General features: G+C 39.7%; 43 protein-coding genes, 2 tRNA genes and 3 pseudogenes. 20 read left to right on the top strand and 28 right to left on the bottom strand.

The features are described 5' to 3' along the window. Together LG003_RS16300 and LG003_RS16295 are read left to right on the top strand one after the other, a co-directional pair. A pseudogene (locus LG003_RS16300) lies at positions 1-405 on the top strand (hypothetical protein); the annotation flags it as partial. 9 nt (positions 406-414) lie between these two features. Continuing rightward, positions 415-927 (top strand): tail fiber assembly protein, encoded by a 513-nt coding sequence (locus tag LG003_RS16295; RefSeq protein ID WP_262981172.1) that lies wholly within the window; start codon positions 415-417, stop codon positions 925-927. A 40-nt stretch (positions 928-967) separates the two neighbouring features. On the opposite strand, the gene LG003_RS16290 is transcribed toward LG003_RS16295, so the two are convergent. Further along, the gene (locus LG003_RS16290; RefSeq protein ID WP_262981171.1) at positions 968-2,065 is read right to left on the bottom strand and encodes a glycosyltransferase family 4 protein; all 1,098 of its coding nucleotides are present in this window, start codon (positions 2,063-2,065) and stop codon (positions 968-970) included. A 92-nt stretch (positions 2,066-2,157) separates the two neighbouring features. Further along, on the bottom strand, positions 2,158-3,708 hold the full coding sequence (locus LG003_RS16285) for a phosphoethanolamine transferase (RefSeq protein ID WP_262981170.1): 1,551 nt from the start codon (positions 3,706-3,708) through the stop codon (positions 2,158-2,160). A 416-nt stretch (positions 3,709-4,124) separates the two neighbouring features. Here LG003_RS16285 and LG003_RS16280 point away from each other — a divergent pair. The 3 genes and pseudogenes from LG003_RS16280 to LG003_RS16270 all read left to right on the top strand — a co-directional run. Continuing rightward, positions 4,125-4,299, top strand: a pseudogene (locus LG003_RS16280) (IS30 family transposase); the annotation flags it as partial. 605 nt (positions 4,300-4,904) lie between these two features. Next, positions 4,905-5,936: a phage tail protein gene (locus tag LG003_RS16275; RefSeq protein ID WP_262981169.1), complete on the top strand. Its 1,032-nt coding sequence runs from the start codon at positions 4,905-4,907 to the stop codon at positions 5,934-5,936. Positions 5,937-6,539: 603 nt separating this feature from the next. Then, a pseudogene (locus LG003_RS16270) lies at positions 6,540-6,668 on the top strand (recombinase family protein); the annotation flags it as partial. A gap of 31 nt (positions 6,669-6,699) precedes the next feature. Here the strand turns inward: LG003_RS16270 and LG003_RS16265 are convergent. The 17 genes from LG003_RS16265 to LG003_RS16185 form a co-directional block, all read right to left on the bottom strand. Then, positions 6,700-7,326, bottom strand: coding sequence for a tail fiber assembly protein (locus LG003_RS16265; protein ID WP_262981168.1), 627 nt, complete (start codon positions 7,324-7,326; stop codon positions 6,700-6,702). Further along, positions 7,326-8,750: a phage tail protein gene (locus tag LG003_RS16260; RefSeq protein ID WP_262981167.1), complete on the bottom strand. Its 1,425-nt coding sequence runs from the start codon at positions 8,748-8,750 to the stop codon at positions 7,326-7,328. The genes LG003_RS16265 and LG003_RS16260 overlap by 1 nt, the downstream gene beginning before the upstream one ends. Positions 8,751-8,752: 2 nt before the next feature. Beyond that, positions 8,753-9,325: a DUF2612 domain-containing protein gene (locus tag LG003_RS16255; protein ID WP_112877500.1), complete on the bottom strand. Its 573-nt coding sequence runs from the start codon at positions 9,323-9,325 to the stop codon at positions 8,753-8,755. Further along, entirely contained in the window at positions 9,322-10,515 is a 1,194-nt protein-coding gene (locus LG003_RS16250; RefSeq protein WP_262981166.1) for a baseplate J/gp47 family protein, read from the bottom strand. The genes LG003_RS16255 and LG003_RS16250 overlap by 4 nt, the downstream gene beginning before the upstream one ends. Then, positions 10,508-10,855 carry a hypothetical protein gene (locus LG003_RS16245; protein WP_112877504.1) on the bottom strand — a complete coding sequence of 116 codons (348 nt, stop codon included), beginning with the start codon at positions 10,853-10,855 and terminating at the stop codon, positions 10,508-10,510. Before LG003_RS16245 ends, LG003_RS16250 begins: the two co-directional genes overlap by 8 nt. Further along, positions 10,852-11,607 carry a phage baseplate assembly protein V gene (locus LG003_RS16240; RefSeq protein WP_262981165.1) on the bottom strand — a complete coding sequence of 252 codons (756 nt, stop codon included), beginning with the start codon at positions 11,605-11,607 and terminating at the stop codon, positions 10,852-10,854. The genes LG003_RS16245 and LG003_RS16240 overlap by 4 nt, the downstream gene beginning before the upstream one ends. Continuing rightward, positions 11,604-12,560, bottom strand: a complete 957-nt coding sequence (locus LG003_RS16235) for a phage protein (protein WP_112877508.1) — start codon at positions 12,558-12,560, stop codon at positions 11,604-11,606. The genes LG003_RS16240 and LG003_RS16235 overlap by 4 nt, the downstream gene beginning before the upstream one ends. A 91-nt stretch (positions 12,561-12,651) precedes the next feature. Beyond that, on the bottom strand, positions 12,652-12,957 hold the full coding sequence (locus LG003_RS16230) for a phage baseplate plug family protein (protein WP_112877510.1): 306 nt from the start codon (positions 12,955-12,957) through the stop codon (positions 12,652-12,654). Beyond that, positions 12,942-13,547 (bottom strand): phage baseplate protein, encoded by a 606-nt coding sequence (locus tag LG003_RS16225; protein WP_112877514.1) that lies wholly within the window; start codon positions 13,545-13,547, stop codon positions 12,942-12,944. The genes LG003_RS16230 and LG003_RS16225 overlap by 16 nt, the downstream gene beginning before the upstream one ends. A 2-nt stretch (positions 13,548-13,549) precedes the next feature. Next, on the bottom strand, positions 13,550-15,316 hold the full coding sequence (locus LG003_RS16220) for a hypothetical protein (protein WP_262981164.1): 1,767 nt from the start codon (positions 15,314-15,316) through the stop codon (positions 13,550-13,552). After that, positions 15,306-15,431 (bottom strand): DUF6889 family protein, encoded by a 126-nt coding sequence (locus tag LG003_RS16215; protein WP_250151028.1) that lies wholly within the window; start codon positions 15,429-15,431, stop codon positions 15,306-15,308. Before LG003_RS16215 ends, LG003_RS16220 begins: the two co-directional genes overlap by 11 nt. A gap of 77 nt (positions 15,432-15,508) precedes the next feature. Beyond that, on the bottom strand, positions 15,509-15,919 hold the full coding sequence (locus LG003_RS16210; protein WP_262981163.1) for a phage tail assembly chaperone: 411 nt from the start codon (positions 15,917-15,919) through the stop codon (positions 15,509-15,511). A 114-nt stretch (positions 15,920-16,033) separates the two neighbouring features. Next, complete coding sequence (locus LG003_RS16205) at positions 16,034-16,474, bottom strand: DUF3277 family protein (RefSeq protein ID WP_112877519.1); 441 nt, start codon at positions 16,472-16,474, stop codon at positions 16,034-16,036. Between the two features lie 9 nt (positions 16,475-16,483). Then, the gene (locus LG003_RS16200) at positions 16,484-17,953 is read right to left on the bottom strand and encodes a DUF3383 domain-containing protein (RefSeq protein ID WP_262981162.1); all 1,470 of its coding nucleotides are present in this window, start codon (positions 17,951-17,953) and stop codon (positions 16,484-16,486) included. 3 nt (positions 17,954-17,956) lie between these two features. Further along, positions 17,957-18,505, bottom strand: coding sequence for a phage neck terminator protein (locus LG003_RS16195; RefSeq protein ID WP_449301335.1), 549 nt, complete (start codon positions 18,503-18,505; stop codon positions 17,957-17,959). Positions 18,506-18,930: 425 nt separating this feature from the next. Beyond that, positions 18,931-19,350, bottom strand: coding sequence for an antiterminator Q family protein (locus tag LG003_RS16190; protein WP_112877524.1), 420 nt, complete (start codon positions 19,348-19,350; stop codon positions 18,931-18,933). A 1,245-nt stretch (positions 19,351-20,595) separates the two neighbouring features. Further along, positions 20,596-20,671: transfer RNA gene (locus tag LG003_RS16185), tRNA-Thr, on the bottom strand. Between the two features lie 729 nt (positions 20,672-21,400). Between LG003_RS16185 and LG003_RS16180 the strand changes: the two genes are divergently transcribed. The 8 genes from LG003_RS16180 to LG003_RS16145 all read left to right on the top strand — a co-directional run bounded on the left by LG003_RS16180 (position 21,401) and on the right by LG003_RS16145 (position 27,866). Further along, positions 21,401-21,766, top strand: a complete 366-nt coding sequence (locus tag LG003_RS16180; RefSeq protein WP_112877528.1) for a Dabb family protein — start codon at positions 21,401-21,403, stop codon at positions 21,764-21,766. Then, positions 21,756-22,178, top strand: coding sequence for a DUF2000 domain-containing protein (locus tag LG003_RS16175; protein WP_112877530.1), 423 nt, complete (start codon positions 21,756-21,758; stop codon positions 22,176-22,178). The genes LG003_RS16180 and LG003_RS16175 overlap by 11 nt, the downstream gene beginning before the upstream one ends. Positions 22,179-22,191: 13 nt before the next feature. After that, entirely contained in the window at positions 22,192-23,595 is a 1,404-nt protein-coding gene (locus tag LG003_RS16170; RefSeq protein WP_112877532.1) for a phenylacetate--CoA ligase family protein, read from the top strand. Beyond that, positions 23,592-24,539, top strand: a complete 948-nt coding sequence (locus tag LG003_RS16165; protein ID WP_112877534.1) for a branched-chain amino acid transaminase — start codon at positions 23,592-23,594, stop codon at positions 24,537-24,539. Before LG003_RS16170 ends, LG003_RS16165 begins: the two co-directional genes overlap by 4 nt. A gap of 21 nt (positions 24,540-24,560) precedes the next feature. Further along, positions 24,561-25,139, top strand: coding sequence for a prephenate decarboxylase (locus tag LG003_RS16160; protein WP_112877536.1), 579 nt, complete (start codon positions 24,561-24,563; stop codon positions 25,137-25,139). A gap of 97 nt (positions 25,140-25,236) precedes the next feature. Further along, complete coding sequence (locus tag LG003_RS16155; RefSeq protein WP_262981160.1) at positions 25,237-25,929, top strand: carboxymuconolactone decarboxylase family protein; 693 nt, start codon at positions 25,237-25,239, stop codon at positions 25,927-25,929. A gap of 86 nt (positions 25,930-26,015) precedes the next feature. Then, complete coding sequence (locus LG003_RS16150) at positions 26,016-26,963, top strand: ornithine cyclodeaminase family protein (RefSeq protein WP_262981159.1); 948 nt, start codon at positions 26,016-26,018, stop codon at positions 26,961-26,963. Positions 26,964-27,239: 276 nt separating this feature from the next. Continuing rightward, positions 27,240-27,866 carry a LysE family translocator gene (locus tag LG003_RS16145; RefSeq protein ID WP_112877540.1) on the top strand — a complete coding sequence of 209 codons (627 nt, stop codon included), beginning with the start codon at positions 27,240-27,242 and terminating at the stop codon, positions 27,864-27,866. A 310-nt stretch (positions 27,867-28,176) separates the two neighbouring features. On the opposite strand, the gene LG003_RS16140 is transcribed toward LG003_RS16145, so the two are convergent. Continuing rightward, positions 28,177-28,264, bottom strand: a tRNA-Ser gene (locus tag LG003_RS16140). A 213-nt stretch (positions 28,265-28,477) separates the two neighbouring features. On the opposite strand from LG003_RS16140, the gene rcsD reads away from it, so the two are divergent. Together rcsD and rcsB are read left to right on the top strand one after the other, a co-directional pair. After that, positions 28,478-31,168, top strand: coding sequence for a phosphotransferase RcsD (gene rcsD, locus LG003_RS16135; RefSeq protein WP_112877542.1), 2,691 nt, complete (start codon positions 28,478-28,480; stop codon positions 31,166-31,168). A gap of 4 nt (positions 31,169-31,172) precedes the next feature. Beyond that, complete coding sequence (rcsB, locus tag LG003_RS16130) at positions 31,173-31,826, top strand: response regulator transcription factor RcsB (RefSeq protein ID WP_112877544.1); 654 nt, start codon at positions 31,173-31,175, stop codon at positions 31,824-31,826. An 86-nt stretch (positions 31,827-31,912) separates the two neighbouring features. On the opposite strand, the gene rcsC is transcribed toward rcsB, so the two are convergent. Beyond that, positions 31,913-34,729, bottom strand: coding sequence for a two-component system sensor histidine kinase RcsC (gene rcsC, locus LG003_RS16125; RefSeq protein ID WP_112877546.1), 2,817 nt, complete (start codon positions 34,727-34,729; stop codon positions 31,913-31,915). A gap of 155 nt (positions 34,730-34,884) precedes the next feature. Further along, a complete protein-coding gene (gene gyrA / locus LG003_RS16120) occupies positions 34,885-37,521 on the bottom strand; it encodes a DNA topoisomerase (ATP-hydrolyzing) subunit A (RefSeq protein ID WP_262981158.1) in 2,637 nt (878 codons plus the stop codon). A gap of 169 nt (positions 37,522-37,690) precedes the next feature. On the opposite strand from gyrA, the gene ubiG reads away from it, so the two are divergent. The 4 genes from ubiG (at position 37,691) to yfaE (ending at position 42,482) form a co-directional block, all read left to right on the top strand. Continuing rightward, positions 37,691-38,413, top strand: coding sequence for a bifunctional 2-polyprenyl-6-hydroxyphenol methylase/3-demethylubiquinol 3-O-methyltransferase UbiG (gene ubiG / locus LG003_RS16115; protein ID WP_112877549.1), 723 nt, complete (start codon positions 37,691-37,693; stop codon positions 38,411-38,413). Positions 38,414-38,781: 368 nt separating this feature from the next. After that, positions 38,782-41,073: a class 1a ribonucleoside-diphosphate reductase subunit alpha gene (nrdA, locus tag LG003_RS16110; protein WP_112877551.1), complete on the top strand. Its 2,292-nt coding sequence runs from the start codon at positions 38,782-38,784 to the stop codon at positions 41,071-41,073. A 12-nt stretch (positions 41,074-41,085) separates the two neighbouring features. After that, positions 41,086-42,216 carry a class Ia ribonucleoside-diphosphate reductase subunit beta gene (gene nrdB / locus LG003_RS16105; RefSeq protein ID WP_036781046.1) on the top strand — a complete coding sequence of 377 codons (1,131 nt, stop codon included), beginning with the start codon at positions 41,086-41,088 and terminating at the stop codon, positions 42,214-42,216. Next, positions 42,216-42,482, top strand: coding sequence for a class I ribonucleotide reductase maintenance protein YfaE (gene yfaE / locus LG003_RS16100; protein ID WP_036811868.1), 267 nt, complete (start codon positions 42,216-42,218; stop codon positions 42,480-42,482). The genes nrdB and yfaE overlap by 1 nt, the downstream gene beginning before the upstream one ends. A gap of 100 nt (positions 42,483-42,582) precedes the next feature. On the opposite strand, the gene LG003_RS16095 is transcribed toward yfaE, so the two are convergent. Together LG003_RS16095 and LG003_RS16090 are read right to left on the bottom strand one after the other, a co-directional pair. After that, positions 42,583-42,987 (bottom strand): type II toxin-antitoxin system VapC family toxin, encoded by a 405-nt coding sequence (locus tag LG003_RS16095; RefSeq protein WP_315903392.1) that lies wholly within the window; start codon positions 42,985-42,987, stop codon positions 42,583-42,585. A gap of 11 nt (positions 42,988-42,998) precedes the next feature. After that, positions 42,999-43,238: a FitA-like ribbon-helix-helix domain-containing protein gene (locus tag LG003_RS16090; RefSeq protein WP_036848206.1), complete on the bottom strand. Its 240-nt coding sequence runs from the start codon at positions 43,236-43,238 to the stop codon at positions 42,999-43,001. 621 nt (positions 43,239-43,859) lie between these two features. Between LG003_RS16090 and LG003_RS16085 the strand changes: the two genes are divergently transcribed. Beyond that, positions 43,860-44,855 (top strand): Gfo/Idh/MocA family protein, encoded by a 996-nt coding sequence (locus LG003_RS16085; RefSeq protein ID WP_112877555.1) that lies wholly within the window; start codon positions 43,860-43,862, stop codon positions 44,853-44,855. A gap of 301 nt (positions 44,856-45,156) precedes the next feature. Here the strand turns inward: LG003_RS16085 and LG003_RS16080 are convergent, their stop codons facing one another. The 4 genes from LG003_RS16080 to LG003_RS16065 form a co-directional block, all read right to left on the bottom strand. Further along, entirely contained in the window at positions 45,157-45,690 is a 534-nt protein-coding gene (locus LG003_RS16080) for a hypothetical protein (RefSeq protein WP_262981156.1), read from the bottom strand. Between the two features lie 496 nt (positions 45,691-46,186). Next, complete coding sequence (locus LG003_RS16075; RefSeq protein WP_262981155.1) at positions 46,187-46,537, bottom strand: nuclear transport factor 2 family protein; 351 nt, start codon at positions 46,535-46,537, stop codon at positions 46,187-46,189. A gap of 179 nt (positions 46,538-46,716) precedes the next feature. After that, entirely contained in the window at positions 46,717-46,908 is a 192-nt protein-coding gene (locus LG003_RS16070) for a contact-dependent growth inhibition system immunity protein (protein ID WP_112877561.1), read from the bottom strand. Positions 46,909-47,062: 154 nt separating this feature from the next. Then, positions 47,063-47,569 (bottom strand): contact-dependent growth inhibition system immunity protein, encoded by a 507-nt coding sequence (locus LG003_RS16065; protein WP_262981154.1) that lies wholly within the window; start codon positions 47,567-47,569, stop codon positions 47,063-47,065. Positions 47,570-47,659 lie beyond the last annotated feature (90 nt).

The following is a 47,659-nucleotide window of genomic DNA, read 5'->3' as shown; positions in this document are numbered from 1 at the left end:
TTGGCGAAAAGTGCATACCCAAAATCCGGTGGTGTTTTGGATGGGAATGTGGATGCCACCGGGTCTATTTCCGGTAGAGGTGTGTATGAATACCCAAGTATTCGTGTCTATAGTGCTGCAAACAAACCGTCACCGGGTGAGCTAGGTGCATATACCACAGGTGAATGCGATAATCGCTACGCCTTGAAGAACAATGTTGGGGTGATTAATTTACGACTTGGAAGTTGGGTGACAGAAGGAGGATGGACAAACGAGACAAAAGACTGGTCTGCTCCTTCTGGGCATGTCCTTGTTGGCTTGGGTACAGTAATGTGGAGTTCAGGAAGACAGCACCTTGCCAGTGTACATTATCGCCCTGTACAAGCATACATAAATGGTATTTGGGTAACAATCTCCTCAATCTAGGGTGACATTATGAAAACTGGTATTTTTACTCCTTATATTCCAGAAGATGGCATATCTTGTGTTCAATACTTAAGAGATGATAAAGGCAATGACTGGTATCAGATTCAAGAAAAATTTTTAGAAGAAACTGTCAAATTCACATTCAATAAAGATGGTGTTATCACTTCAATATCAAAGGATATATCTAGTTTATTCCCTATCTATTTATCCGTTGCTGAACTTGCATCAGAATATGTACCAACGGGGATAATTATCACAGATGGGTGGTTTTTTGACGGTAATAAAATCATTAAGCGCATTTATACACTGGAGGAACAACGACAGCAGGCAAAGAACCAAAAGTCAGAAAAAATGATTGCTGCAAATGAGGTAATTCAGCCTTTGCAGGATGCTATTGATTTAGGAATAGCAACTAACGAGGAAAAAGCCCTATTACTAGAATGGAAAAGGTATCGAGTATCACTTAATCGCATTGATACTTCATTAGCATCAAAAATTATCTGGCCTGAACAACCAAAGTAAAATAACAACGGCCTGCTCCCCAGGCCGTAAATTTTTAAATTTAAGCGTTACAAACAGAACTATAAGTACTTATCGTTTCTGAAACCATTTTTCTCACATCAAACTCATTAACTGCTTTTTCCCTAGCTTTTTTAGATAATTCTTTTAACTCTTGAGATGATAAATTAGCAATCAAATTTAAAACATTATATATTGATGTTTCATCCCCTGCTTTTGTGATCCAACCATTAACACCATGATCAATATTTTCTGGTAATCCTCCGAAATCAGTGACAATAACAGGCAAACTGCAAGCCATCATTTCTCTGCAAGCAAAACTGATAGTTTCACAATCAGTAGATAAAACAAACCCTATAGAAGCATTCTTCATATAATTAATAATTTCTTTATCATCATTAATATAACCCGTAAATTCAACATCGATGTGAGAGAAAGGAGCATCCACTAATTTATCTATATCTTCTTGGTGAGGAGTACGTCCAATAATTCTTATACGAAATTTATCAGATAGCTCTTTATTTTTTACCAAACATCTTATCAAAAAATACCACCCTTTGTGTTCAGCGGTTCCAGCAGAGGAAATAAGTGTTATTTTCCCTTTTTCTATAACTGAATGTTCAGTTTTCCATTTATCGGTATCAATACCATTTTTTATAGTAACAGCCTGTTTATCAGAGATAAAAGAAGAGCATTGATTTCTAGTGGAGTCACTCACGAAAATAATTCTTTCATTAAATTTTTTCAGCCTGATTTTGGATAACCAAGATACAGGGTAATGATTATGTTTTGTATAGATTATTTTACATCTCATTCCGAAAAATATCCTTGCGAGGATAGCGGTTTTATTGTCAGAAGTTCCATTAGTATGGATTATGTCTATTTTTTGTCTTCTGATAATTTGTGACAAAACCTTACAGGTTGTTACGAGTTGTTTGAGTTTATTAAGCTTGCAGAAAAAATAAAGAGGAACAACATTATTAAACCCGGAACTGGTAAGTTCTTTGTACAATCTGCTTTCAGGTGGACAAGCAATCAACAATTTCCCTTTATTATAATCAAAATATTTAACTATATTCATGATATATGTTGTATGACCACCGCCATTACCTGTATGGAAATTTGTTATCATAATATTCATCGCTCACCTACTCTTATCTTTGTCATGAGTTAATTTCATCTAGAAATCAAGGCCAACACAGACCTTATTTACATTCTTCATAATATAAAAACTCATCTTGGAATTTTATCTTCTGGTAATGAACTATACTTCATGATTTTATTACTAAAGTTCAGAACATCATCTTGGTTTTCACATAGTTCATTAGACAACATTTTACAATTTTCAGGTATTGTAGACTCTTTAATACCTGTCCACTCTGAAAATAGCGTTAAGAAATTCATTGAATTACGTTGAGCGTTAATAATCTTACGTGACGTATCATCATAAGATGTAATAAACATAGGAACCTGATAATTTTGCTTATATTTATCATTATGAGCAAGCCTCATCTTCTTAGTATCTTTCTCAAAGAAAGAAACCCCATGATCAGCAAAATACATCAAAGACCAGCTCTTCTCATTTTTCTGTACTTCATCAGTAATTATTGATAGCAAGTCATCAGTGTTTTCAATACTCTGTATATAGCAAGAAACCTGCTCTGATTTAAAAAATACTTTGTATTCATAATTTGTTCTGATACAAGCGGGAGAATGAGACCCCATTAAATGGATAACAATTAGCTTCTTTTCTTTTTTATCCTCTAAGGCTTTTTTCACAATCGGTATTATATTTGCATCTGGCATATTTCTGTTAAGGCCAGAACTGGATTCACCTTTTTTAATAAATAATGGAGAATCAGCCCTTGCACCCATACTGGCAACTGGAGTATCAAATACTCCCATAGAACCTTGATTTGATATCCAGTAAGTATAAAAGCCAGCTTTTTTTGCTAATGTAACAATATTATTGCTTAGAAAATCTTTACCATCTTTGACCATTGCTAATGAATTTTCCAGTGATATTTGGGTTGATGGACCTGCTGAGATATAATTTGTAAAAAGAGTCCCATTAGTAGTGTTCATAAAAAGTGTATTATGTATCGGGAATCCATACGCATTCATAAAATCTCTACGTACACTTTCTCCAATCACAACAATGTAGGTGTTATATTTTGATTTTGCCGATACTGTTCCCCACGTATCTTTTTCACTTAGTATTTGTTGCATTTTTTTATATTCACTTTTTACCCTTATAAAGTTGATAGTGACATCTTTGACTGCTCTAATTTCAGGAAGTCCAGAGTCAAGAATATTTAACTCCTTACCCTGTATAAAAGCTTTTAAAGGGTGATGTATTGTAGTAATTAATGCAAAAGAAAATAGAAGAACATTAACATTTCTATGTAAATTAATGCTTACTTTCAGAGATAACAAACAAAAGATCAAAATAAACGCACTAAAAAGATAGTGTTCAGTTGGAATAGAAGAGATGAATTCACTAGCCTCTTGTTCGTTTGTATAGAATAGCGAAAGAATTGAGTTGAAGTTTGGTGAGCCGTATGTAAGCCCGATAGGAGCATAAACGAGAGCTGCTATACCAAGAACGATAAGCAGAAGTTTGTAAACCACAGTGGCCTTGTTTAGTAATAGAAAAACAGAGAATATAGCGAACACATACGCTATTTTTAAGCGATAGCCTAAAGCTATATGAGTTAAAAGGCAAAAAATGAAGAGTGCAACAACTGGTAATAGCTTGATTAAGTGGTTTTTTGTAAGTTTCATATTTATCTATCAATAGTACATCGTGTAGTAGTGAAACGCAGTGTAACTTTCAAAAAGTAGAAAAAACGGAGATTCAATTTCTTCATCCAGCCGAATTTTCTATTGATACTATACTATGTATTTTTCGCTATGTGAATAAGGTTAATTTCAGCTAAAAACTAAACCGGAATACTTTAACTATAATATGGAATGACTTGCACAGCACAAGAATATCACTGAAACCTACCAATTGTAGGAAAATGCACATAATATACCATAGCTGGATTCGACTAAAGTAAGTGCACTTTTCAGGAAGGACTGTCAGTTGTTATACTTCAGCATCTTAACTCGCCAAAAGAAAATGCATTATGGCCTATAAACTCTTAAACGCTCAAATTCATTTCGTGCATCCTTACGTTCCCATAGAGTGATTCGTCAATGAAAACACAAATGGATTGATTCGCCAATACTTTCCAAAGAGAACAGACTTTTCAATCGGTGACAAGATAGGAAATGACATTCGTCATGGACAAGTTGAATAATAGCCTACACAAAAAATTGGAGTATAAAACACCTCATGAATTATTTTCAAATAAAGAAAATTCTTTTTAGTATGGTAAAATCATTTGTACTTATTACGTAAATACACAATATCTTACTCTTATCACAGGGCTGCTTATGTAGCCCAATAGCAATTAAAGTCAGAAATCTCACATGTCATTTGAATTGATAAAATTTCGGTGACGCATTTTTTATCAAAATGTGTGGTTTATTTTAGATATTTATTCTTGCTTAGCTACATCATCAAAACCAACTCACAATTTCATTTGATTACCGTTTTTAGAACTGGAGACTCAAGTGCATTGATGAGATTGTGATATTCTTGAACATGATAGATTAGATGTCAGGGTTCAGATACCTAAAGATTCAGAGTGGAATGTTAAGCGGAGAGAGTTGCAGGAAAAGATAGAAGAGATAAGGGAAAAATAACTTCAATATGTTAAATATATATTTATGAATGTATTTTCAATTCCAAAATGTTGAACTGATTATTACTGTTAATTATACAAAAATAGTTAAACTCATAAGGAATAATAACAACGCATTATTATTTTTCTGAGTTAGACTTTGGTTGGTGTGAGTTGCAGAGGGATCATTTTTATAATTATTGAAATATATTGATTATGAAATGGTATTATATAATTTAAGGAAGACATATGAATCACAAGAATGATTTTAAAGCTTTTTCTATTAATAATAATGCAAATGTAGTGAGTCAAGAAAAATATGAAGAAAATCAGAGTTTAAAAACTGGATTTCCACCAGATGATATTACTGTTCATTTGCTCAATAAGGTATTACGTCAATCGTCAACAATAGCATCTGTTGTGTCTAATTTTATTGCAACATATTCCGGCAATGATGTTTTGGACGATGGGGATATAGTTAAACTCGCGGCCCAATTAAATAGAGCGTTAGAACAAAAAATTGCAACCGAAGTACCAAATGCCTCATTAACACAGAAAGGTGTTGTTCAGCTTACGGAGGTGGTTGGTAATGGTAATACACTTGCTGCAACTCAGAAGCTAGTTTCAGATGTAAATAATAATGCTAACAGCAGATTATCCAAAAACCAAAATGGTGCAGATGTTCCTAATAAAAATGAGTTTGTGAAAAACTTGGGTTTAGTGGAAACGGTCAATTTGGCGAAAAGTGCATATCCAAAATCAGGCGGTGTTGTAAATGGGAATGTGGATGCAACGGGATATGTTTCCGGTAAGGGAGTATATGAAGCATCGGGTATTCGGGTATATAGTTCGATAAACAAGCCGTCACCCGGAGAACTAGGTGCATATACGACGGGTGACTGTGATAGGCGGTTTCAACTCAAAGGAAATTACGCCCTAGCAGGACAATCATACACAAAGTCCGAATCTGACTCTCGATATTTACAAAAAAATACTGGGGTACTCAGAACACAGGAGACAGTTATTTGGTCTGGTTGGGCTGGGGTCGATGCCACAATAAATACCAGTAGCGATATTTTAGGACGTTTAGTATACATGAGATTCGGAGAGTGGTCGCAGAAAGGCTGGTATTTTCCAGTACCAATTCCAGTGGCTATTGGTAGGATAGCGGTATTTACTCTGATGGGTGATAACTGGCTGACTATCCGTACTACTGGAACCCGAAGTTTTGTGATAGTAGCGACGCCTATTTACTGGGATCAAGTGATTATTAGTGAATAAAATGAGTAATATGAAAAAATCAAATACAGTAATCGGATTTCAGATTGAATATCCCATATCAGTTACAGGATAGAATGTATTGCGCAGATACTAGGTGCAACCTGAAAAACCAAAACAATATCAGGGCCAAATGGCGCTGATATTGCAATGAATTTTGTTGCTTCGGCCATTCAATATCGGGAGCCTGTAAAACATCTACCCTATTTAAGCAACACTCTGGGACAAGTTTTCAATTTATCTTTTACAAAAGGTAAAGGGTGAACAGCCCTTTTTTCTATAATAACAAATACGCTTCAGTAAACTTTGCATCCGGTGACCAGATGATATGCATTACAGTTCCATTGTTTGTGAGTTTGTAATGCAAAATTCCTCCCATAAGAACACTTTGCATAACCTCAATATTATCCTGAGGAGGTGTAATAATAGGAACGAACTTTCCCTGTTGTTTATTATTAACAAATAATGTTGAACCGCGAACGTCCCGGCTAAATGTAACAGTGCGTCCCTCTAGCCCAGCACCTCCTACTCTAACCCAACGGGTATTCACTCCACTTTTCCAATACCTTTCGTCACTCTCTCTTTTAATATAACTTTCTCCTCTAACTGCATAATCTCCCGCATTTACAAAGAAATGCGTTGATAAGTATAAATTGCGAACAGATTTTTGAGGATAAATTAAGTGGAAAAACAACTAACAGACCCGGTTTAAAGCGGGCTTTAAGACAGCTTAAAAAATGATAAAGCCGGTCGCCCGGCCCTGTTCTTATTTAGGCTGTGGCGGCCATTCCACATCTGGCGCTTGATCAACATCCACACGAGTAAGCAATACCCGATACTTTTTCCACTCAAGCAAAGCCGCTTTCTCTGAATCTGTAGCGACTTCTAGGTCAACAGAATCTTGTAGCAATGAGAGTGTTTCATTTGCTTGTTGTAACAGTGCTGCTTGTTTCTGCTTTGCATCGTTGATTTGATGAGATTTCAAGAGGTCCTTGTCAACCACCCACTCTTTACCATCCCACTTGTCGTAATCGGTATCAGGCTTCTTGAATGTTAGTGTGTCGGGTAATTCACCAAGTTCAGTAATTCCTTGTGGCAGGCGAGTTTGTATGTTGTAAGCTGTTTTTCCACGGTAATCGGGTACAACTTCCCAGTGATCTCCGTTTACTGTGCGCCTAACAGCCATGGAATCGGATTCAGGAAGTGTCGGAGCATCTATATAGGAACTGGCCGGTATTCCTATCCCCTTCATCAGATATTCCGGTGTCGTGCCTATAAATTCCCCTGAATGAGGCGCTGCATGGTAGATTGTTAGCCAGCCGGCTTTTTCTGCCAATCCATCTTTACCCAATATTGCTGTTTCCGGTTCTAAAGAATATTTTTGTTCTGTCATTATGCTGCTCTCACTATGTAGTTAAAGGCGATGTTGCGGGGACGGGTTTCACTTCCGCCTGTTTCGTTAGTTGGGCCTAAACTACGCGGGTTTCTATTACCTCTGCCAACTCGGTTACCCGATGAACCTGCATCATCTCCATTCAAAGTATGGCTATGGGATTTAAACTCGTCAGCTTGCCACGACAAAACTCCACGACCACGATCTACCCCCCGCCCATCATCCCAACCCCGGATAAATTCACCGCGTAAATCAGGAAGTACACCTGATGGATAAGCAGCGGCTAACTTCGGATATAGAGACTTATTAAATGATTGGCCGTTGCACGTAAGGTAACCTGATGGGGGATTTGGTAGCGGCCATGGGATTGGTGCACCAACAGGAATGTTATTTGCAGCGCTAACTTGTTCAATTGTTGCCAGTTCTGACCAATCTTTCTCAAACCCATAACTATCACGAGCTGAACGATAAGCAAGCCCTCCATTTTTGTAATGCACTTTTAGCTGAAATGCCGGACAACTTCCAATTCCGTTACAAAAGTGAGCAACAAGCTGGCTGTCCCCAGGACGCTGCAAATCATATAACCCCGTATCCACGTTCCAAGGGACTTGATTATTAACAGAATATGTTCCTCTTAATCCGAGTTTAAACGCCCCCACATCCCCGGCATTCAAACTGACATCCCCGGTCAGTGCTTTGCCATTAATTTTCCGGCTGCCCGGCACGGCACTTTTCGCCAAATTGACGGTTTCTGATAAACCAAGGTTTTTTATAAACTTACTTTTATTAGGGATATCTGCGCCATTTTGGTTTTTTGCCAATCTGCTGTTGGCATTATCTGTAGCCCTGTTCGCTTCATCATGAGCATTTTTAGCTGCTACATTTGCCGTATTTGCAAAATCGTATGCATTCTTAACTGCTTTTGGCGTCGCCGCTAAGGTCTCACTTGTGCTATTTGTCGCACTACTCAGTTGTACAACGCCCTTCTGAGTCAATGAGGCATCAGAAACACCACTCAATTTGCTCTCAGCGATTTTTCTAACATCGTGAACCGCTTTCGGCGTCGCCGCTTGATCTTCTCTGTCAGAATTTGTCGCGCTGTTGAGTTGCGATATGCCTTTCTGCGTCAATGAAGCATCAGGGATTTCTGTAGTAATTTTATGTTTTAATGCTAAATCCAATTGCGCTACGAGTTTCTCCAGGTCTCCATCATCCATAACGTCTTCACCGGTTTTTTCTGCAATGTATTTCCCTATCACTGCTGCAATAACCGAAGATTGGCGCCAAACTTTATTTAATCGTTCACTCCTCGCTATTCCTGATTTAAATCCCTCCCCAATAAAATCTGAACTTTCATATTCTTCTTGTGACAAAGTATTCGCGTTTTCACCAATGGCAAATGCTTTAAAATCATTTTTAGCCATTTCTAACCCTCCACTATATGGTAATTAACCGTTATCCCCATAGGTTTAAGTGAGAGATAACCCTGATGGATGATTTCTTTAGTAATAGTACTAATTGATTTACCTTTAACAGTCACGGTAAATGACATATCTAAGTTGTCTTCGAAAGATACAGACAGGCCATTATTTGAGTGAATAAAACTCAGGATGTTATTAAATGACTCAGCCGTTCCATCCCAGTTATTTGCGCCTATTTTAGCTTTGATGACGACGCGATAATTATCATCATCCAAGTTGATATAACTTTTATCACTGTCAAACCGCCCTTTCCATCTGCCACTATCAAATCCTAAGTCAGTAATATCAAAGGAGAAGTAATAGGAATCAATCGGAGTCTGAATCATTCGATTTCTTCCTACCCATTCACCAATAATATCAAGCTGTTTGCCAACCGCTTTATCAAGATCAAAACTGCTAATCAGTAAGTCTGTTGTCAACGCATTCTGGTTGAAAATATCAGTCACAGCTTCAAGCATCCTGACATATTTTTTACCTTCCATGTGATATGCAGGAATCAATTTCATATATTTGTTCATTCGATCACCGTTATTATTTTAATATTTTCAGGTGAACATGTCGGCGCTTCATTAAAAGCAATGTTAATGTTCTCCGCTCCTAATGTCGATGCTGATTTTCCCACTATCACAGATAATACTTCATATGTCTGTCCACCGTTTTTATTGCATAAGTTTGCCGGTACAAATAAACGAGTCACATATACTCCATCACCAATATAAAGGGATTTTATATAGTTAGATATTTCATTACGAATATTATTGCCAATATCTGATGTATATCCGATAAAGGGTTTAATGTGTATTTCAACGTAAATTGGCACCAGTGTAGGGCGATAGAAGTTTATCGTTTTTTTATTACCATAATCATCGGTAATCGTTTCAGAGGTGGTGCCAAATGTCGGTATGCCCGGCGTTTTTTTCACTAAGATAGTCCGGGCAATCTCTTTCGAGTCTCCACCATCAATGACAAGTGCAATGCTATGAGCGGGTATGCCATTTTCATCCGCTTTGTCCGAGTCGTTGTCATATCCCCGGTAACGTGAAACCCCATGCAGGTTGGCAATTGCTCCCATCAGTCCATCTATAATAGTTCTCGAAGGCAGCGCAACGGAAACCGCTTGCCGTATTCGCAGTTCTACATCGGTTTCAATTCCCCGACCAAGTGTAGCCGCAACCGGGTTCGTCACGGTTTGCCAGCCCAATGTTGGCGTAGCAATTTGATTAACCGTGTGAGGTAATGCGCCGATCGCACCCGATTTTTGACAAATCGCGGTCACAATAGCCTGCCCGTGTGTATCTATAATGACTTCATCCGGTAGTGACCAAGCGTTTCCCGCATCATCCCGGACAGAAGCGTTACGGATAACGGTGCCAGCTCGACCAGTAACCAAAATATCCACTGTTGAGTTACTGGCGCTTTTTCTGGTGATGCCGTTGATTTTGACATTGCGGGAAAGCCCTTCGCCCACCGCGGTTGCCGGGCTAAATGAGTTATAGGAGGCAATGGTTGCGTTGTTACAACCGTGAATAACGTATGCTATTAGCGATAAAAAAACACCGTCTTTACTGTCAGATTCAATGTAAATATCGTCCCCATAAATATCCCTGAATATCGTCTTCCAGCTATTCAAGATGGTTTGATAATCAGGAGCATTGATCCCATTTTTATCAATAGCAGGTAACATTGTGTTGATAATACTTTCATACATCAGCAGTTACTCCTGTCTGTCCATAAATCGTGTCAATCGTGGCTGTAATGGTGATTTTTCTTGTTTCCGGGTTTCTTTCACTACGGTATTGGGTAATGCTCTCTACACCCGGCGTTTGCAGTATTCGCTGTCTAATAATCAGGTCATAAAAACCCGATGTGCCTTTACCCAACACGTCGTCGTAATCTGTCCCCTCTCGGTTATCAAGAAACCATTCGCCACTGCGCAACATCAGGCGAGTTTTCACTGCTTGTGCGACCGCTTCCGGTGAGTTGATAAGAAAACCCGCCTCTCCACGACCAAATACATAGTCGTTGTCAATTTCTCTTCTGTATCTCATTGAGGTTTCCCCGTCTTACCGCCACCTGATTGCACACCACTATGTACATGGTTTTTAAGGCTAATCCCTGCCGCTGTCACATCATTACTCACCGTGACCGGGCCTTGCATGGTTGCGGTGCCACCACCAGCGCCCATGCCCTGTGATAAATTGCCGTTAATGGTGACGTTGCCATTTAGGATGATGTCAGGTGAAGTGATTTCAGTACCGCCATTGGCTGTCACAATAAGTTTTGCCGATGTGATAATCGTGACGTTATGGCTGTTGGGATCGAGTTCGATATAAGCCGCTCCATCATCACTTCTCAACTGAGCAGCGTTTGTGCTGATACCCGATATTTTTTGTTGCTGGGATTGTGGGCCAATAATGGCAAATCCATCAGACAGGTTGTGCTGCCGGGGATCGACCGGCTCCTGCACACCGCCAGATTGCCACCAATAATCAATGCAGCGATCAGCAAATACGACCAGGCATTCATCACCGGCTTTTATCGGGAAGGTTAATGTCACACCACCGCCCCTTGGGAATATAACCGGCACATCCACTAACAGCGGTAAGGATACCGATTCCAGTTCCCCATCTTTTTGCCTGATTTTCCATCTGATGGCAGGTTGCGCGGTGATGGTTACCGCATCAGCATTAAATGATTGAATAATGCAAGGCAAGGAGACATACAATCCGGCGCTAATGACTTCTTGCATAGCAAAAAAGACCGCTTCAGGTCTATTGAGTCGTTCGTCAGTATTTATCATTCGCTCTCTGCCTTATCCTTATTGTGAGTTGATTGATTCAGCAAAGTATGATCGCTCTTGGCGATACACATTATTGTCATGTACCACTCTGTTTCGCGGGTATCGCCGGAATACTCCACATTGAAGACAATGTAATCACCATCAGCATCCAACATTGCCGGTTGTGCTTTTGCATCCTTATGATCACCAGATTGAGCAGCTTGTTTAGTCGCCGGATCAACCGGTTTGATTGAACGGTTATCCAGTCGGATTAATGTCCCGGGGCGGATATTCGGATTAATTAAGCATGTAACGTTAATACCTGAGCCAATAGTTTGTTCAGGCATACCGATAAGGCCTGTTTTTGATGTAAGGACAATGGCTTCAGTTAAGTATTTATTTTTGGGTACAATGTGTAGTTTGTTATCTTCATAGCGCCAATTAGCATCACATTGTTTTGCCAGATTAGAAACTTCATTGCGGTGCATGCCAAAAAGTACTTTTCCCCTGGGTGATGCTGATTTACTGAATTCAGGGCGTAGACCGGCGGTAATGCCATATTTGGCAATATCACGCATTAGCAAATGATCTAAATCTGCTTGCGAATATCCAGCCGCAATGGTGGTATTCACGGTCGCATAATTGTGTGCTTCATCCCCGTCCGCTGCATGAATTACAACACAAGTATCCGTTGCGTTGTCTCTTTTTACATACGTGTACTGAATTTGGCCTGAGAATATTTGTCCTGAGTTCTCCTTGTAACCCGCCACAAATTTAATCTTTTTAAATTCATTTTTACGTAATTTATTACTAGTTTCGTTATTGAGGTTATATATAGTAAAAATACCAGTAGCAGGATTGGAAGATTCCGTTCTGCTAATGTTAAATGTGATTTTCAGATCTGATAAATTTACTTTTTCGCCATCTTTGTCTACAACGATAAGGTGGCATTCTCTTATCCATTGTTTTGACATAATTCACCTAATTAATAGAAATAAAAGAACCGCAATTAAGCGGCGTATGTAATAAATTATTACAGAATATCTTACCCTTCCTCTCATCAAGTTAACTTATTACAAAGTATAACCTGTCCTCTTTACCAAGATTATTCCTGAAAGGTTTCTCCTGATTTATATCACCATAAAAAATTAATGAGCCGTTAAAACCAAGATGACGATATTGTTCCAGTAAGTCAACCCCAAAAACCAACGGTAAACCTGTGACAATAAATTCACTATCCGGCGTCATAATATCCAAAATCCAACCCGCGATATCACGCCACATTAATCTCATTTTATAGTTAATGCCATTTAGCTGAATATCGAATTGCTGATTTTGCGGTGATAAAGGAATTTCTACAACCCTAGCCATTTTTTACCTCGCTCTATAATAAAATCAAGAATAATTTTTGGCATTGATGGCTTCACCGTGACTTTGGCGCCCATATTAACTACAGGTGCTGTATCTTCAGGATTTTTCATATTTTCCGCCGGCGCCGCCTTATTCGGTGACGTTTCAACAATAACAATTTCACGTAGGTTTAAAACTACCGATAAAACATTTTCACTGGTTTTATCTGTTGTGACACTGATATCTTTAATCAACATATTTTTATATAAGCGCTTTCCCGTTACGACATCAAACGGTTTATGTGATGCCCTTAGGTCAAGTAACTGTTGATATATATCGCGCGGGCTGGTTCCAAGGTTTAGCCCGGTAGAAATATCAAATACCTTTGTTGTATCAATAATATCAAGCAGCGAACCACCACCGGCGAAACCTAAATCCATTCTCACTTCCGATGGGCTGTCATAAGCATGATCACTGAATGTCACCCCCTGCTGGACCGGATGATCGGTGATATTCGATACATCCGTATGTGTTTCTGAAATAATGACACTCGGTACAATGACACCTATTTTTCTCTTTTGCTGAGAAAACATGACTGATAATATATCCATTGTTATCTCACCTGTGTTTGCATATTTCGAAGGAGCATACTGTGAGTGCGTTCTATCGTTTCTCCGGTCAGTCTCGCCGTTTCTTTGGGAGATTCAACGCCATTAATCTCAATATGATAATTTACTTCTCCTATTCCCGGCATATTATTGCTGGCAGATATTGGCACACGATATAATAAAGCGGGAGTAAATTCCTGATGATTCACCATATTATTGATATTTGTCACCGCACCATTGATCATTCGGTGATCAATGGACATATTTCGCAAAGAATGAACCACATGATTTAAATGTCCAGCCCGCTTTGGCGGTTTATTCGCTGGCTGTAGCTCTGCCATAATCGCTGACCTGATAAATTCTGGTGAATAGGGATTACCACCACTTTCCACTATCATCATGCTATCAATCAGCCGTTGCATCACATCAGGATCAGTGAGATCAAGGACCGTATCCTTAGAAACTCCCATCATTTTAGATACATTGGCAATGTACTGTTTGGTTTTATTATGATCTTTCTTTGGTGCCCATACCGGAACAATACTTGCAATAGTCTGTAGCTTTGTTCCTGTAGTTTTACCATGAAAATAACGACTCAACTGGTGAGCAGTAGCCCTTAATCCACTGAATGCATCTGGATACTTAGCAAATCTGGGTTTTGGGTTATCTTCAGGTACCGCTCCTGTCTGATGTACAAAGTTCATATTTAATGGATTGTTATTCCGTACTCCTCGCGAAGACTTTAATCTTTTTAGCTTTGCGGCTGTAAGCTCACTATTAAAGATATTCGTTGGCGGATTAACTGGAGTATTTAACTCCTTAGGAGCATCGTGATGCTCAACAATGCCAGCCTTAAGATGATCTTTATTTAATTGCTTATTCTTTCGTTTCTTCTTCGTTTTACTTGATCGTTCTGATACTTTACTGGAAATATCAGCAACTTTCTGGCTATGTTCTTTGTCGATTATCGTTTTCTTATCATCAATTTGTTCTTGGTATTTTTCATATTTATCTTTGCTGAAAAATGGAGTCAGGTCAGAAGCAATATAAATCCCATGTGTTGACATCCAATTATTAAGTTGATCATATGTTATCAGTGGTTTTTTATTTGCATCATATTCTCTTTTCCGCCGTGACAATGTTTCAGCTATTGTTTCGTGATTTTTCTTTGCTTCTTCCTGTAATGCATTTAATCGACTATTAAAATCAAATAATACTCCCAGAACAATTTTTCTTCCTGTAAATTTCCACAATTCATTCAATGTCGCCAATAAACCTTTCGCAGAAATTTCTCCTTTGTCTAACCATTTGACTAATTCCTCAATGGAATTAAATATGTCATCACTATCAAGTGTGCCGATATTTTGATTAGCACAATCCGTTGTTACTTTTAATAACTGCTCACCCATCGATGCAGCCAAGGAAGCAGTATTAAAATGGCGACCATTTGTAGTATAGGATTGAGCATCAATACACGGCAGAAATGTCTCTACGCTTCCCACAACTAGGCTGACACCACTATTAATAGATTTAATTTTTTCAATTGTTGCATCTGTTTTTTGCAACTGTCCGCAAAGTTTGTCCAGCCCATTAGCGGCTTGAGTGATAAAATTAACCACCACTAATGTGGCTTCTTCAATTTCCGCCCTCATTTTGAGAATACTAGACGTGATTTCGGCAGTAACAGCCATAAATTTACGCTGCCCTACTTCATCAACATCAAACTTAAGTGATACCAGGAAATCTTTAATTATTTCAGCATTACTGCTCATTTCGCCACCTCTCTATCATGGCCTCATTTTCCGATTTAACATCAAGGGCATCGTTCATCAATGCAATATCAGCCAGATCAAGGATGCTGTTTTTCAACGATTCATAACGGCACATGCCCGCAATGACCGGGCGTAATAGATAATCACGCCCTTTCGGGAGGGTTTCAAAATTTAAACTGGCTTGTCCTGGGATTACATTGCGCTCTCTAATGGGGCGGGAAAAAAATTTCCCAATGAGTCTCGGATAATAAAACCGACAATTTTCAACAGTTCGAAGCCGTTGATGTCATCGAACATCAATACCTGCCCATCAGGTTCATAAATCCGGTTCCAGATACCATTCTGTTCACGGGAAACAACGGATAAGCAAATATCATTAATTTCATGCCGGTTGGATTTTCCTAATGCGCTGATGGATTCCACCAAATAAGGGAGCACTTCTTCAAAGCCCGCTATCCCATCATCACTTTTAGCTGTCACGATCTTTTTCATCAGCGGCCCAAGTGCCGGAATAGCCGGCGCCAAAGCCACCGCTAAATCCTGTTGCTGAAAAGCGTTTAATTTACCACCGCGGTATTTTTTGCCATCAATTTCAAATTCCATGATCACTTATCCTCAAGCTCATTCAAACTACCGCAGCATAAGTCCGATGTTGAAAATGCGGACAAATGCTCCGGTAGATTTGACGGTGATTTAAATGGTTGTGAAGTAAGCTGGTTAGAATGTGCCTAACATGATGTCGATTTTTCCACAATCAAATACCCAGGCAACGGTATTACCAGCTTTGCTATTCTGCAAATCAGGCTGTTTCTGAAAAGCGACGGAACGTGCAACAGCAATGTCGTTACTTTGCTTATTTCGAATAACAATCACGTTATTGCCCCATGCTGCTGATGAAAGTGATTGCGTACTGAGCATCGCATTCAGTTTAGCATTTACCGGACTGGTCTTAAGTAAATTAACCGTAATGGTTCCAGACTTGGTTGCATGCAATGAATGCATGACTTCTCCGTCTGCGCCAGTGGTCATGGTGTTTTTACTCTCCGACATGGTGACTGTAATCCCCTCATCCGAGAGCGCGGCACCATTACCAAGATCAAAAGAGCCGCCAACTCCGGTAATAGAAGCGGAAACATCAAGAAAAGAATATGTAGCCATTTTCAACCCTTATCTGTTTACATTAATAATGACATCAGCGTAGTGAACAGCGCCTGCTAATTTGATTGCGCACTGAATAACCGGCGCTTTTCGAGCTTCCCGATCAGCCTGGGCCTGCGTTGCAATTGGCGGTGCGTAGACGTAGTAACCTTTGGTTAATGTTGCACCCGTATCCAGCGCACCAATCGGATCGCCGCCCCATACACCATGAGCGATTAATCCATTTGTCGCCGCTTGAGCCAGTGACTGCTCAACATTGGTAATTAGCCGTGTCACACCTTCATCAGTCTGAGGGATCTTGCTAGTACTGGTGTAAAGCAGGTTATAAAGATTATTCTGAACGTAGTTCTGCAACCAATCCAGACCGTGGCGCTCATCAATGAAATCCCCATTCGCCATGACACCTTCCTGAATAATGGCCGTATCGTTGTTGTATTTAACAAAAACGTTGCCATTTTTCTTTTTCAACGCATTGGCTTGCGTTGCCGTGAGGTTTTCTGCGGTTACAGCGGGTTCCTGTTTAAATTTCAAGGTTATGGTGGTGTTATTGCCGTTGAAATTGACGGTAAACATACGGCCCAACAGCGAAGCAACCGTGTAGGATTTACCGGTTGAATATTGCCAAAGTGTGCGTTGATAGTTCCTCCCTTTCAATTTTGTACCAATGTCGGTCTTAACGTCAGCATCCAATACGTCTGCTTTTTGCACTGTATGCCCATAGATACGGGAAACAGATGCGGATTCAATGTAATCAGCAACAGAGAGAATATCTTCATCCGTCAGAGAGTCATCAGCGATAACCAACCCATACCAGCCACTGGATACCGATCCCAATGCTGCCACCGCCTCGGCAATGGTTTCTGCTTTGGTAGATTCGATAGCAGTAGCACCCGATATTTCGTCCAGCTTTAATAAATCACCAATATAAGTTCCCGTCGTTGCCGGTGAAACATAGCCAACCGCCCCTACAGAATTCGACATAATAGCGAAACGCGAAGAAGAACTATCATATGTGACTGAACAATCTTTTAACTTATCCGCTATCCGTTGGGCCACGCCATTAAGATTGGTCTCTTTACTCAAATCGATGCCGTTGTATACCGTTTCTTTACCGTTAATCGTCAACTTAAAAGAACCCTCGGTGACGGCAGTAAATTTGCTAATAACTTGCTGCTGTTTATCCAATACGGCTCCTTGTAAAGAGGAGACCACATTGTCCTTAGCCCACCGACCAATATATAAATCAACCGGACGTGGCGACTGGGAATAATAAAGCGCTGCGGCCTGATATTCTGGTGAAGTCAGTCCAAAATCAGCACCGACACCATCGATATCCGAATACCGGCGTAAACGTTCTTGAGGGTTAATCACGTTGCTTGCGCCAATGATCAGTAACGCACCAAAGTTCCGGGATTGAGCCGCATGAGGAGCCATATTCAACGTGACATTGATAATGTTTGAAACAGGTAAACCCTGCATAATTTAATCTCCTAAGAATTTGACAGGCGCTTCCACCAGTGATTTAACACCGTATTCACGCACCACTTTTCGCCGCAAGGTGATCGTCATGTCATAACGACGCACCCTCTGGTTATTGATAAGTTCCGGTAACGAAGTCAGCCGGCTGAGTTTGTCGACTGAAAGACCGAAACGTTCCAATTCGTCATTGTTCTGACTGACCGCCACTCCATCACGAAAACGGGCGCCGTACCGCTGGCTGTTCGGGCCATAAAAGGAAATCAAGCACACAATCTCCTCATGACGCCATAACTTGGTTCCTTCATCAGTCTGGTTCTCAAAAGCCGGCGAGGCATCCGCAATAAAATCCGTTATGTCAAAATCACACCCGTCATCATCTGCCGGTAACTGGGGCAGTTGTGCTGATGTCCATCGAGAACGCACTTTATCGTCAGGCAAACCAGAAACACCTCCCAGCCAACGACTCAGTATGTGCTCCAGCTCATCATCGTACTCAGGCCCAGGCGTGACAGGTGTTAACCAACCCGCTTTATCACTACCGTTGCTCATCAAAAATACCTCCATCAAACAGCAATAACTCACCCTGTGCTTGGGTAAACCAAGCCCTGCATTGAGGACTAGTTCTTATGGAAACTTAGTGCTCAACACCGAGTTATGATTGATTTAATAGGGATACCGACCGCGAAAAAGGTAAAAAATATGCGTAAGCGATTCGCGACGGCAAATACGAAAAAGGCCGCAACACAGTGCGGCCTTCGACAATAATGATTTAAATTTTCACTTATTTATCAGAGTACAATAGAAGATACTTAAGGTTCACTCGTACTAAATAGAGTTCATTGGATAACAGGAATTTTTTAAACCGAATTTAATGGCTTAAATCCTAATTTCCCTCATTACCTGCAATATCCGAATGAAAAAAGCCCCGATATTTCTATATTTCATTTCTATCAGGGCTTATTCGCAACTTTAACTAATTAGTACACTACCATAGCTTTTTGCGTACGCGCAAGCTTTTTATGTTTTTGTACTTCATCATCCATTTCTAACTTAATATCAAGCATAGCCAAACATCCCTGAACAAAACTTTCTCCCTTTTGCAACCGGGAACGGACTTCAATATCAGGTACTTTAATTAAACGCGCGATGGACCGTTTGGAAAGCCTTAAAGCGTAGTACATAAATAAAACTTCAATTTCTTCAGATTTATCTACCGTCTGCAACTTTGCGATACAAGCATCAATGATCAAGCCATCGTTATCACAGCATGAAGGACGTAATGAACGAGTTGACGCAATCAGACCTTTAAATCCAGCAGCGATCGGTGGCCAATTAACACCAGTGGCATCATCAACCCAACCGCCCCAACACTCTAAAACTTGTTGAATATTGCGCATATATTTTGACCTTAACTTTTAGTAACAAATAGTAGTAAAAATTATTTTCATGATGGTCTCATGCATCCATGCATTTGGCATTATAACAAATTTCCCATTCTCTATTTTTGTGTTTCTCTGTTACGTAACTACATCGTTTAAATACATCTGTTTACTTAGTCTATTAAATACAAATAGTAAATAACCCCTATTCTTGACCAAGCTTAGTTTCAGAGGAAAACACATAAATATCGTTATTAATACGGATGACCATAAAGTGCTCTTCTTCCTCATCTACGTATTTATTATACAAATTTATAATCTTCATTTAATCCTCTAATGTACCTTCCTTTAAAACGCTTAGCACCTAAAGCAACACGCATGTTCTTTATTATTTATCAAAAGTTTTCAAGCAACATAACACCCCCTTTTTATTATGAGATGAAAAATTCATTAAATAAAAAATAGCACAGATTTTTTATCTCATGGATATTTGAGTGTAAAAAATATTTTTGATCGACGTTGAAATCCGTCATAAAATGCCGATTAAGAATGGTGTCAACACCTATGCCGAAGACACTGAAATCGGCCTGTTTACAAGGTGATGGACAACGAAACTGGTGCAAATGTGAGATCGCAACAACCCTATTCGCAATATCGCCAGCAGATCAAGCAAAACATTTAAGATATCCACAGAATTAATGTTGCTAACGATAAATTACCGATTATCAGGTAAATATCTACGTGAAAAGTTTTAACACTGTCAGATATATCCGCTTCTAACCAATGTGATTTTTAAACTCACACTCTTCAGTAGATAGTTAGCAAAAATATTCTTCTGAGCCGAAATTGCTTTTATCTGATACACTTTTACAACATCAATATCTTCTGCTATTTCCTACTCACCCTATCCCATCTTATTTTCAGCTCTCGCCAGACGAATAGATGGATACACACCTATAGCAAATATTTTTTCATGTCTGGAAAACAGATATCCCAAACGCTAATATTTTTTTCTGTTAGTTTTTACCAGCGAAAATAAATCCGTATTATCTAAAAATTTGCCATCCTATATTTCTAGCTACATGGTTTTATTTCGACCAGCCTGACAGTAAATTTAACCATGCCATGAATTCAGAAACTCGTTTTAGCGGGAAATTGTACTGGAAAATAGCAGAATTAACTGGATATATAAACAGCATCATCTACTATCAAGCAAGAAAAAAGCCGTTATCTTCTGAAAAGATAACGGCTTCTTATTTGATTTGGTGCCGGCTACCGGAGTCGAACTGGTGACCTACTGATTACAAGTCAGTTGCTCTACCAACTGAGCTAAGCCGGCGTGTTTCAGGGCTAGCCCCCGAAAGCGAGCGCAGTATATTACAACCCATTGCAAACAATCAAGCATAAATAATAGATGATTTAAAAATATCACCAAAACACTCATCATTAGTGACATGCTCAACGACATACCATGGCTTGAAAGCCCATTAATGCAAGACTACTGCCTCGAATCCTCTGAATTGCTGTAGTTTCTTATCAAAATACAGCCGATGAGCGAGTTATTTTCAACATCAAAAAAACTGGTCATTTACTGACAAATCAGAAATAACAACAAAATGTTTTATTATCTTTGCTACCTATTAGAAAATAGCCACTGGTCGTAAAATAGCCTGATCGTCTGGCAGCAGTGGAAGATAAAATATCCAAAATAACCTGTCTCCAAACAATATAAGGATCGGTTAACATGTTAAAAAACAAATACTCAAAATACGGTAGAACACAAGGCGACAAAATATATTTTCAAGGCGTAAGCGCAATCAAATTGAGCTTGTTTTTTATAAGCCAAAGGCAAGCCATAACAGCTTTCTTATCATTGTCAGAACCACAATATTCCCACTCTTTTTTAAATTATTACCATAGGGAAATAGTTGACTGCTATAAATGCAATGTGCTATTTAAATTAGACGCAAATCAAAAAAACTAAATCAGGCATGCGCTAATATTAGGTATAAATCAGATCGTTTCTATAGGTTATTATAACTCAAAATCATTAATTATGAGGTAAATTATGTTGGGCAAAAATAACTTAATTGCACACCAAGTCTTATTTACCTTCAAGGATGGAATAAGCTGGGATAGTGAAAAGGCTATATTAGCAGAGAAGGTGACTTTAAATCATATAAATGAGATAAGTGAAATAAAAGGATGGTTTTGTGGTCGCAGTACGGTAGACAGAAAGCAATCAGTTGACTTTAGTTTAATTGGTTACTTTGAAAGTTACGAAGACCTGGACATATACATGCATCATCCCGATCATATAAAAGGCGTGGTACTATGGAAAGAAATAAGTACATGGACAGTCTCGGATATTATTATCGATATAAATAAGTTGATAAATTTCACTCAGTTAATAGGAAAGTCGTATGGAATTTGACGAAAACCTACATAAAAGTGTCGTCGTTATCGCTGATAGTCTGCCACTTGGGTTAGCCATGAATGCACTGAGCGTCATTAGTGTTTCAATTGGTAGAAATATCAACGGGATTGTAGGACACGATGTCTTTAGTAAAGATAGCATTTGTTATCCCGGTGTCATTAAAACGCCTTTGCCTGTTTTGAAAGCTAGTCATGATGTACTGGCCGCTATTCATAATGAATTAAAATCTAACGATAATTTTAAATTGAGTCCTTTTTCCTGTTTAGCGCAATCATGCAGAACATATGAGGAATACGAAGGAAAATTATCTGCTGAACATTCGGATGAATTGAAGTTATCTGGAATTGGCATAGTTGGACCAAAGAAAGATATCAATAAAATCACTGGCAACTTACCACTTTATAAATAACCAGGTAATATATATGTATTCCATTTTTAGAAATGAACTTCATGAATTAGGTATGAAATACCTTACCGAGTTAAAAAAATATCTGTCTGGCGAGATAAATATCTCCGCATTGGAAAAAATACAATACGAAAAATTAAAAGAAATCATAAATTATACGAAAAATGGGTCAGCTTTCTATCAAGATCGTCTAGACGCAATAAACCCAAATGATGATGAAAATTTATCCTCATTGATTGAAAAACTTCCCTTTACTACAAAATCAGATCTAAGTAAGGCGGGAAACACGATATCTTCAGATAGCCTAAATAACGCTTGGATATATTATGAAACCACAGGGACGACTGGGCCATCAACACCTTGTCCTCGCAATGAAATAGACTCTTTAGTTAATAACAGTTTTCTGACTCTGCAATATGAGTCTATTTTCAATCAAGAAGGCAAACAACACATTATTGGCGTGATGGGTCCAACGGAATTGCACTCCACTGGAGATACATTTGAAGATGTATTTCGCAGTTTAGGGCATACCGTTATCAAAATGTGGCCTCGTTCGCCCGTTGTTGGTATGCACAGAGTACTCAGGCTGATACAAGACCTCAAAATAACCGCCTTAGTTTGCACACCTGCGGTCGCCGCTGAGTTGCTAAAATATTGTCGGAACAATGCATGTGATGCAAAAGAATTAGGTATCGAGATCATTTTGGTGCTTGGCGAACTTATTACCCCCAATAGATTAAGAAACTTATCTCGGAATTGGGGCGCTAAAATTTACAACTGTATGTATGCCTCACAAGAAACGTCAATTCTGGCGGCTTGTGACAATACCAATAAGCTTATTACTATTCCATACAACAATTATTACGAACTCATTTGCCCTTTTACTCAGCAAAAACTCAATGTTGGCGATAATCACGTTGCTGGTGAATTAGTGATTACCCATTTATATAAAGGGAATAAACCTCTGATTCGATACAAAACAGGGGATATGGTTCGGTGTAAAGCAATAGGCTTAAATCAATGGGAAATAGAACCCATCGGCCGGGTAAAAGATGTATTAGTATTAAACAATGCCAATGTGTATGCTTTTGATATTGAAAATGCCATCTTTGAAGAACTCGAATATTGTTTTGAATACTTTATTGAAATCAACAACACAGCCGGTACAGATGAGCTCAAGATCACTTTAGAGCCGAGTGACGAATTAAATGATGCGTCACTCATTAGTAAGATAAAGCAAAAAATGGAATCCAAATTCAATATGAATGTCGACATCCATGTAGGAGATGTCGGTGGACTTATTGGAACCGCAGCAATGGTAAGTTGGAAAGCAGCACGGATCCATGATCTGAGAGATGATACCAACAATATTGAGCGAAATTCGGCTTTAGAGATCATGAACAAGAGGGCCACTAAATGACAAACAATATCGTTAGCCCGGTTAATAAAGATTGGATCGTATTTCTAGACGGGGAATATCTCAATTTTAGCAATGCGACCTTTCTTGCCAATACACAAGCGTTAAATTATGGCACCGGTACATTTGAGGGAATCCGGGCTTATTGGGATCAAGACAATAACCAACTTAATCTATTTAGAGTGCATGAGCACTATGAACGGTTAATTCAATCAGCTAAAACATTAAAAATTGAATTGCCCTATACCAGTCAGGAGTTAACCGATATTACTAAAAATATCATCATTAAAAATGGTTTCAAACAAGATATTTATATCAGGCCATTAGCGCTTAAAAAGTCGTTAATGCCGGGTGAGAAATTTGGCGTTAAGCTAAGTGGTGTAAATTCAACCCTCTGTATTAACGCTTTACCTATGGGGGCTTATGCCAAAAAAGCAGCGTTTAAATGTCTTATTTCAAAATGGCGACGTGTATCAAATGCGGCAATTCCATCATCTGCCAAAATTACCGGCACTTATGTTAATTCCGCACTTGCTCATGAAGATGCCAAAGAAAACGGATTTGATGATGCTATCATGCTGAATGAACAAGGCATGTGCGCAGAAGCAAGTACATCAAATGTTTTTATTGTAAAAGATAATTGCGTTATTACACCATCGCTTAGCGCGGGCATTCTTAATGGAATAACCAGACAATCTGTTTTCGATATTTGTAAATTCCGCAATATTCCCTGTATTGAGTCAGAAATTCAACAAAAGGATCTCTATGAAGCAGATGGCTGTTTTTTAACAGGCACTGGCCTTGAAATATCAATTGTGTCACAAATAGACAATGTGTCATATATACAAAAAGAAGATTCTATAGCCAATGTTATTGCCAAAGATTATCAAGAAATAATCAGAGGTAGAATAGATAAATTCTCACATTGGTTAAATCCGGTTTATTAGTGTAATTCCAGGAGAGACATCATGGAATGTGTTTTTTTTAGTTTCTACAAAGATACATTTGATGTTCTAAATATTGCTACCTTAGGCCCGTCAGGCACAAGTAGCGAACAATCCGCTATTCGTTTTGGTGAATTTGCTATTAAAAATAAAGTCGCCAAAAGCTACCAGGTTGTTTTATGTAATACTTACGAAGAAGCAAGTAATCAAATTATTTTAAATAACTGTCAGGCATTGGTGGTCGCCAATGCTTATTACAATATCAGTGAATTTTATATGGATAACAGGTTTAACTTGTCATCCGCATTTTTAAATTACACGCCTAATTATGGTATCGCTATTCGTGATGAATTAACTACAGATAATATCGTCATTGCAACCCATCCGGCACCAAAGGCTTTAATCCCAGAGTTGTTGCCTGATAATCTAAGAATTGCAGATATCATTTTTAAAGATTCAACCAGTTCAGCCGCAAAAGCTGTTGCTAATTCAGAGGTAGATGCCGCACTCACGACAGAAGTGGCAGCAAAATTACACAATTTAAAATTTATTTCTCATATTCGGCCAATTCAAATGCTTTGGTCAGTATTTACAGCCGCATAAAAGCTAACGTTGCTTTAAAATAGGCAAATATATATACCCTATGGATTTCAAGATGCATCGAGACGGCAAGGGAGTGAATCCGGGAGCATAGCAAACTATGGTGACCGGGGTGAGCGAGTGCAGCCAACAAAGAGGCAACTTGAAAGATAACGGGTATAGACTTATTCAAAAATATACAGAGGTTATTATGTCTTTACTTACTCTACACACCATTACTACCACACCTGAAAAAAGTAAAAAATTACTTCAAAGTTCTATTAATGATTTCGGCTGGATACCTAACCAAAGTGGTTATATGTCAGAATCTCCTTCATTATTAGCCGCTTACCAACGAGCACACGACCTATTTATTGATAGTTCACTGAATGAAGAGGAAAAAGCTGTGGTGTGGATTACAACCGGAATAGAAAATGGTTGTAATTATACGGTTCAAGCACACGCCTATATTGCAATTCATAATGGCGTGGACAAAAAAACGGTTAAGGCATTGATTGAAAAAACCGACGATCTTTCCCCACGATTATTGGCACTGCGTGAATTTACCATAGAAGTCATTTATTGCCGGGGACAATTGAAAAGAGATGCTATTGATCTATTCTTAAACCGTGGTTTTAGCAAACAGAATATGTTAGATGTCGTGTTAGGTGTTTCTCAAAAGAATATGTCGACAATTCTCAATAGCATTGCTGGAACTGAGATTGATGATAAATTCAAGCTGGATGATCTATACCCTATGGATTTCAAGATGCATCGCGACAGCAAGGGAGCGAATCCCCGGAAGCATAGATAACGATGTGACCGGGGTGAGCGAGTGCAGCCAACAAAGAGGCAACTTGAAAGATGACGGGTATATAACTGATATTGAAAGGCATCAACATGCTTTATGTCGATAAAGAAACCGTTGCGCGTTATTTGACGATGGAACTTAGTCTTAAGCTAAGTGAAATAGCATTTAAATTGCAATCGGAAAGAAAAGTAGAACAACCTTTGCGCAATATTGTTAAAGGTGAAGACGGCTTAATGGGCACCATGCCGATTTATATTAAGGAGGGGCCATACAAAGGATTTGGGTTAAAGTCGGTGGTAGTGAGGTTTCAAAGCAACAGCGATAAACCTTCACACATCGGTAGCGTGCTAGTTTACGACGAGCCAGGTGTTTCAGGGATTGCCGCGGTGGATGCCGGCACTATCACAGAAATCCGCACCGCCGCCGCTTCTGCTTATGCAACTCATCTTCTTGCCGCAAAGGATGCTAGCCGGTTAGCGATACTTGGCACTGGCTTACAAGCAAAAGCACATTTGCAAGCCATGTTATATGTACGCCCGATTAGAGAAGTCACTTTATGGGGTCGTAATACAGAAAGATGCCGAGAATTTGTCACATGGTGTGATAAAACGCTCAATCTTCCCATTTCGATCAAAGCCTCACCGGCAGAGGCTGTACTCAATAGTGACATCATTTGCACAACCACGGCATCGCGTGACCCTATACTCAATAGAAAAGAGCTACCGGTTAAATGTCATGTCAATGCCATTGGCGCTTCGGCACTGGGATTCCAGGAACTCAGCGAAGATATGTATAGCAATACAACCCTATTTACTGATTCCAATGAATCGGTACTTGCCGCCTCTCAATCTGTTATTAAGGCAAGGGAGAAAGGTATTCTTAGTGGGTCAGACATTGGGATAGAAATTGGTACCGTTTCTCAATCTCATTCCAATTTGTGCGATCAGGGTGTGACTATCTTTCAATCCGTTGGTTTGGCCGTTCAAGATATGGTATTTTCTCGGGAAGTCATTCGACAACTAATAAAAATGTCTTAATTATTTTGGATGAAAATATGCCAAACTTAAGACGTTCAGCATTAGAAAAATGTCGTTATTGTCTATACCCAATGGATTTCAAGATGCATCGCGACGGCAAGGGAGCGAATCCCCGGGAGCATAGGTAACTATGTGACCGGGGTGAGTGAGTGCAGCCAACAAAGAGGCAACTTGAAAGATGACGGGTATATACTAAAGAGTCCTATTTGTCACTTGCATACGCAAGTGACATTTTTATGTTCTGTTACTTCAAAGTGTTATTTTGAGAGGAAAGATATGCTAGAAGTGTCACAAATAGTAACCTATACAGCGGCACTGACTGTTGCTGCGGCGATACCAGGCCCAGGAATGGCAGCATTGGTTGCCAGAAGTGTGAGTAATGGCGCGTTAGCGGGATTTAGTGTGTTGTTTGGCCTGATTATTGGTGATCTCACTTATTTGTCCTTTGCTGTTTTTGGCTTGTCCATTATCGCGAGCAGCTTTGACACTTTATTCGTTGTGGTGAGGTGGGGTGCCGCCTTATATTTGGGTTATTTGGCGTGGCAGTTTTGGTTTGCCGATCATCAATCCATTGGCGAAGACCAACCCATTAAGAAAAAGGAGTTGGCTGCGGCCTGGTTATCTGGCCTCACTCTAACGTTAAGCAACCCTAAAACCATTGCCTTCTATCTCGCTCTATTACCTTTGGTAATTAACATGGAATCTATCTCGTTGCAAAACTGGGGGCTCATGTTAGTACCACTGACGGTTTTTGTCTTATTCAGCGTAGGCGCGGTATTTATTCTCGGTGCTCTCAGTATTCGACATCTGTTATCAAGCCAACGGGCACAACGGATTTTATTTAAAGGTGCGGCTATCATTATGTTCGTAACCGCTGTAACTATGCTGTTCAAAGGCGATTAAAAAAGTTTAATTTCTTACTATTTCCACGGTTTTATTGAACAAGAATCCGCCCTGGAAAACCATTCTTGCCAATAAATCGTGGATACACCATAAATTAAAGACATAACTCGTCCCCGGAAACCATCGCACACACTTACTCATTGGAAATTGATAGATTTCAGATCAATCAGGCTGTGGACTTTCATCCCCCATCATTTGTTGCTCAATAGATGAATGGTCACCTTATGTCCATGAAAATGGATTGATTATTATCTAAATGGCATATGGAAATGAAAAAACCCCATGCAAGAAGATGCATAGGGTCATTATTTGGCGGAAGGATAGAGATTCGAACTCTAGGATGGTTTCCCATCGGCGGTTTTCAAGACCGCTGCCTTCGACCGCTCGGCCATCCTTCCATGGCGCGAGATTATGCGCCTAACATGATAATATGTCTAGTCTCTATCGTAAAAATTCTGTGATTTTTTTACTATTCGCTCAATCCTCAATCTATAATATCCTTTTCAGCCCTGATCCTGCTAAAATTAGCCTAAATAGATCGAATCACAAGATTCACCAATTTAACGAGCTCGCTAAACAGCCAAGCAATTATTAAGGCTTTTACTCAACGAATGTATAACAAACAATTTTCTATTAATTCATCGACCATAAACCGTTACTACGGTCTGTTCATTATTCTGCTTTTTGTTTCCCTGTTTTTATACAGCTATAACTACTTCAATGCCTGGCTAATGGGGAAAAAATATGCGCTAAATAGTGTCGCAACCAAAATAGTATTACAGATAGAAGATTATCGTTACCACGCTAATTCTATCTTTAAACAAGCCAATAGCTCATCTTTTAAACCACCAGAACTCGTCACACCGATGAAGCTACGACCTGATGTTTACTGGCTTGAGAATAGTTATCAAACTATCGACACGATTATTTTTGGTCACCACAACACTGCAAGTGTAGAGTTGGCACAGCGCCTTTCCAACTATATGGAGATTTTGTGGGGCACCCGCAATGAATACAACTCCATGTACTACCTGAATGGTAAAGATAACAGTCTGTTTCTGATAACCACTCACTCTATTCTTAAACCAGAATTGAGGTTTAAAGAAAGTTATCTAACATTGACTGCCGAATCAAAACGTTCAGAAATGCTGATGCAATCCACCGCGTTAGATGAACGGGAAAATATTTCATCAATCCGTAAGTTAAATGGCGAAAATATCCATTTTTATACTTATCGGGCGACGTTCAATTCACCGGGTCAATTGGCAACAGTTATCGCTTTTGATTTGCCTATTTGTCATCTTCTTCCTATGGATATGGCAGCGGCCAACTTCAGTCTATTGTTGGATGACGAGCAACCCCCTAATGAAATTAATAAAGTCAATATTTCACAAAATGGTTTCTGGCTCGAATTTTCCCAATCGCTTAAAGGTACGCAATACAAACTGCTGTATCGGATATCACTCAAAGATTTGCTAATCGATTTGTTATACAGAAACATCTGGTTGTTACTGGCTGATTCAGTATTTATTATCCTGTCCTTAGGTGGGCTTATTTACATTCGTAGAAAATATATCGCGCCAAATGCCCTGATGAGTCACCAGCTACAAATCAAGGATGCGTTAAGTCACGATATTATCTCCAATATTCCGATTGGCTTATTGATTTATGATTTCTCAGTAAATCAGATAATTATGTGCAATAATATCGCCGATCATCTGTTGCCGAATGTCGATTTAAATAAAATTAAGATGATGGCAAAGCAACATCATGGTGTCATCCAAACCTCAATTGATGATTCAGTCTATGAAATTAACATGTACAGCATTCGCCTGTTGCCAGAAACTTATCTGTTTTTACTGCAAGATAAAGATCAGGAAGCATTAATTAGCCGGCGTCTACAACTTGCCCATTTGGAACACGATAAGAGTGTACAAGCTCGGCGTTTTATGTTGACCAACATTCGTTCTGAATTACAACAACCAATAAAGGAATTAGATCATATCGCTTACCAACTGAAACAAATTCTTATAGAAGAAAATAGTGTTCGTATCGTCGATAATTTATTAACTAAATCTGAATATATATCCGACTGGATCGAGAATATTTCATTACTCAATGAATTAGAATCAGGTGAATGGCAAGCAAAAAATGAATCATTTTCATTATCAGTCATTTTAGAAGATATTATTAAAAAAGTGTTTCCTAAGATGAATAATAAAGGATTGAATTATTATTATCATTGTAATATTAATCCTGAATCACTATTTATTGGCGATAATACTGCCATCAGTAAGATCGTCCTGATGTTAGTCAATTATGCAATCACGCTCACATCTTATGGCAAAATATCTCTCATCGTTAATTATTCTCAGGAATACAAAGAACAAATTCAAATCGAAATTATAGATACAGGAACCGGACTTAATTCAACAGATTTAACAAACTTGAATTATCCATTTTTAAGCAAAGCCACAGGTGATAAATATCAATCCAATTCAGGACTGACCTTTTATCTATGTAACCAATTATGTAGAAAATTAAATGGTCATTTTACTATAAACAGCAAACCCAGCCTGGGTACGCGCTATGCTATCAGTCTGCCCTTAATAATCGGCCAAGACCAATGCCCGCCGCTCCTGGAAGACATTACTGCCTTGCTGGATATCAGCAATACGGAGATCCGTAAGATCGTGCAAAATCATCTGCATCATTATGGCGCTGTTTACTTCGATAAAAAGCCAGAAAATATGGATCGAGAATACGATATCATGTTGACGGATAAACCCTACGATTCGGCAAAATCGACTATATTACTGGTTGATAATCTGGCCAGCTTTGAGCAGATAAAACCTGACTATATTCGATGTAACTACAATCTGAGTGAAGCGGTTATCAATGCCATTTCGTTATTAATTGAGAGAAGTTTCAGTTTTAACGAATTCACTGCAAATTTAGAAATGTCAGCATTTAACGATGAAAGCAGCGATTACGATTTTGGCAATGTTATAAATAGTTATCAAAAACAGCTAACTGATAGCGATTACCGACAATTATTTGTCGAGACAGTACCGATAGATATTAATAAGCTGTATACTGATATAGAACAATATGATCTGATATCGCTTTCGCAAACAGCACATCGCCTGAAAGGCGTCTTTGCTATGTTAGACCTAGAACTCCTCAAACTTTCTTGCGAAACACTGGAACAACACATAACAGACAGTAATGAAATAGAGATTAAGAATAGCATTGGCCGTATTGAATCCTTCACCAAAAGGCTATTGCAGCAGGGTAACTAATAAGATGAATAACCTTAACGTCATTATTGCTGATGACCATCCGATTGTCCTGTTTGGCATCCGCAAATCACTTGAGCGGCTTGAATGGATCAACGTCGTCGCTGAGTCTGAAGACTCGACCACATTGATCAACAATCTGTCCTGTATTAAAGCAAACGTACTGATCACGGATCTGTCCATGCCTGGGGACATATACGGCGATGGGATCAATTTGATTAAATACATCAAACGCCATTATCCCAGGCTATCCATCATTGTTCTAACCATGAACAATAATCCAGCAATTTTAAGTGCTGTACTCGAACTTGATATTGAAGGCATTGTCTTAAAACAAGGAGCACCAACAGATTTACCTGATGTATTAACGGCCCTGAAACAAGGGGAAAAATTTATGCCAGAAAGCGTTTCTGAACTGTTGAAAAAAGTGACGAAAACCCCCTATGGCGATAAACCGTTATCACAAAAAGAGAGTGAAGTTATACGTCTATTTGCCCAAGGCTTTTTGGTAACAGACATTGCCAAAAAACTTAAACGCAGTGTCAAGACTATCAGCAGTCAGAAAAAATCGGCTATGGTAAAACTGGGGGTAAATAACGATATTGCATTACTCAATTATCTTGCTTCTGTCACTATCGGTACGAACAATCACGTTCAGTAAATATCGTTCGTTATTTTAACCTGAAAGTCGTCCTGATGCCCGGTAACTATTTGTTTGTACCGGGCATTATTTTATAAATCATCGTTTCAAATCATTTTCGTCAGTGTCTGTCTGAGAGTCACCAGAGAAACCGGTTTAGACAAACAATCATCCATTCCTGCATCAATACAGCGTTGTTTTTCTTCTGCCAGTGCATTTGCCGTAATACCAATAATCGGCAGCTTACACCCATCATTCCGTAAATACATTGTTAACGCATAACCATCCATATTGGGCATATTGACATCCGTCAGAACAATATCAATCCCCCCGTTCTTCAAATATTCCAACGCATCTAATCCATCATTTGCCACCGCTGTTTGAAAACCAATGGATTTCAACTGATCGGCCAATAAACGGCGGTTGATAGGATGATCATCTACCACCAGAACCACAATAGTATTAAACCGGGTGTTTGCCTGAAAAACAGGTGCGGCGGTATTCAATACCACATTATGATTCGGCGAAATCAGCCGCTCAATCATTACCGACAAATCATGTAAATGGTAAGTGTTATGTAACCAATAGTTTTCTCTGATTTGTTCCGGTGAGCCAATATAGTCCGTCGATAATTCAATATAAGCGTATACAGGGGAAATAACCGCATCAGGAAAATCGCTGATAACAATTTCACTACCCTCTGTGTTTTGCTCACTGTATAAAACAGTGTGTAAACCATGATGAACCAGAAAACGCTGTAAAAACTCCTCCAGATAAAGATTACGTATAGCCAAGATGATTTTTCGCTGATACTCATTTATTAACTGAGTTTTTGGCCTATATTTCGCACCATATAAAGGTAAACGAATAGAAAACATACTTCCTACCTGTGGTTGTGAAATGACTTCAATATCACCATCCATCAGATTGATCAGTTTTTCACAAATCGCCAGACCAAGCCCTGTTCCCTGAGATGAACTTTCCGTATTTGGCATAATCTGAAAAAATGGATCAAACAACTGAATAAGCGCTTTATCAGAGATACCGACGCCAGTGTCCTTTATTCTGACGTATAAGTAATCTCTATCAACTGTCACATGGATAATCACACATCCGGTATCAGTGAATTTAATCGCATTATTTAATAGATTAGATATAACTTGTTGTAATCGAACCGGATCATTGCAGATATAATCTGGAACATCCGGTTCAATATAGCAATACAAGGTCAACGGCTTTTTCACTACTAGCGGTAAATAGTTAGAAATAACATGAGAGATAACTTCCTGACAGGAAAATTCTCTAGACTCAATTTTAAGCTGTTTAGATTCAATCTTTGAAAAGTCGAGAATATCACTGATGATTTTTAGCAACAGCGCTGAGGAGTTGTTCATCGTTGATAACAAACGGACAGATTCAGCAGGCAATGAATGTGCTTGTAATAACTCCAGGTTGCCAATAATACCGTAAAGCGGCGTTCTCAACTCGTGACTGACGGTAGCCAAAAACATAGATTTAGAATAGTTAGCCTGTTCTGATGCCAACGCCATTTCCTGTAATGATTTTTCCATCCGCACACGGACACTAATATCAACCAAGACACAAATTGCCACCTCTTCATTCCTGTAGCGGGAATGAACAAAACTGATTTGCAAATGATGATGATTACTGGTTACAACATCAACATAACTGCTGGTTCTGTCACAAATAATATGAATAATCCGTTCCCGATCTTCGTGCGTTAGCATTCTCAAATAATTATGTGCCAACTCATTACTCAGAATACTACTGCCATCACTGACCCGCAATATACTGATCCCAACCGGCGCTGAAGCCACAATTTTATGATTAAATTGCTCATGCTCTTCCAGGCGAATGGCATTCTCTTCAGCCGGAACAAACATTTTCCGTTCAAACAGATACACCAAGATAATGATGACAAAGGCAGATAATACATTAAGCACAAAACTGCTAATAATCTGTAGCTTAAAACCTTCAAAAATAGTTTTCAGTGGCAGTGCATAAATGATACTGAATGAAGATGGCATTAACCGACGTTTTAACAGTAAATCAGTAAAATTATCATCATAGCCAAAATAAGGCGCTTCCAACTGATAATCAGCATAATGAAGTTTATAGTCATCATTTACTGGATAATGCAACACCGGTTGATTACTGCGATTCAATAACGTTATTGAAACTGGGCGGTCTTGTCTCTGAATAAAAGAGTCCAATCTGATGAATTGTTCAATGCCTATCATAGCAACCATCTCACCATTGACATATACCGGAGCCAACACGTAGAGATGGCCGCTATCAGATCTTGCACCCGGTATAACCCAATAAATATTTCGTTCTTTACCTTGCTCTTTCAGGCTGATAAGCCTACGTGAATTTTCATAAACTATTTTTTTCAACGTATCGGGTTCAGTCGTGGTATTACGGATAGAAAAATTCACCATACACATACTTTGTGTGCCCACCAGAAAAACCTGATTCAACCCTTGAGGCGCAGCAAGATTATCTTTCCAATAGAAGATAAGGTTATTCAACGAATTTAAATAACTATGAGTATTGTTGCGAAAAGTACGACAGTCAGCGCTTTGGTTCAAAGGATGGTAAGAAAACGCCGGGCTATTATGTGGAAAATCAAAAATAGCATTTTTTCCATTAGAATTCAGTAAATGCTTCTCTGTCATATATTGGATATCCCGCAGAACACTTGCTGTATGACGCACATAAGAGAGTGTGGAATCATAATTAGCATTGTATTCTTGCCGAATATCTGACTTGACTTCATTAAAGATATTAACCAGGTAAAAAGCTGTTAATAAAGCGCCTAACGCCCACAACATTAAGCCAAGCACCCGGAAAAGATAACGGGATATTTTCAGCGATGTACGAAAAGAAGAAAGATATCTCAAAAGGTTACCTGATAAAAACCAGCATCATTCAACGTCATTAATGACAAGATATACCAGAACTTAAAGATTAAAAAGGCCCATCTGTTGCATATTTCGATATTAAAAAAACAGGCACCGAAGTACCTGTTTCTTAATTAAGTAAAAAATATCTTCACTTAAACCGGATCAACTGACTCGCTGCTGTTAGCATCAGGTAAATCAGTACTATCACTTTTCACTTCTTCCCCTTCTACTGCCAGCCCATCTTCATCATCGTCATCATCTTCGGGCTCAGCAACCCGCTGTAAGCCGACAACTTTCTCATCTTCAGCGGTACGAATAAGTGTTACGCCTTGAGTATTCCGGCCAACAACACTGACTTCCGACACCCTTGTTCGTACTAATGTGCCAGCATCCGTAATCATCATTATTTGATCGGTTGGTTCAACCTGAATTGCCCCGATCACATTACCATTACGTTCGCTGACTTTAATCGAGATAACCCCCTGTGTTGCACGGGATTTAATTGGATACTCGTTTTCAGCGGTACGTTTACCATAACCGTTTTCAGTGACCGTTAGAATTTCTCCTTCTCCACGCGGGATAATCAGAGAAACAACTTTATCTTTACCATTTAGTTTAATACCACGTACACCGGTAGCGGTACGCCCCATTGAACGAACCGCTTCCTCTTCAAAACGAACAACTTTCCCTTCCGCGGAGAACAACATAACTTCGTTATTACCGTCAGTCAGGTCAACGCCGATCAGCTCATCACCTTCATTGAGATTAACGGCGAGAATACCCGCACTGCGCGGACGGCTGAAATCTTGCAACGCGGTTTTCTTCACGGTCCCACTGGCAGTAGCCATAAAGACATACAGCCCTTCTTCATATTCACGCACCGGCAGAATCGCCGTAATTCTCTCATTTTGCTCTAACGGCAACAGGTTAACAATCGGACGACCGCGTGCGCCACGACTAGCCTCCGGTAATTGATAAACCTTCATCCAGTACAGGCGGCCACGGCTGGAGAAGCAGAGGATCGTATCGTGAGTATTGGCAACCAACAACTTGTCAATAAAATCTTCTTCTTTAATACGCGCTGCGGATTTACCTTTACCACCACGGCGCTGCGCTTCATAGTCAGACAATGGTTGATATTTGACATACCCTTGATGTGACAAGGTGACAACAACATCTTCCTGATTAATCAAATCTTCAATATTGATATCAGCCGTATTTTCCGTGATTTCAGTACGGCGGGCATCACTGTATTGCGCCTTAATTGCCAACAACTCTTCACGGATCACCTCCATCAAACGCTCAGGATTTTCTAGAATGAATAGCAACTCGCCGATTAATGTCAGCAATTCACGATATTCATCCAGCAGTTTTTCATGCTCCAAGCCGGTCAGTTTCTGCAAACGCAGATCCAGAATGGCTTGAGCCTGTTGTTCGGTCAGATAATATTTACCGTCATGCACACCATATTGTGGTTCCAGCCATTCAGGGCGGGCGGCATCATCACCGGCACGTTCCAACATGGCAGCAACACTACCTAATTCCCACGGCTTAGCAACCAATGCAGCTTTTGCCTCGGCTGGTGTCGGAGCAAGACGGATAAGTTCGATGATAGGATCAATATTCGCCAGTGCCACGGCCAATGCTTCAAGAATATGGGCACGTTCACGGGCTTTACGTAATTCAAAGATGGTACGACGAGTGACCACTTCACGGCGGTGGCATACGAAGGCCGAAATAATATCTTTCAGATTCAGCAGCTTCGGCTGCCCCTGATGCAGGGCCACCATGTTGATACCAAAAGAAACCTGGAGTTGAGTCAAAGAATAGAGGTTATTCAGAACCACTTCCCCCACCGCATCCCGTTTCACTTCAATCACAATCCGCATGCCGTCTTTATCAGATTCGTCACGAAGTGCACTAACCCCTTCGATGCGTTTTTCTTTCACCAATTCGGCAATTTTTTCAATCAGACGGGCTTTATTGACCTGATAAGGAATCTCGTGCACTAAAATAGTTTCACGACCATTCTTCTCATCCACTTCAATTTCCGCACGGGCACGGATATAAATTTTACCGCGACCAGTACGATAAGCCTCCTGAATACCGCGACGACCATTAATAATCGCAGCAGTAGGGAAATCTGGGCCAGGAATATACTGCATCAGCCCTTCAATGCTGATATTTTCATCTTCAATATAAGCCAGACAACCATCAATAACTTCGGACAAGTTATGAGGAGGAATGTTAGTTGCCATACCCACTGCGATACCGGAAGAACCGTTGATCAGCAGGTTTGGTACTTTCGTTGGCATCACTTCCGGGATCTGTTCTGTACCATCATAGTTCGGCACAAAATCGACAGTCTCTTTTTCCAGATCCGCTAACAGTTCATGGGCAACTTTCGCCATACGCACTTCGGTGTAACGCATAGCGGCGGCTGAGTCACCATCAACTGACCCAAAGTTACCCTGACCATCAACCAACATATAGCGCAAGGAAAATGGCTGAGCCATACGAACAATCGTGTCGTAGACTGCACTATCCCCATGTGGGTGGTACTTACCGATGACGTCCCCGACAACACGGGCAGACTTTTTGTAGGGTTTATTCCAATCATTTCCCAGTACACTCATGGCATAAAGTACGCGACGGTGTACCGGCTTTAGTCCGTCTCGAACATCTGGTAGTGCGCGCCCGACAATAACAGACATCGCATAATCCAAATACGAGCTTTTCAGCTCTTCTTCGATATTGACCGGGGTGATTTCTCTGGCAATGTCGCTCATGGAGCCCACTATCCCTCATACATTCCGAATTCAAAGGTTTAGAACTATACCACACCCCAACAGTTTTATAAAAATCAGATACGGGTATTTAAAAATTAAGCCGTGTATACTATCTCAGAACTGAGTGAATCCGCCTGTTTAAAGAAAGTTTAAGGAGCAACAACCGCTGATGAACATCAAAACCCCTTCCACCCCAAACAATGTTGATCAACAGGAAATAGAAAAATTTGAAGCGATTGCTTCTCGCTGGTGGGATTTGGAAGGTGAATTTCAGCCACTGCACCGGATTAACCCACTACGCCTGAATTATATTTTGCAGCGTTCTGGCGGCATTTTCGGTAAAAAAGTGTTAGATGTGGGCTGTGGCGGCGGTATTTTGTCAGAAAGTATGGCCCGTGAAGGGGCTGATGTGACCGGGCTGGATATGGGTACGGAACCACTTCAAGTTGCCAGACTACACGCCCTTGAAACAGGTATCTCCGTGACCTATGTACAGGAAACAGTAGAAAGCCACGCCGAAAAATATCCACAAGCTTATGATATCGTCACCTGTATGGAAATGCTGGAGCATGTCCCAGATCCACAATCGGTCGTTCAGGCTTGTGCTCAGTTAGTGAAACCCGGCGGACACGTCTTTTTCTCTACCATTAACCGCAACAAAAAAGCCTGGCTTATGGCAATAATCGGCGCGGAATACATTCTAAAAATGGTACCGAAGGGAACTCATGATGCGAAAAAATTTATCCGGCCATCAGAATTGATAGGCTGGATTGACAGAACACCCCTACGGGAAAAGCATATTATCGGCCTGCATTACAACCCGTTAACAGATAAATTTAGCCTTGGTCACAATGTAGACGTCAATTATATGTTACACACCCAGTATGTCTGACATGTTTATCTGACAGATTAATAAAGCGGCAAATAAATCACATTTTCAGGAATTTTTTTACCCATTTTTGCCGATGTTTCTGTCAGAGCAACCGCTAGTAATGATGCAGGCTTCCGGCTTTTTAATAAATTTTAGTCCTCAAGTTATCCACAAGAATCCGCATTTTTGTGCACTTGATAAAAGCTGCTTTTAACATTATCTTGTTGTCATTATTTAGTGTACCCCCTACATATTGTGTTCCTTAACATTCCATTACCACTACTCTCTCGTGGGTTTCTTCGCCACTGAGAGGGTTATGTTTTGGTCTAAGTCAAAGACACAAAGCAGGTGGGAGCGAATCTGAAAGTAAATGTAAGGTATGCCTGTCCATGAACCATAGTCTGCTAGTAACAAAGCGTGATGGCCACAAAGAACGAATTGACCTTGATAAAATCCACCGGGTTGTTAACTGGGCAGCCGATGGACTGAAAAATGTCTCGGTATCACAAGTAGAACTGCGTTCTCAAATCCAATTTTACGATGGCATCAAAACCTCAGATATTCATGAGACGATGATCAAAGCTTCCGCTGATCTTATCTCCGGTGATGCACCTGACTATCAGTATCTGGCCGCCCGCTTGGCAATTTTCAACCTGCGTAAAAAAGCTTACGGTCAATTCGAGCCACCCGCACTCTATGACCATGTATCCCGTATGGTGAAAATGGGCAAATATGGCAAGCACTTGCTTACAGACTACTCGAAAGAAGAATTCGAGCAAATGAACGAATTTATTGACCATTGGCGTGATATGAACTTTTCTTACGCGGCGGTCAAACAGCTTGAAGGTAAATACCTGGTTCAGAATCGCGTTACCGGTGAAATTTATGAAAGTGCCCAATTCCTCTATATTCTGGTCGCGGCTTGCCTATTCTCCGGTTATCCGAAAGAGACACGTCTGGACTATATTCGCCGTTTTTACGACGCAACTTCCACATTTAAGATTTCTCTGCCTACCCCGATCATGGCAGGTGTACGCACCCCGACTCGTCAATTCAGCTCCTGTGTGTTGATTGAATGTGATGATAGCCTAGATTCCATTAATGCGACTTCCAGCGCGATTGTAAAATATGTTTCTCAACGTGCTGGTATTGGTATCAATGCAGGCCGTATTCGTGCACTGGGAAGCCCAATCCGTAATGGTGAAGCCTTCCATACCGGCTGTATTCCTTTTTATAAACATTTCCAGACCGCGGTCAAATCCTGCTCTCAGGGGGGCGTTCGTGGCGGCGCCGCGACACTGTTCTATCCATTATGGCATCTGGAAGTTGAAAGCCTGCTGGTACTGAAAAACAACCGTGGCGTTGAAGGAAACCGTGTTCGTCACATGGACTATGGCGTACAACTTAACAAACTGATGTACGAGCGCCTGATCAAAGGTGAAGAGATTACCCTGTTCAGTCCATCCGATGTTCCAGGGCTATATAATGCATTCTTTGCCGATCAGGATGAATTTGAGCGCTTGTACACCAAATATGAGCAGGACAGTAATATCCGCCAGCAACGTCTGAAAGCGGTTGATCTCTTCTCCCTGATGATGCAAGAGCGTGCTTCTACCGGCCGTATCTATATTCAGAACGTAGATCACTGCAACACCCACAGCCCATTTGATCCTTTAGTCGCCCCGGTGCGCCAATCAAACCTGTGTCTGGAAATTGCACTGCCAACCAAGCCATTGAATGATATCAATGATAAAAATGGTGAAATCGCACTGTGTACCTTGTCCGCATTCAACTTAGGGGTAATTGAAAATCTTGATGAGCTGGAAGAACTGGCTACTCTGGCGGTCCGTGCCCTTGATGCCCTGCTTGATTATCAGGACTACCCTATCCTTGCCGCCAAACAAGGGGCAATGGGTCGCCGTACATTAGGCATTGGTGTCATCAACTATGCTTACTATCTGGCGAAACACGGTGTACGTTACTCAGATGGCAGCGCTAACAACCTGACTCACAAAACATTTGAAGCTATCCAGTATTACCTGTTGAAAGCCTCTAATGAACTGGCGAAAGAACAAGGCGCTTGCCCGTGGTTTAAAGAAACCACCTATTCTAAAGGTATCCTACCTATCGATACCTATAAAAAAGCGCTGGATACATTGACCAATGAACCGCTGCACTATGACTGGGAAGCATTGCGCAACGATATCAAACAATATGGTCTGCGCAATTCCACATTATCTTCTTTGATGCCGTCAGAGACCTCTTCCCAGATCTCTAACGCCACCAACGGCATTGAACCGCCTCGTGGTTATATCAGCATCAAAGCATCAAAAGATGGCATTTTGCGCCAGGTTGTGCCGGAATATGAGCGTCTGAAAAGCGCTTACGAACTCTTGTGGCAAATGCCGGGCAATGATGGCTACTTGCAGTTGGTTGGTATCATGCAGAAATTTATCGATCAATCGATCTCTGCCAATACCAACTACGATCCAACACATTTCCCGAGTGGAAAAGTGCCGATGAATCAACTGCTGAAAGATTTGCTGCTCGCTTACAAATATGGTGTGAAAACACTGTATTACCACAATACCCGTGATGGTGCGGAAGACATTCAGGATGACCTGGAAGAAGTCGTGGAATCTGCTGATTCCGATTGTGAAGGCGGCGCGTGTAAGATTTAATTTGAGGAAGTTATGGCCTATACCACTTTTTCACAAGTCAAAAACGATCAGTTACAGGAACCAATGTTTTTTGGTCAGCCAGTAAACGTAGCCCGTTATGACCAACAAAAGTATCCGATTTTCGAGAAATTGATCGAAAAACAGCTCTCTTTCTTCTGGCGCCCGGAAGAAGTCGATGTGTCTCGCGATCGCATTGATTACAATGCGCTGCCGGACCATGAAAAGCATATTTTTATCAGTAACTTAAAATATCAAACGCTGCTGGACTCTATTCAGGGCCGCAGCCCGAACGTGGCTTTTCTGCCCTTGATCTCCATCCCTGAGCTGGAAACCTGGGTTGAAACTTGGTCTTTTTCTGAAACGATTCATTCACGTTCTTACACTCACATCATCAGGAATATCGTTAACGATCCGGCGGTTGTGTTTGATGATATTGTCACCAACGAAGAGATTCTGAAACGGGCGAAAGATATTTCCGCTTATTACGATGATCTGATTGAGATGACTAATCACTACCAACTATTTGGTGAAGGAACACATCAGATTGCCGGTAAAACCATCACGGTAAGTCTGCGTGAACTGAAAAAGCAACTGTATCTGTGCCTGATGAGCGTTAACGCGCTGGAAGCGATCCGCTTCTACGTCAGCTTTGCCTGTTCATTTGCCTTTGCTGAACGCGAATTGATGGAAGGTAACGCGAAAATCATCAAATTGATCGCTCGCGACGAAGCACTACATCTGACCGGCACACAACATATGCTGAATCTGTTGCGCTCCGGTCAGGACGACCCGGAAATGGCAGAAATTGCCAAAGAGTGTGAACAACAGTGCTATGACCTGTTCGTTCAAGCGGCGGAACAAGAAAAAGAGTGGGCAGATTACCTGTTCAGCGAAGGTTCCATGATTGGCTTGAACAAAGATATTCTGTGTCAATATGTTGAGTACATTACTAACATCCGCATGCAGGCTGTCGGGCTGAAACTGCCATTTGAAACGCGTTCTAACCCGATTCCGTGGATTAACGCCTGGCTGGTGTCTGATAACGTTCAAGTCGCGCCGCAAGAAGTTGAAGTCAGCTCATATCTGGTTGGTCAGATTGATGCTGAAGTTAACCCTGACGACCTGAGTGATTTTGAACTCTGATGACAAGCTATAAAGTAACCCTGCATGGTATGCAGGGTTATCATATCTACAGCTCTCCCAAGCTACATAACAGTCTGCTAGAGGCACTGGAACAAGGTAGAGTTCAAGCTGAATACCAGTGCCGCGAAGGTTATTGCGGTTCCTGCCGTGTCAAATTGATAAAAGGCAAAGTCGGCTATCGACGCAAACCTCTGGCTTTTGTTAATGAAGGCGAGATCTTACCCTGCTGCTGTCATCCACTTAGTGATATTGAGATTGAGCTTTAGTAATTAAAATTGGTCTTCTTGGTGGGCAGATAATAGTGATTATTTGCTCATTATTACACGCACCAAGAACGTAAACCCATAAGTAATAACAACTATGTTATTAGCCCTTCCAAGGGTTAATAACAGTAAGCCCGGCAGCTTCAAAGGGTGATGTGTCACGGGTTGCAACAATCAGCCCATTCGCCTCTGCAATAGCCGCAATATACCCGTCAGCCTTCCCAATGGCTTTCCCCTCGCTCTTCGCTCGCGCCATAATATCGGCATAAGCTTCCGAAGCGGCCGCATCGAATGGCAAGATACGGCCGGTAAATAAAGGGACAACACTCCGCTCCAGGTTTCTATGCAGGGTATCTTTGCGCTTACCATTGGACAGCGCTGCAACCCCAAAGCGCAACTCAGCCAAGCTGATCGCGGACAGGTAAAGCGTCTCGACATTCTGTGCATCTATCCAGGCAACCACAGCGGGGTGGCCGCTGAGCCGCAGCGGCTCGGAAATCACGTTCATATCTAGCAGTATCATTCAAAACTCATCGGCTCGGCAGGTGTCTTATCACGCTCGATCTCAAGATCGACGCCCCCCGCCTCGCGGCCGATTTTTGCCAGCAAGGAACCCAGCTTGATGCGCCCCGCCGGTTGTACGGCGTTTTCCAGAATAAACCGGATTTCAGCCTCAGCACTACGACCGTGTGTGGCTGCGCGTACCCGCAAAGCACGATGCACTTCGTCCGGTACATTTCTGACAGTAATGGATGGCATAGATTCATTTCCTCATTTAGCATGCATTGCAAGCAATATATATTACTGCAATCATGACTGCAAGCATGTGGGATAGAGCGAGAGTTAATTGCATTCAATCAAAGTCCATTAGCAAAGAGTTGAAAAGAAATCAGCACGCAAAAGAATATTATTCGAATAACAGAGATTTAAGCGTTTTCTTGCCATTACTTTATGAAGCAAATCATAAAAAATAATACAATAGAAAAATGGATAAAACGGTTAATGTGGTAGGGTTTAAGCCCTGAAAAAGCTTAATTATCGGAAAAAACATAAAGGAGTATCTTTATATCATCAAGATATTTACTGACTGATTTATCCCCTTCATCTTTTAAGTTGCTACTTTGTTGGTTGCTTTCACTTGCCACCATGCTGTAATTTGAAATCTAATTGGGCATAGATGTGAACCCACATGTCACTTTGGTATAATAGATTATAAGAAATACGATGAAGATGATATTAACTCACTTGATTCAAAAGTAAGAAACATGTTATATAATCATATATTGGAACGAAAAAAATGGGATAAATCAGAATTTTACTATAATCTCCATCAAGATTTTATTAGGAAAGAATTTAATATAAACATATTGAGAAAATAAGATGCAAAAAACAATAAAATGGGGCATTATTGGTTGTGGTGATGTTACTGAAGTAAAAATCGGCCCTGCTTTTTATAAATTAGATAACTCTGAATTGGTTGCAGTAATGCGACGCAATGCTAATTTAGCCGAGGACTTTGCCAAGAGGCATAATGTGCCTAAATGGTATTCTGATGCTAATTCACTTATTAATGACAAAGACATTGATGCAGTATATATTGCAACACCACCCTCTACACATAAAGAATATACCATTTTAGCGGCTGAAGCTGGTAAAGCAATATATGTAGAAAAACCTATGGCATTAACATTTGAAGAATGTAATGAAATGATCGCTACCTGCCAGTCTCAAAATGTCCCTTTATTTGTAGCTTATTATAGGAGAGCATTGCCAAGATTCTTAAAGATCAAAGAATTAATTGAGTCAGGTGCTATAGGAACACCAAGAATTGTAAGTTGTATACTTTACAGAGAGATAGAGCAATGTTACCAAGATCCTCATCATTTACCTTGGGTCGTTAATCCAGAAATTTCCGGTGGTGGATTATTTGTTGATTTAGCATGCCATACTCTTGATATATTAGACTTTCTTTTAGGGAAGATTATTTCTGTCAAAGGACATGCAAATTCTCAAGGGAATGCTTATCCTGCGGAAGATTGCGTATCAATGTCATTTATGTTTGAAAATAATATTCAAGGTGTGGGTATCTGGAATTTTGCATCGAACTCTAGAGGAGATAATGTTGAAATAATTGGTACTAAAGGAAAAATATCTTTCTCCACATTTGGAAATTCGGCCATTTCATATTATGACGAAAATAGTAAATTACGCCAATTTAATATTGACAATCCAAAACATATAGAAATGCCATTAATTAATACTATCATTAATGAATTGCAAGGAAAGGGATTTTGCCCATCAACAGGAGAATCAGGCTCACGAACCAGTTGGGTAATAGACCAAGTATTAAAAGAGTATAGAATGAAGAATTATTGACAATATAAAAATGAATAAATCTGTTTTTATGGGGAAATAAAAAATAAACATATATGAGCTCATTAAAAATATCGGAAGTTAATAAATGACCTAAAAGCCTTTATTAACTTCTTTTTAATTAGTTTGAACGTTTTTCTATTTAGTTATAATTTCGTCTTCGATATTATTGGTAGGCTGTATAATTCATGAGAGGTATTTAGACTGGAAATGATAACAAATTTGCCTGTTACTTCTTGAATTTATTATCTGTAGTAACGAAAAAACCGTATATCCATCTAAGATAAAACCAGATTGACATATTCTAGCCAATAGAATTAAAGAAATTATTAATGTCTTCTTTCGATAACTCTTTTATTAGGATACTAATGATATTTTCATCATTATCCAGTCCCAACCATAAAGAATTATTACATTTAACCCAACTTGATAATTTACATTTCTCTTTTATCATCAACATAATAGCCTCCTGATAAACATCTACTTTAATCACATAATTAAATTCATCAATAAAACGATGGCTGAAATTATTACTTTCAATAAATTTCCACGGACTCATATCAACTATAGGAAAACCACATTTACTTTCATATGATTCAATAAGATAATCATCTGCATATTGAATAAAATCTGGATTAATTATAACCAAAGTAATCGCTGCTATTCTGCCATCGCTAGGTAAAATAGCAAACTCTAATAAACTTTTCTTATTATCACCAATTCTCCAATACAAAGGGGTTTCGTTTATATTATCAACCAATTGGATATTAATAGGTATATAATCATCAATACTTATGGTTACTTCCTGAATGTTTACTAATTTTAATATTTTTATCATGATTTATCCAACTCATGTTTCAATACCGGAAAAAACAAACCGCTTTTTTATCCTAAGATATAAATTTCCATTATAGCTATTTGATATAGATAATCACAGTTATCAGTACCGAATATAAATAGAATTTTATATCAATCATAATGGCCCCCTATCTACTCATGGCCCCGGCCAGATTAATTTCTCTTTTAAATTTTCAGGGATAATACTAACATTTTTATATATACTTCATTTTTTTTCATTTACATACCTCATTAATATCAAGCATCATTTTTTACTAGTAATGGTTTTACGCCTACCGGAGTATTCTTAGTTTGCGTCTACAAACCGTTTTATAAAAGTTTTTCTATATACAATAAGTCACCAGTTTTACGATATATTTCCTAGGCTGCTACCATACGATGATTTCCTTCCGCTATTTAATTCTTTTTTGCTTATGGCCGCTTGTAGGATTGCGTTTAATCCCTGAGCGGCAGCACTGGCTCTGGCATACCCCAACCTATAATCCACACGGTGTACCCTGATGAAAAGTCAGGCGCCAATTATGTTCATTAGAAAATACCCAAATTGATGACCTCAGTGCTGCATGACCACCATCCTGATTGTGAGTTCTGTAAAGTAAAATAACGCACATTTCTTCCACTATCGTCAGCCGGAAGTCAGAACTTACGATGCAATTAGTACTATTTTCAGCTATCAGGGCGTCAATCGTTTCACTGCGGCCGACTAAGTGACCTGAGCGAGTTATTTCGAGAAAATCAGGATGCAGGATTTTCTCAAGCCATGCTCTGTCATACCGCCGGACACCGTGAAGACTGCATTCCAGAGATGTTATTGTTTCAAGAAGCATATATATCCTCCTGCATGGATATAGAAACTCGGATTTACACCAAAAGGTGACATTTTAAATTTGGAATAACAAGGCATTTTTCTGGTGATTATGCTAACCGTCATGACGCATCAAAAGCACTAACCTAGTGTCAATGCTTTTAGAGCAAGGTTTGGTATTATCCGCTATTCCCATGGTATTCACCTCTTCTTGGATAATGCATCAAGAAGCGCCATACTTAATTGCTCGTCATTTGTATTTGGGGGCAATAAATAGTGGCCTCCCTGTAGATCAAAACTGAGCATTCGATAATCAGAAAAGATCTCAATGAGGTAAAAATCTCTATTAAATACGCATCCGGCATTTTTCCATCGTTTAAAAATCTCACTCATTATTTCACCTCCGTGATTTTACTCATTCAATAATTATTTAGATTCTTCTGAGATAATTAGCGGACACATAATAACTATTATGCGTCCATCTTAATTAACTCTATGAATCAAAGATCATGATCAATTTAGTACAAAAACAACTGTTCTTTTATCGTCAAACATAACTCCTACAACGTGAAAAAGCCAATCGTAATGCCGCACCAACTTCCTCAGGGGAACTGTCTGCCGGAATGATGACATAATCTGACTCGACAATACCTTGCCCTGTCCAAAGTTCAAGTTTCTCATGACCATAGGGTTTAATAGTTATGACACCATCTAACAAACGAATATTACAACTGTTCATCTTTTTGAATAATTGACGTTTTGAACGATAACCATAAGATCCCATCATCTCTGTGATCCAATTTTTATATTGTTTGTCATTTGCATCATGATCAAAATAATTCCCATACTCACCAAGTGGAATTATCCTACTTTTTGATAAAGCATCAAATACAGCATTTCCCAACTCTTGATCAGATACAACTGGCTGTAATAGGTGTTTACTTCCTAAGGGATCTACCCCTAATAAACCGTTGCCTGAATAGGTTTGTATTGAATAAAAATCACCATTAAATTTAGCTTCGGCATTCAACCCTTGGTCAGGATACTTATTCATTATTTCACCACTGTAATTTTAGCGGTAAAGCTCATTAAATAATGCTTTAAACCTTTTTGAAATAATTAGCGGACACATAATAGCTATTAT

The organism is Photorhabdus kleinii (genome assembly GCF_025384885.1).
Classification (GTDB): Bacteria; Pseudomonadota; Gammaproteobacteria; order Enterobacterales; family Enterobacteriaceae; genus Photorhabdus; species Photorhabdus kayaii.
This window is presented reverse-complemented; position numbering and strand designations above follow the sequence as displayed.

Excerpts from the sequence above, each read along its gene's own strand:
- LG003_RS16295 (WP_262981172.1), top strand. The coding sequence starts at position 415 with ATGAAAACTGGTATTTTTACTCCTTATATTCCAGAAGATGGCATATCT.
- LG003_RS16290 (WP_262981171.1), bottom strand. The coding sequence starts at position 2,065 with ATGAATATTATGATAACAAATTTCCATACAGGTAATGGCGGTGGTCAT.
- LG003_RS16285 (WP_262981170.1), bottom strand. The coding sequence starts at position 3,708 with ATGAAACTTACAAAAAACCACTTAATCAAGCTATTACCAGTTGTTGCA.
- LG003_RS16275 (WP_262981169.1), top strand. The coding sequence starts at position 4,905 with ATGAATCACAAGAATGATTTTAAAGCTTTTTCTATTAATAATAATGCA.
- LG003_RS16265 (WP_262981168.1), bottom strand. The coding sequence starts at position 7,326 with ATGACAGAACAAAAATATTCTTTAGAACCGGAAACAGCAATATTGGGT.
- LG003_RS16260 (WP_262981167.1), bottom strand. The coding sequence starts at position 8,750 with ATGGCTAAAAATGATTTTAAAGCATTTGCCATTGGTGAAAACGCGAAT.
- LG003_RS16255 (WP_112877500.1), bottom strand. The coding sequence starts at position 9,325 with ATGAACAAATATATGAAATTGATTCCTGCATATCACATGGAAGGTAAA.
- LG003_RS16250 (WP_262981166.1), bottom strand. The coding sequence starts at position 10,515 with ATGTATGAAAGTATTATCAACACAATGTTACCTGCTATTGATAAAAAT.
- LG003_RS16245 (WP_112877504.1), bottom strand. The coding sequence starts at position 10,855 with ATGAGATACAGAAGAGAAATTGACAACGACTATGTATTTGGTCGTGGA.
- LG003_RS16240 (WP_262981165.1), bottom strand. The coding sequence starts at position 11,607 with ATGATAAATACTGACGAACGACTCAATAGACCTGAAGCGGTCTTTTTT.
- LG003_RS16235 (WP_112877508.1), bottom strand. The coding sequence starts at position 12,560 with ATGTCAAAACAATGGATAAGAGAATGCCACCTTATCGTTGTAGACAAA.
- LG003_RS16230 (WP_112877510.1), bottom strand. The coding sequence starts at position 12,957 with ATGGCTAGGGTTGTAGAAATTCCTTTATCACCGCAAAATCAGCAATTC.
- LG003_RS16225 (WP_112877514.1), bottom strand. The coding sequence starts at position 13,547 with ATGGATATATTATCAGTCATGTTTTCTCAGCAAAAGAGAAAAATAGGT.
- LG003_RS16220 (WP_262981164.1), bottom strand. The coding sequence starts at position 15,316 with ATGAGCAGTAATGCTGAAATAATTAAAGATTTCCTGGTATCACTTAAG.
- LG003_RS16215 (WP_250151028.1), bottom strand. The coding sequence starts at position 15,431 with ATGTGCCGTTATGAATCGTTGAAAAACAGCATCCTTGATCTGGCTGAT.
- LG003_RS16210 (WP_262981163.1), bottom strand. The coding sequence starts at position 15,919 with ATGGAATTTGAAATTGATGGCAAAAAATACCGCGGTGGTAAATTAAAC.
- LG003_RS16205 (WP_112877519.1), bottom strand. The coding sequence starts at position 16,474 with ATGGCTACATATTCTTTTCTTGATGTTTCCGCTTCTATTACCGGAGTT.
- LG003_RS16200 (WP_262981162.1), bottom strand. The coding sequence starts at position 17,953 with ATGCAGGGTTTACCTGTTTCAAACATTATCAATGTCACGTTGAATATG.
- LG003_RS16190 (WP_112877524.1), bottom strand. The coding sequence starts at position 19,350 with ATGCGCAATATTCAACAAGTTTTAGAGTGTTGGGGCGGTTGGGTTGAT.
- LG003_RS16180 (WP_112877528.1), top strand. The coding sequence starts at position 21,401 with ATGTTGGGCAAAAATAACTTAATTGCACACCAAGTCTTATTTACCTTC.
- LG003_RS16175 (WP_112877530.1), top strand. The coding sequence starts at position 21,756 with ATGGAATTTGACGAAAACCTACATAAAAGTGTCGTCGTTATCGCTGAT.
- LG003_RS16170 (WP_112877532.1), top strand. The coding sequence starts at position 22,192 with ATGTATTCCATTTTTAGAAATGAACTTCATGAATTAGGTATGAAATAC.
- LG003_RS16165 (WP_112877534.1), top strand. The coding sequence starts at position 23,592 with ATGACAAACAATATCGTTAGCCCGGTTAATAAAGATTGGATCGTATTT.
- LG003_RS16160 (WP_112877536.1), top strand. The coding sequence starts at position 24,561 with ATGGAATGTGTTTTTTTTAGTTTCTACAAAGATACATTTGATGTTCTA.
- LG003_RS16155 (WP_262981160.1), top strand. The coding sequence starts at position 25,237 with ATGGTGACCGGGGTGAGCGAGTGCAGCCAACAAAGAGGCAACTTGAAA.
- LG003_RS16150 (WP_262981159.1), top strand. The coding sequence starts at position 26,016 with ATGCTTTATGTCGATAAAGAAACCGTTGCGCGTTATTTGACGATGGAA.
- LG003_RS16145 (WP_112877540.1), top strand. The coding sequence starts at position 27,240 with ATGCTAGAAGTGTCACAAATAGTAACCTATACAGCGGCACTGACTGTT.
- rcsD (WP_112877542.1), top strand. The coding sequence starts at position 28,478 with ATGTATAACAAACAATTTTCTATTAATTCATCGACCATAAACCGTTAC.
- rcsB (WP_112877544.1), top strand. The coding sequence starts at position 31,173 with ATGAATAACCTTAACGTCATTATTGCTGATGACCATCCGATTGTCCTG.
- gyrA (WP_262981158.1), bottom strand. The coding sequence starts at position 37,521 with ATGAGCGACATTGCCAGAGAAATCACCCCGGTCAATATCGAAGAAGAG.
- ubiG (WP_112877549.1), top strand. The coding sequence starts at position 37,691 with ATGAACATCAAAACCCCTTCCACCCCAAACAATGTTGATCAACAGGAA.
- nrdA (WP_112877551.1), top strand. The coding sequence starts at position 38,782 with ATGAACCATAGTCTGCTAGTAACAAAGCGTGATGGCCACAAAGAACGA.
- nrdB (WP_036781046.1), top strand. The coding sequence starts at position 41,086 with ATGGCCTATACCACTTTTTCACAAGTCAAAAACGATCAGTTACAGGAA.
- yfaE (WP_036811868.1), top strand. The coding sequence starts at position 42,216 with ATGACAAGCTATAAAGTAACCCTGCATGGTATGCAGGGTTATCATATC.
- LG003_RS16095 (WP_315903392.1), bottom strand. The coding sequence starts at position 42,987 with ATGAACGTGATTTCCGAGCCGCTGCGGCTCAGCGGCCACCCCGCTGTG.
- LG003_RS16090 (WP_036848206.1), bottom strand. The coding sequence starts at position 43,238 with ATGCCATCCATTACTGTCAGAAATGTACCGGACGAAGTGCATCGTGCT.
- LG003_RS16085 (WP_112877555.1), top strand. The coding sequence starts at position 43,860 with ATGCAAAAAACAATAAAATGGGGCATTATTGGTTGTGGTGATGTTACT.
- LG003_RS16080 (WP_262981156.1), bottom strand. The coding sequence starts at position 45,690 with ATGATAAAAATATTAAAATTAGTAAACATTCAGGAAGTAACCATAAGT.
- LG003_RS16075 (WP_262981155.1), bottom strand. The coding sequence starts at position 46,537 with ATGCTTCTTGAAACAATAACATCTCTGGAATGCAGTCTTCACGGTGTC.
- LG003_RS16070 (WP_112877561.1), bottom strand. The coding sequence starts at position 46,908 with ATGAGTGAGATTTTTAAACGATGGAAAAATGCCGGATGCGTATTTAAT.
- LG003_RS16065 (WP_262981154.1), bottom strand. The coding sequence starts at position 47,569 with ATGAATAAGTATCCTGACCAAGGGTTGAATGCCGAAGCTAAATTTAAT.